This is a genomic window from Pseudomonas sp. P106(2024) (assembly GCF_057480815.1).
Genome location: NZ_JBLIYU010000023.1, coordinates 1 through 56,133, shown reverse-complemented (window position 1 = coordinate 56,133; position 56,133 = coordinate 1). Strand labels below are relative to the sequence as shown.

At 66.3% G+C, this 56,133-nt stretch carries 53 protein-coding genes (1 of these 53 only partly in view); 23 read left to right on the top strand and 30 right to left on the bottom strand.

Features of this window, described 5'->3' with window-relative positions:
* Positions 1-225, top strand: the end of a protein-coding gene (locus tag AC25M7_RS24330) for a bifunctional allantoicase/(S)-ureidoglycine aminohydrolase (protein WP_028692239.1). The gene continues 612 nt to the left of window position 1, outside the view; 225 of the gene's 837 nt are visible here — the last part of the coding sequence; the start codon falls outside the window, past its left edge; its stop codon occupies positions 223-225.
* An 80-nt stretch (positions 226-305) separates the two neighbouring features.
* Positions 306-911 (top strand): START domain-containing protein, encoded by a 606-nt coding sequence (locus AC25M7_RS24325; protein ID WP_486971564.1) that lies wholly within the window; start codon positions 306-308, stop codon positions 909-911.
* 3 nt (positions 912-914) lie between these two features.
* Here AC25M7_RS24325 and AC25M7_RS24320 read toward each other — a convergent pair whose 3' ends face one another.
* From AC25M7_RS24320 to AC25M7_RS24305, 4 genes are all read right to left on the bottom strand, one after another.
* The gene (locus AC25M7_RS24320; protein WP_028692237.1) at positions 915-2,423 is read right to left on the bottom strand and encodes an MDR family MFS transporter; all 1,509 of its coding nucleotides are present in this window, start codon (positions 2,421-2,423) and stop codon (positions 915-917) included.
* Entirely contained in the window at positions 2,413-3,549 is a 1,137-nt protein-coding gene (locus AC25M7_RS24315) for an HlyD family secretion protein (RefSeq protein WP_028692236.1), read from the bottom strand. Before AC25M7_RS24315 ends, AC25M7_RS24320 begins: the two co-directional genes overlap by 11 nt.
* Before the next feature lie 293 nt (positions 3,550-3,842).
* The gene (locus AC25M7_RS24310) at positions 3,843-4,715 is read right to left on the bottom strand and encodes an alpha/beta fold hydrolase (RefSeq protein ID WP_463402461.1); all 873 of its coding nucleotides are present in this window, start codon (positions 4,713-4,715) and stop codon (positions 3,843-3,845) included.
* Between the two features lie 18 nt (positions 4,716-4,733).
* The gene (locus tag AC25M7_RS24305) at positions 4,734-5,354 is read right to left on the bottom strand and encodes a LysE family translocator (RefSeq protein ID WP_028692234.1); all 621 of its coding nucleotides are present in this window, start codon (positions 5,352-5,354) and stop codon (positions 4,734-4,736) included.
* A 244-nt stretch (positions 5,355-5,598) separates the two neighbouring features.
* Between AC25M7_RS24305 and AC25M7_RS24300 the strand changes: the two genes are divergently transcribed.
* Positions 5,599-6,078: a GNAT family N-acetyltransferase gene (locus tag AC25M7_RS24300; protein ID WP_028692233.1), complete on the top strand. Its 480-nt coding sequence runs from the start codon at positions 5,599-5,601 to the stop codon at positions 6,076-6,078.
* On the opposite strand, the gene AC25M7_RS24295 is transcribed toward AC25M7_RS24300, so the two are convergent.
* Positions 6,060-6,500: a general secretion pathway protein GspC gene (locus AC25M7_RS24295; protein WP_062363405.1), complete on the bottom strand. Its 441-nt coding sequence runs from the start codon at positions 6,498-6,500 to the stop codon at positions 6,060-6,062. The genes AC25M7_RS24300 and AC25M7_RS24295 overlap by 19 nt on opposite strands.
* 115 nt (positions 6,501-6,615) lie before the next feature.
* On the opposite strand from AC25M7_RS24295, the gene gspH reads away from it, so the two are divergent.
* Entirely contained in the window at positions 6,616-7,050 is a 435-nt protein-coding gene (gspH, locus tag AC25M7_RS24290; RefSeq protein ID WP_028692231.1) for a type II secretion system minor pseudopilin GspH, read from the top strand.
* Positions 7,047-7,640 (top strand): type II secretion system protein GspJ, encoded by a 594-nt coding sequence (locus AC25M7_RS24285; protein ID WP_028692230.1) that lies wholly within the window; start codon positions 7,047-7,049, stop codon positions 7,638-7,640. The genes gspH and AC25M7_RS24285 overlap by 4 nt, the downstream gene beginning before the upstream one ends.
* On the opposite strand, the gene AC25M7_RS24280 is transcribed toward AC25M7_RS24285, so the two are convergent.
* From AC25M7_RS24280 to AC25M7_RS24270, 3 genes are read right to left on the bottom strand one after another with little or no spacing between them, the layout of a single operon-like run.
* Entirely contained in the window at positions 7,633-8,535 is a 903-nt protein-coding gene (locus AC25M7_RS24280) for a FecR family protein (protein ID WP_182325069.1), read from the bottom strand. The two genes, AC25M7_RS24285 and AC25M7_RS24280, sit on opposite strands and share 8 nt — an antisense overlap.
* A 29-nt stretch (positions 8,536-8,564) precedes the next feature.
* The gene (locus AC25M7_RS24275; protein WP_028692228.1) at positions 8,565-9,107 is read right to left on the bottom strand and encodes an RNA polymerase sigma factor; all 543 of its coding nucleotides are present in this window, start codon (positions 9,105-9,107) and stop codon (positions 8,565-8,567) included.
* Entirely contained in the window at positions 9,104-9,748 is a 645-nt protein-coding gene (locus tag AC25M7_RS24270) for an STN domain-containing protein (RefSeq protein ID WP_486971563.1), read from the bottom strand. Before AC25M7_RS24270 ends, AC25M7_RS24275 begins: the two co-directional genes overlap by 4 nt.
* 160 nt (positions 9,749-9,908) lie before the next feature.
* Here AC25M7_RS24270 and AC25M7_RS24265 point away from each other — a divergent pair, with 160 nt between their 5' ends.
* A complete protein-coding gene (locus AC25M7_RS24265) occupies positions 9,909-10,223 on the top strand; it encodes a hypothetical protein (protein ID WP_028692226.1) in 315 nt (104 codons plus the stop codon).
* 169 nt (positions 10,224-10,392) lie between these two features.
* Here AC25M7_RS24265 and cobF read toward each other — a convergent pair whose 3' ends face one another.
* Positions 10,393-11,142, bottom strand: a complete 750-nt coding sequence (gene cobF / locus AC25M7_RS24260) for a precorrin-6A synthase (deacetylating) (protein WP_486971562.1) — start codon at positions 11,140-11,142, stop codon at positions 10,393-10,395.
* Positions 11,143-11,206: 64 nt separating this feature from the next.
* Complete coding sequence (locus AC25M7_RS24255; protein ID WP_486971561.1) at positions 11,207-12,496, bottom strand: OprD family porin; 1,290 nt, start codon at positions 12,494-12,496, stop codon at positions 11,207-11,209.
* A gap of 346 nt (positions 12,497-12,842) precedes the next feature.
* Here AC25M7_RS24255 and AC25M7_RS24250 point away from each other — a divergent pair, with 346 nt between their 5' ends.
* From AC25M7_RS24250 to AC25M7_RS24240, 3 genes are all read left to right on the top strand, one after another.
* Complete coding sequence (locus AC25M7_RS24250; RefSeq protein ID WP_028692223.1) at positions 12,843-13,199, top strand: histone-like nucleoid-structuring protein, MvaT/MvaU family; 357 nt, start codon at positions 12,843-12,845, stop codon at positions 13,197-13,199.
* Positions 13,200-13,405: 206 nt separating this feature from the next.
* A complete protein-coding gene (gloA, locus tag AC25M7_RS24245) occupies positions 13,406-13,933 on the top strand; it encodes a lactoylglutathione lyase (RefSeq protein ID WP_028692222.1) in 528 nt (175 codons plus the stop codon).
* A 93-nt stretch (positions 13,934-14,026) separates the two neighbouring features.
* Complete coding sequence (locus AC25M7_RS24240; RefSeq protein ID WP_028692221.1) at positions 14,027-14,272, top strand: hypothetical protein; 246 nt, start codon at positions 14,027-14,029, stop codon at positions 14,270-14,272.
* A gap of 83 nt (positions 14,273-14,355) precedes the next feature.
* Here AC25M7_RS24240 and AC25M7_RS24235 read toward each other — a convergent pair whose 3' ends face one another.
* Positions 14,356-15,177: a shikimate 5-dehydrogenase gene (locus AC25M7_RS24235; RefSeq protein WP_062363390.1), complete on the bottom strand. Its 822-nt coding sequence runs from the start codon at positions 15,175-15,177 to the stop codon at positions 14,356-14,358.
* A 161-nt stretch (positions 15,178-15,338) separates the two neighbouring features.
* Between AC25M7_RS24235 and AC25M7_RS24230 the strand changes: the two genes are divergently transcribed.
* Both AC25M7_RS24230 and AC25M7_RS24225 read left to right on the top strand, forming a co-directional pair.
* A complete protein-coding gene (locus tag AC25M7_RS24230) occupies positions 15,339-15,677 on the top strand; it encodes a hypothetical protein (RefSeq protein ID WP_028692219.1) in 339 nt (112 codons plus the stop codon).
* Between the two features lie 126 nt (positions 15,678-15,803).
* On the top strand, positions 15,804-15,953 hold the full coding sequence (locus tag AC25M7_RS24225; protein ID WP_486971565.1) for a hypothetical protein: 150 nt from the start codon (positions 15,804-15,806) through the stop codon (positions 15,951-15,953).
* A 70-nt stretch (positions 15,954-16,023) separates the two neighbouring features.
* Here the strand turns inward: AC25M7_RS24225 and AC25M7_RS24220 are convergent, their stop codons facing one another.
* Positions 16,024-17,082 carry a metal-dependent hydrolase gene (locus AC25M7_RS24220; RefSeq protein ID WP_062363384.1) on the bottom strand — a complete coding sequence of 353 codons (1,059 nt, stop codon included), beginning with the start codon at positions 17,080-17,082 and terminating at the stop codon, positions 16,024-16,026.
* An 80-nt stretch (positions 17,083-17,162) separates the two neighbouring features.
* Positions 17,163-17,954, bottom strand: a complete 792-nt coding sequence (gene hisN, locus AC25M7_RS24215; protein WP_028692072.1) for a histidinol-phosphatase — start codon at positions 17,952-17,954, stop codon at positions 17,163-17,165.
* A gap of 227 nt (positions 17,955-18,181) precedes the next feature.
* On the opposite strand from hisN, the gene AC25M7_RS24210 reads away from it, so the two are divergent.
* The gene (locus tag AC25M7_RS24210) at positions 18,182-18,829 is read left to right on the top strand and encodes a helix-turn-helix transcriptional regulator (protein WP_062363381.1); all 648 of its coding nucleotides are present in this window, start codon (positions 18,182-18,184) and stop codon (positions 18,827-18,829) included.
* A 114-nt stretch (positions 18,830-18,943) separates the two neighbouring features.
* Here AC25M7_RS24210 and AC25M7_RS24205 read toward each other — a convergent pair whose 3' ends face one another.
* Positions 18,944-20,083 carry a glycerate kinase gene (locus AC25M7_RS24205; protein WP_486971560.1) on the bottom strand — a complete coding sequence of 380 codons (1,140 nt, stop codon included), beginning with the start codon at positions 20,081-20,083 and terminating at the stop codon, positions 18,944-18,946.
* Between the two features lie 111 nt (positions 20,084-20,194).
* A complete protein-coding gene (locus tag AC25M7_RS24200; protein ID WP_028692075.1) occupies positions 20,195-21,298 on the bottom strand; it encodes a sugar diacid recognition domain-containing protein in 1,104 nt (367 codons plus the stop codon).
* A 155-nt stretch (positions 21,299-21,453) separates the two neighbouring features.
* On the opposite strand from AC25M7_RS24200, the gene AC25M7_RS24195 reads away from it, so the two are divergent.
* Entirely contained in the window at positions 21,454-22,782 is a 1,329-nt protein-coding gene (locus tag AC25M7_RS24195; RefSeq protein ID WP_028692076.1) for an MFS transporter, read from the top strand.
* A gap of 99 nt (positions 22,783-22,881) precedes the next feature.
* On the opposite strand, the gene AC25M7_RS24190 is transcribed toward AC25M7_RS24195, so the two are convergent.
* Positions 22,882-23,991 carry a DmpA family aminopeptidase gene (locus AC25M7_RS24190; RefSeq protein WP_088852610.1) on the bottom strand — a complete coding sequence of 370 codons (1,110 nt, stop codon included), beginning with the start codon at positions 23,989-23,991 and terminating at the stop codon, positions 22,882-22,884.
* Between the two features lie 17 nt (positions 23,992-24,008).
* Positions 24,009-25,373, bottom strand: a complete 1,365-nt coding sequence (locus tag AC25M7_RS24185; protein ID WP_028692078.1) for an APC family permease — start codon at positions 25,371-25,373, stop codon at positions 24,009-24,011.
* Positions 25,374-25,578: 205 nt separating this feature from the next.
* Between AC25M7_RS24185 and AC25M7_RS24180 the strand changes: the two genes are divergently transcribed.
* Positions 25,579-26,376 (top strand): helix-turn-helix transcriptional regulator, encoded by a 798-nt coding sequence (locus AC25M7_RS24180; RefSeq protein WP_062363376.1) that lies wholly within the window; start codon positions 25,579-25,581, stop codon positions 26,374-26,376.
* Positions 26,377-26,418: 42 nt separating this feature from the next.
* On the opposite strand, the gene AC25M7_RS24175 is transcribed toward AC25M7_RS24180, so the two are convergent.
* From AC25M7_RS24175 to AC25M7_RS24160, 4 genes are all read right to left on the bottom strand, one after another.
* The gene (locus AC25M7_RS24175; RefSeq protein WP_486971559.1) at positions 26,419-27,801 is read right to left on the bottom strand and encodes an aspartate aminotransferase family protein; all 1,383 of its coding nucleotides are present in this window, start codon (positions 27,799-27,801) and stop codon (positions 26,419-26,421) included.
* A gap of 22 nt (positions 27,802-27,823) precedes the next feature.
* Positions 27,824-29,314: an aldehyde dehydrogenase gene (locus AC25M7_RS24170; RefSeq protein WP_062363370.1), complete on the bottom strand. Its 1,491-nt coding sequence runs from the start codon at positions 29,312-29,314 to the stop codon at positions 27,824-27,826.
* A 68-nt stretch (positions 29,315-29,382) separates the two neighbouring features.
* Positions 29,383-30,231: a helix-turn-helix transcriptional regulator gene (locus AC25M7_RS24165; RefSeq protein ID WP_062363367.1), complete on the bottom strand. Its 849-nt coding sequence runs from the start codon at positions 30,229-30,231 to the stop codon at positions 29,383-29,385.
* Positions 30,232-30,394: 163 nt separating this feature from the next.
* Positions 30,395-31,303 carry an RHS repeat-associated core domain-containing protein gene (locus tag AC25M7_RS24160; RefSeq protein ID WP_082750489.1) on the bottom strand — a complete coding sequence of 303 codons (909 nt, stop codon included), beginning with the start codon at positions 31,301-31,303 and terminating at the stop codon, positions 30,395-30,397.
* Between the two features lie 216 nt (positions 31,304-31,519).
* Between AC25M7_RS24160 and AC25M7_RS24155 the strand changes: the two genes are divergently transcribed.
* The 3 genes from AC25M7_RS24155 to AC25M7_RS24145 all read left to right on the top strand — a co-directional run bounded on the left by AC25M7_RS24155 (position 31,520) and on the right by AC25M7_RS24145 (position 34,454).
* Positions 31,520-32,590 carry an enoyl-CoA hydratase/isomerase family protein gene (locus tag AC25M7_RS24155; protein ID WP_486971558.1) on the top strand — a complete coding sequence of 357 codons (1,071 nt, stop codon included), beginning with the start codon at positions 31,520-31,522 and terminating at the stop codon, positions 32,588-32,590.
* A 16-nt stretch (positions 32,591-32,606) separates the two neighbouring features.
* The gene (locus tag AC25M7_RS24150) at positions 32,607-33,758 is read left to right on the top strand and encodes an acyl-CoA dehydrogenase family protein (RefSeq protein ID WP_062363361.1); all 1,152 of its coding nucleotides are present in this window, start codon (positions 32,607-32,609) and stop codon (positions 33,756-33,758) included.
* A gap of 138 nt (positions 33,759-33,896) precedes the next feature.
* Positions 33,897-34,454 (top strand): TetR/AcrR family transcriptional regulator, encoded by a 558-nt coding sequence (locus AC25M7_RS24145; RefSeq protein ID WP_028692085.1) that lies wholly within the window; start codon positions 33,897-33,899, stop codon positions 34,452-34,454.
* 3 nt (positions 34,455-34,457) lie between these two features.
* Here AC25M7_RS24145 and AC25M7_RS24140 read toward each other — a convergent pair whose 3' ends face one another.
* The 5 genes from AC25M7_RS24140 to peaA all read right to left on the bottom strand — a co-directional run bounded on the left by AC25M7_RS24140 (position 34,458) and on the right by peaA (position 40,743).
* Entirely contained in the window at positions 34,458-36,140 is a 1,683-nt protein-coding gene (locus tag AC25M7_RS24140) for an AMP-binding protein (protein ID WP_486971557.1), read from the bottom strand.
* Positions 36,141-36,248: 108 nt separating this feature from the next.
* Positions 36,249-37,367: a quinohemoprotein amine dehydrogenase subunit beta gene (peaD, locus tag AC25M7_RS24135; RefSeq protein WP_486971556.1), complete on the bottom strand. Its 1,119-nt coding sequence runs from the start codon at positions 37,365-37,367 to the stop codon at positions 36,249-36,251.
* 19 nt (positions 37,368-37,386) lie between these two features.
* Positions 37,387-37,710: a quinohemoprotein amine dehydrogenase subunit gamma gene (gene qhpC, locus AC25M7_RS24130; RefSeq protein ID WP_028692088.1), complete on the bottom strand. Its 324-nt coding sequence runs from the start codon at positions 37,708-37,710 to the stop codon at positions 37,387-37,389.
* A 1-nt stretch (position 37,711) separates the two neighbouring features.
* Entirely contained in the window at positions 37,712-39,142 is a 1,431-nt protein-coding gene (gene peaB / locus AC25M7_RS24125) for a quinohemoprotein amine dehydrogenase maturation protein (protein ID WP_028692089.1), read from the bottom strand.
* Between the two features lie 35 nt (positions 39,143-39,177).
* Positions 39,178-40,743 (bottom strand): quinohemoprotein amine dehydrogenase subunit alpha, encoded by a 1,566-nt coding sequence (gene peaA, locus AC25M7_RS24120; protein ID WP_486971555.1) that lies wholly within the window; start codon positions 40,741-40,743, stop codon positions 39,178-39,180.
* A gap of 444 nt (positions 40,744-41,187) precedes the next feature.
* Between peaA and AC25M7_RS24115 the strand changes: the two genes are divergently transcribed.
* Together AC25M7_RS24115 and AC25M7_RS24110 are read left to right on the top strand one after the other, a co-directional pair.
* The gene (locus AC25M7_RS24115) at positions 41,188-42,681 is read left to right on the top strand and encodes an aldehyde dehydrogenase family protein (protein ID WP_486971554.1); all 1,494 of its coding nucleotides are present in this window, start codon (positions 41,188-41,190) and stop codon (positions 42,679-42,681) included.
* A gap of 89 nt (positions 42,682-42,770) precedes the next feature.
* Positions 42,771-44,084, top strand: coding sequence for an alginate export family protein (locus AC25M7_RS24110; protein WP_486971553.1), 1,314 nt, complete (start codon positions 42,771-42,773; stop codon positions 44,082-44,084).
* A 1-nt stretch (position 44,085) separates the two neighbouring features.
* Here the strand turns inward: AC25M7_RS24110 and qhpG are convergent, their stop codons facing one another.
* The 4 genes from qhpG to AC25M7_RS24090 are packed head-to-tail and all read right to left on the bottom strand — an operon-like array spanning position 44,086 to position 49,676.
* A complete protein-coding gene (qhpG, locus tag AC25M7_RS24105) occupies positions 44,086-45,372 on the bottom strand; it encodes a flavin-dependent monooxygenase QhpG (protein ID WP_486971552.1) in 1,287 nt (428 codons plus the stop codon).
* Positions 45,365-46,042, bottom strand: coding sequence for a subtilisin-like serine protease QhpE (gene qhpE / locus AC25M7_RS24100; RefSeq protein ID WP_028692094.1), 678 nt, complete (start codon positions 46,040-46,042; stop codon positions 45,365-45,367). Before qhpE ends, qhpG begins: the two co-directional genes overlap by 8 nt.
* Entirely contained in the window at positions 46,032-47,759 is a 1,728-nt protein-coding gene (locus tag AC25M7_RS24095; RefSeq protein WP_486971551.1) for an ABC transporter ATP-binding protein, read from the bottom strand. The genes qhpE and AC25M7_RS24095 overlap by 11 nt, the downstream gene beginning before the upstream one ends.
* Before the next feature lie 3 nt (positions 47,760-47,762).
* Positions 47,763-49,676: a sigma-54-dependent Fis family transcriptional regulator gene (locus tag AC25M7_RS24090; protein ID WP_486971550.1), complete on the bottom strand. Its 1,914-nt coding sequence runs from the start codon at positions 49,674-49,676 to the stop codon at positions 47,763-47,765.
* 387 nt (positions 49,677-50,063) lie between these two features.
* Here AC25M7_RS24090 and AC25M7_RS24085 point away from each other — a divergent pair, with 387 nt between their 5' ends.
* From AC25M7_RS24085 to AC25M7_RS24070, 4 genes are read left to right on the top strand one after another with little or no spacing between them, the layout of a single operon-like run.
* The gene (locus AC25M7_RS24085; RefSeq protein ID WP_486971549.1) at positions 50,064-51,410 is read left to right on the top strand and encodes a hypothetical protein; all 1,347 of its coding nucleotides are present in this window, start codon (positions 50,064-50,066) and stop codon (positions 51,408-51,410) included.
* Positions 51,411-51,436: 26 nt separating this feature from the next.
* Positions 51,437-53,671: an Ig-like domain-containing protein gene (locus tag AC25M7_RS24080; RefSeq protein ID WP_236181015.1), complete on the top strand. Its 2,235-nt coding sequence runs from the start codon at positions 51,437-51,439 to the stop codon at positions 53,669-53,671.
* 16 nt (positions 53,672-53,687) lie between these two features.
* A complete protein-coding gene (locus AC25M7_RS24075) occupies positions 53,688-54,158 on the top strand; it encodes a curlin (protein WP_062363334.1) in 471 nt (156 codons plus the stop codon).
* A gap of 30 nt (positions 54,159-54,188) precedes the next feature.
* Positions 54,189-55,634: a curlin gene (locus tag AC25M7_RS24070; RefSeq protein ID WP_486971548.1), complete on the top strand. Its 1,446-nt coding sequence runs from the start codon at positions 54,189-54,191 to the stop codon at positions 55,632-55,634.
* Positions 55,635-56,133: the final 499 nt, after the last annotated feature.

Genomic DNA, 56,133 nt, shown 5'->3' with positions numbered 1-56,133 from the left:
CCGTTCGCCGAGACCCATGTCATGGAACACGGCCTGTACGTGCTGGAAGGCAAGGCGGTGTACCGCCTGAACCAGGACTGGGTCGAGGTCGAGGCCGGCGACTTCATGTGGCTGCGCGCCTTCTGCCCGCAGGCCTGCTATTCCGGCGGCCCAGGCCCGTTCAGCTACCTGTTGTACAAGGACGTCAACCGTCACGTGCACCTGACGCTCAATCCGCAGCGTTGATGCAATGCAGGAGCGGGCACGCCCGCTCCTGCCGGTCTTGATCCATACTGATCGGACCTTCCTCCTTCGGCGTCCCCGCCATGCCCCTCCTGCGCCCTCTGTTTGTCCTGCTGCTCCTGCTGCCGGGCACCTTGCCGTGGGCAGACGACTGGCAACTCGCCCACCAGGAAGACGGCATCGATGTCTACCTGAGCAGCGTTGAGGGTTCGGCCTACCAGCAGTTCCGCGGCATCACCCGGATCAAGGCCAGCCTGCGCACCCTCACCGACCTGCAGGAGAACCTGCGGGTGGCCTGTAAATGGCTGTACGCCTGCGCCGACATGCGCCTGCTGGAGGTGGACGGCGACACCACCTGGGTCTACCTCACCACCGCCCTGCCCTGGCCGGCCATGCCCCGCGACATGGTGCTCAAGGTGCGCACCGAGCGCCTCGACAGCGACACCTTGGTCCGTCACCTGAGCGCCGAGCCCGGACGGGTGCCGGCTGCGCCCGGGCTGATCCGGGTGCGCCGGCTCAGCGGCGAATGGGTCATGCGTCCGCTGGGCGAGCGCGAGACCGAGGTCACCTACCAACTACGCGCCGACCCGGCCGGCGATGTGCCGGGCTGGCTGGCCAATCGCTTCGTGGTGGATGCGCCGATGGTTACCCTGAAGACCCTGCGCGCCGTGGCCGAACGCCAGCCGTGATGGCTAGCGACTGCGCAGCAGCAGGGACGCCAGCGCGCAACCGAGCAACGCCACGCACGACAGATAGAACGCATCCGAATAGGCCATCAGGTAGGCCTGCTCGCGCACGCTCTGGTCGATCAGCGCCAGGGTCTGCATCACCTGTGGCGACTGCGGATCGACCATGCCATCGGGCAGGCGCTGCTGCAGCGCGCCGTCGAACAGCGTCAGCCCTTCGCCCACCCGCACCGAATGAAAACGCTCGCGCTGCGACACCAGTTGCGTCAGCAACGCCGTGCCCAAAGCGCCACCCAGGTTGCGCAGCATCGAGATCAGCGCCGAGGCCGAGCCGGCCTGGGCCTTGTCCAGGCCCTTCACTGCCAGCACCGACAGCGCCACCATGATTAACGGCTGGCCGATGCCGCGCACCACAGTCGAAGGGATGATCACGTTGCTGCCCGAGTCCACCGTCAGCGTCGAGCCCAGCCAACAACCCAGGGCCATAATGGCGAAGCCGCTGGCCACCAGCAGCTTGGCATTGAGCCAGCGCATCAGCCGGGGCAGCAACGGCGCCAGCAGCAGTTGGACCATGCCGTAGGCGATCAGGCTCTTGCCGATCTCGCTGGCGCTGTAGCCCTGCACCAGCGACAGGTAGTTGGGCACCAGGAACACCAGGCCGAAAGTGGCTGCGCCGAACACCGCCATGGCCAGGCTCGATACACCGAAATTGTAGCTGCCCAGCAGGCGCAGGTTGATGAACGGCCGTGTGCCCCACAGTTGGCGCTGGATGAACAACGCCAGGGCGATCATCGCGACGAGGCTGAAACCGACGATGAAGCGCGACTCGAACCAGTCCTTGCGCCCTCCCTCCTCCAGCACCACTTGCAACGCACCCAGCCCCAGCGCCATGGCGGCGATGCCCAGCCAGTCGGCCTGGCGCAAGGCACTGCGATCCCCGGCCTGACCCTTGATCGACCAGGCCACCGCCGCCAGCAGGGCCACGCCCGGCGGCAACTGCAGCAGGAAGATCCAGCGCCAGGAGTACATGTCGGTGAGCCAGCCGCCGATCGACGGCCCGGCAGCCTGGGCCACGCTGTTGGACAGGCTGAACAGCGCCATGCCCAGCGCCAGGCGGCTGGCCGGCAGCTCGGTGATGATCAATTGCATCGACAGCGGTATCAGCACCGCACCGGAGGCGCCCTGGATCACCCGCAGGCTGATCATCGCCTCCAGGCTGCCGGCCATGGCGCAGCTCACCGAGCTGACCAGGAACACAGCCGAGCCCACCAGCATCACCCGGCGCAGGGAAAACACCTGCACCAGCCAGGCGGTCAGCGGGATCATGCTGATCTCGGCCACCAGGTAGGCGGTGGAGATCCACGAGCCCTCCTCGAAGCTGGCCCCCAGCGCGCCCTCGATCTCGGGCAGGGCGGCACTGGTGACATGGACGTTCATGCCAGCCATGAAGCAGCCGAACAGGCCGCCGATCACCGCCACCCAGGCGCGCAGGGAGACCTTTTCTTCAGCGCTCATGGCGGGCCTGCCGGGTGTCGACGGTGGCGATCACCGACATGCCGGGCAGCAGCCGTGGGCTGTCGTCACCCGCCGGGTCGAGGTGGATACGGACTGGAAAGCGCTGGACGATCTTGGTGAAGTTGCCGGTGGCGTTGTCCGGCGGCAGCAGCGCGAACACCGCGCCGGAACCCGGGGAGACGCTGTCCACCGTGCCGCGCCAGTGCTGGCCGAAGGTGTCCACCTCAAGGGTCACCGGCTGGCCGGGACGCATCTGCGCCAACTGGGTTTCCTTGAAGTTGGCCACCACGTACGCCTGTGCCACCGGCACCACCGCCAGCAGCGGCAGGCCGGGGGTGACGTACTGCTGCTGGCGTACCTTGCGCTGGCCGACCACGCCGTCGAACGGCGCACGGATCTCGGTGTCGGCCAGGGCGCTGCGGGCCAGGTCAGCCTCGGCGCGGGCCTGGTCGAGGTCGGCCTGGCGTTGCAGCAACTCAGCCTCCAGTTGCTTGCCCTGCTGCTCCAGCATCGCCTTGCGTGCATGCTGGCGCGCCAGTTCGGCGTCGGCCGCGCGCTGCATGGCCTGGGCCTGGATACGAGTAGCGCGGGCCTGCTCCATGCGCTGCACGCTGGCCGCCTGCCATTGCGCCAGGTGCTGGTAGCGCTGCCAGTCGGCCTCGGCCCGCTGCGCCTCGCCGCGACTGCCACCACGCTCGGCGTCGGCACGGGCGATGGCATGGGCCTGCTCGTCCTGCTCGGCAGCGAAGGCGCGCAGGCGCATGCGCTGCACCTGCAACGCCGCCTCGCTCACCGCCAGGTGCGCCTCGGCCTTGCGCAGGCGATCGCGAAAGTCCCGTTCGTCCAGGCGCACCAGCAGGTCGCCGGTCTTGACCGCGGCGTTTTCCGCCACCGCCACCTCAGCCACATAACCACTGACCCGAGCGCTGATCGGTGCCCAGTCGGCGCGCACGTAGGCGTCGTCGGTCTGCTCCAGGAAACGACCATCGAGCCACCAGTAGCCGCCATAGGCCGCCAACAGCAGACCTACGCCCCCGGCCAGGCCGAAGCGCAGCAGGCGCTGGCGGCGCCGGATCTGGGTTTGCTCGAGGGTGTGCTGGGGATCTGGGCTGACCGCCTGGTTCATGCTGGGCTCCATCCGATGGGGGGAGCGCCAGGGTACGGAAACTGTGATTGTCGTTCGCTCGTGAATCGGCAAGCAATCGTCGTGAAATGGACAGCAGATCAATCAACGCTAATCCTGCGTGCGGAACCTGTGAGCGGCCTTGCCGAGGCGTCGGACCGTTCGGATGGGCTGCGCAGCAGCCCCAGCGATTGATGCGTCAACGCTGAAGCCCTGGGGCCGCTTCGCGGCCCTTTCCGACCGGTCCGACGCCTCGGTAAGGCCGCTCAGGGGATTGCGTTGGCTGTGGAATGCCTTCAATCCTGCAGGAACGCCAGCACCTGCTCCGCGGCTATCGACGGATCTTCCTGCATGAAGCAGTGCCCGCCCGCCACCTGCTGCCCGCTCACCTGGGCATTGAGCCCCGCCAGGCGCTGTACCGAGTGCGGCACGAACGGATAGGTCTGCTCGCCGTACAGGATCCGCGTCGGCGTCTGGATACGGCCCAGGTGCTGCCACATGCGTTCGGGGAACGAACTGAAGATCTCCACCTCGCGGCTGGGCCGGCACTTGAGCACCACGCCTTCGCCACAATCCCCGATGGCGTGCTCCACGTAGGCCTGCAAGGCGGCATCGGTCCAGCCCTTGAAGATCCCGCGCCCTTGCAGCGAGGCCTGCGCCGACTCACGATCGGGCCAGTGGCTACGGCGGGTGGCGGCCTTGCGCGCCAGAGCGTGGCGCCGGTGCAGACCGACCATGGCGGCGGCGCCCATCACTCCGATCATGCGTCGGCTGAACAGCACCGGGTCGAGCAACACGGCGCGTTGGAACAACTGCGGCTCGCTGGCCAGGATCAGGCCAGTGAGCACGCCGCCGAAACTGTGGCCCAGGGCGTAACGTGGAACATCTCCATACTCGCCGCGCCCGGTCTCGAACGCCTCTACCGCCAGCGCCGCGCTGCGATTCCAACCGCAAAAGGCGCCGCCGTGATCACTGTCGCCATGGCCTTGCACATCGCTCAACCACAGGTCGAAGTGTTCACCCAGGCGCATGAGCATAGGTTGGTAAACCAGGCTGCAGAAACCGTTGCCATGCAAAAAGTGCAGCAGCGGCTTGCCGCTGGCGGGGGTTCGCCATCCACGCAGGGTAAAGCCTTCGGCGCATTCATGGGACCAGGGAATCAACTCCATCGACGGCACTCATCGGCTCTAGGAAAACGCCGATTCTACAAACAGCAGCGGATACAGTGAAATCACCAGCAGCACGGCCATCAGGACATTGAACAGCACCACCGCGCGCGGATTGCGCAGCAGGTTGCGCAAGGCGCTGCCGAACATCACCCAGATACCGACGCTCGGCAGGTTCACCAGGGCGAACACGGCGGCAATGACAATCACGTTGAACACGTAGCCCTGGGCCGGCGTATAGGTGGTGATCGCCCCGACCGCCATCACCCAGGCCTTCGGGTTGACCCATTGGAACGCAGCGGCGCCCCAGAACCCGAGCGGCTTGCGGCTGCCGCCACTGTCGCCGGACATCGGACCGGACGTGGCGATCTTCCAGGCCAGGTACAACAGGTACGCCGCACCTGCGTAGCGCAGGATGCTGTACAGCGCCGGCCAGGCCTTGAACACCTCGCCCAGCCCAAGGCCGACCGCCAGCACCATCACCATGAAACCGACACTGATGCCCAACGCGTGGGGAATGGTGCGGCGCACGCCGAAGTTGACCCCCGAGGCCAGCAGCATGGTGTTGTTCGGGCCGGGGGTGATGGAAGAGACGAAGGCGAACAGGACGAACGCACTGAGCAGATCGAGCGAGGCAAGCATGACGGCGGTTTCCGGCTTTTCTGATTATCGAAAGGCCACAGTAGCGGAGGGTTGGGGGAAATGACCGGTACAGTTACGCTAAATTGAGCAGATACAAATTTCTGTTCCATTCATATGCATGTTTGCTGACCGCTTCTACATCATCGGCGCGGCAAATCATCCGCCAGGCACCTGGCGGCCTCACTTCGTTTTCCCTGACACTACCGATCACCTTTGTACCCAACCGATCACAAGGAAGCCCACCATGCCCGTGACCATCCGCCCCGCAGTTCGCGGCGACGCCGCCCAGATCCTGGCCTTCATCACCGAACTGGCCGACTACGAGCGCGCCCGCCACGAAGTCGTGGCGACCCTCGCCGACATCGAGCACAGCCTGTTCGACGCGAGCAGCACGGTGCGCAGCCTGGTCTGCGAGCGCGACGGCCAGGCCATCGGTTTCGCCGTCTACTTCTACAGCTACTCCACCTGGCTGGGGCGCAACGGCATCTACCTCGAGGATCTCTACGTCACGCCTCAGCAGCGCGGCGACGGTGCCGGGCGCAAGCTGCTGCGGCATATCGCCCGCGAGGCGGTGGAGAATGGCTGCGGTCGCCTGGAATGGAGCGTGCTGGATTGGAACGAGCCAGCCATCGGTTTCTACCGCTCGCTGGGCGCCGAGCCGCAGGACGAGTGGATCCGCTACCGCCTCGACGGCGAGCGCCTGCGTCAGTTCGCCGAAGGCTGAGGCGCCTGCCCCCAGAACGACGCCTGCGCCAATACCGGCACCTCGACGCGGCTGCGCTGGCCGCCGCGCTCGATCACCAGGCCGCGGCCTTCGATGGCCACCAGGCGCACGCCGCGGGCCAGTTCCTCGCCACTGCGCACGGCACGCGCCGGGCCGCCGTCGATGCTGACGATGGCCACCGCGCCCTGGCTGCCGGCCATCACACCACTGACCTGGATCTGCGCCTGCAACGGCAGGTCGGCGAACCAACGCCCGGCCGGTGTTTCACTGGGTGTCAGGGCCTCGGCAGGCTGCAGCGAGGCTACGCCCGGCGAGGGCTGCAGCAACAGGCTGGTCCAGGTCACAAGGCCGGCGATCAGGGCCAGCAACCCCAGCCCCTGCAACAATGGGCCGAGGGAAAGGTTGGGATGGACAATACGCATGGTCACGCGCTCCTTGTGTGCCTGTGCCCGAGCATACCGGGCGATTCTCACGGTTTTGTTTCACACGGCGATCATCTTGCACGGGCAAGCTACCTGGCAGGACAAGGAGCGCCCCGTGAACGGACAACGTGGTTTCACCCTGATCGAACTGATGGTGGTGCTGGTGATCGTCGGTATCGCCAGCGCCGCCATCAGCCTGAACATCCGCCCCGACCCGGGCAAGCACCTGCGCGCCGACGCCGAGCGCCTTGCGCGCCTGCTGGAATTGGCGCAGAGCGAAGCCCAGGCCGATGGCCAGCCGCTGCGCTGGCACAGCGACCGCGACGGCTACCGCTTCATCCGCGCCGACGGCCAGATACTTGCTGACGGCCCACTCAAGCCGCGCAGCTGGCAGGCCGAGGCGGTCAAGGTGCAAAGCGAGCCCCGCGGCGCGGTATGGCTCGATGGCGAGTGGATCGGCACGCCACTGACCCTGCGCCTGCGCAGCGGCGCGCTGCGGGTGGAGCTGGCGCGCAACGCCGCCGGCCAGGTGCGGGTCAGCCAGCCATGAACCGGCAGGCGGGCTTCACCCTGATCGAAGTGATGATCGCCATCCTGCTGATGGCGGTGGTCAGCCTGATCGCCTGGCGCGGGCTGGACAGCGTCAGCCGCGCCGACCGGCATGTGCGTGAGGCCAGCGAAGACCAACAGGCGATCCTGAGGGTGTTCCAGCAACTGGAACGCGACCTGGCCCTGCGCGCCACCGTCGAGCTGGTCGAGCCGACCCTGCCCGGCCGCGAACCGCCTGGCAAGCCGTTGCTGCCCGCGGTGCGCGCCCGTGCCGACCGGCTTGAGCTGGTGCGCTCCGGCGCCGTCTCTGGCAGCGGTCTGCAACGGGTGCGCTGGTATGTGCGTGGCGGCACCTTGTATCGCGCCGCCGCGCCGCTGCGCGAGCGCTTTGCGCTGCCCGCGCCCAAGGTCGCGGTGGCGGTGCTGGATAACGTAAGCGCCTTCGACCTGCGCAGCTGGCAAGCCAAGGGCGGCTGGCGCGCACCGGCCAGCGAGGCCGACGACAACCCCATTGGTCTCGAGGTGCGACTTACCCGCCGCGGCCCTCAGGGCGAGGAGCGTTATCGCCAGGTATTGGGGCCGTTCAACTGACCAGCACCACGCCGCCCGGCAGCTCCAGACAGCGGGCACCATAGGCGACACGGATCAGTTCGGCGGCCTGGCGCAACTGGTCGAAACTGAACCGCGCCTGCACCCGTCGGCGCCCTAGCGTGGGGTTGAGCAACACCAGGCGACCAGGACGGTAGCGGTTGATCTCATCGATCACCCGGGCCAATGGCGCATCGCGAAATACCAGCATGCGCTCGCGCCAGGCCATCACCTGGCCCGGATCGAACGGCTCGGGCACACCGATGCCTTGGGCGCCATAGCGCAACTGACGGCCCGCCGGCAGCGCCTCGACGCGCCCCTGGACGGCCACGCGCAACTCACCCCCCAGGCAAGTCACGCAGACACCTTCATCGTCCTCACGCACGTTGAACCGGGCCTGCTCGGTGCTGATCACCCCATCCTGCGCCCGCACCTGCAAGGGCTGGCCGGCCTGCACCTCGATTTCGCCGGCCAGCAGTGCGATACCCTCAAGTTCGCGGCTGACCCGGGTACGCACGTTCAGCTCAAGCTTGATCCCCGGCGCCAGCTCCACCCGTTGTTGCTCGCCGACCTCGGTGGCAAACGCCGGTGCTGGCGCCATAGCCGCCTCGAGCAGGCCGCCGCGCCAGACCACCAGCGCCACCGACGCCGCCAGCGCGCCACCCAGCAACGCCCGGCGACCGAGCAACGGCGCACCCTGCCCCGCCTGCCGTGCCGCAGGGCCGAGCAAATGCCAGAGTTGGCGTGCTTGGGCAAAGGCCTGGGCATGCGCCGGGCTGCGCGCGCACCACTGGCGCAGGGCCCGGGCATCGGCCTGGGTGGCCTGGCCGGACGTCAGCCGCAACAGCCAGTCCTGGGCCTGGCGCTGCAAGTCGGGATCGGGCGGAATCTGGGACATGGGGCTCACATGAAGAGGTCGACTATCGTTCAAGACGGTTTTCCCGCGCCGGGACCGAACCGCTGAAACACTTTTCTATCCAGGCGCATCGCGCAATGCCCCAGCGCCGCCTTGAGTTCCTTTTCCACCGTGCGCGTGGAGATGCCGAAGCGCTGGGAGATTTCCAGGTGCGACGCCTCCTCCAGGCGAGCGGCGATGAAGATCCGCCGGCGCCGGGCCGGCAGTTCGTAGAGGGCGCCCAGCAGGTTCTGGATCTCGCGCTGGCCGCCGACGATGCGCGCCGGGTCCTGGTCCTCGGCCACCTGCAGCAACGCCTCGATCTCGGCGCCGGTGAGCAGCCGGGCGTCGGCCTCGCGGCGGTCGGCGGCGACGTTCAGTGCCATGCGGTACAGGTAGGCGCCAGGGCGTTGCAGGTCGTGCGTCGCGTCCATGCGGTCAACCCGCAGGTAGGTTTCCTGCAGCACGTCGTTGGCCAGGTCATCAGAACCGAGTCGACGCCTCAGGCGTACCCTGAAGGCGTCGTAGGAGGTCAGAAACAGCTTGACCAGCGCACTGTCCCGAGGTTTGTTCATGCCGCCGCAGCTCCTTGCGAAAGTGGGCAATCCATAGGTTCCGGACGCAGCAGCAGGGTCAGCGGCTGCGCCAGGGATGTCGGCGGCGCCTGTTCCAGGCGCACCGTGCGCAGGCGCTCGACGAGCGCTGCGTCGCGGGCGAAATCGCCGGTCGAGGCCAGCAGGCGGCTCTGCACCAGCTGGCCGTTGACATCGATCCACACCTGCAAGGCCGCCCGGTAAGCACCCGGCCGGGTCAGTGGCGAGGCGCACAGGGCGCGTTCGACCGCGTGTTGCAGCGCCAGCGCATAACTGCCCGGTGAAAAGCCACCGGCGCGACCGCGCGCGGGTGTGCCGCGCAGGCGCAACGGTTGCAGGGTGAAGCCGCCGCCGCTGTAGCTCGCCTGTAGACCGGTGCCCTGCAGCAGTCGCTGCAGGCCTTCGCGCGCCGGATAACGGCCCACGACCGGGCTGGAGCGCTGACCGGCGAGCAAGGCCTGGTCGACCAGCACGGCCAGGCCACTCTGTTGGCCGAAGCTGTCCAGCGCCCGGTCCAGCGCCTGCGCCGGGATATCCAGGGTCAGCAACGGCTGGCCGCGCAGACCGGGAGCCGCCAGCAATCCGGCCAGCATCAGCACGCCGGCCACGAGCAATGCACGCACAGCTGTCCGGGCCTCCTTGCTGGCCGCCGTCGCCGGGGAAACGTCATCCTGGGGCCTGTGTATGACGCTGTGGTGACAGCCAGCGGCAACCAAAGCTTCACCCCGACGGCGGCCTGCAGGGGCTAGACTGCGCCGAAGAACGATTGCCCGGAGACCCGCCATGGCCCGCCTGCCCCTGACCACCCTGCCCCTGCTGCTGGCCTGTGCCCTGCCGGCGTACGCCGAACCGCCCAAGGACGGCCAGGGCTGTATCGACGTGCAGGTCGGCCAATCACGGGCACTGGCTTATGACTGCCTGACCCAGCAGCTGCAAGGCACTGACCCGCGCGCCGCCAAGGGGCTGCGCGAGCAACTGGATCCGGCGCGGCAGATGCAGCGCAGGGCGCCGAACCAGATGGGGCTGGCGACGCCGGCGGCGACCTCGACGCGCATGGGTAACAGTTTTGGCAGTTCCGTGGTGCCACAGCGGCCTTGAGGGGGTTGGCGGAGTCTGCTGGGTTTCTGGCGATAGAGTTGTAGCGCCTACAAGATCGAGCGCCGCCCGCGCGACGCAAGGCCGCTCCTGCATCTGTTTCGGGCCAATCAATCCTGTACCAATGCCTGGTCCGGCTTGTTGGCCCGACGAAATTACAGCATGGACACCACTACCCCTCCCTGCGCAACAGATAGGTATCCATGATCCACCCCTTGCGCCGCCGCGCCTCCTCGCGCAACTGGATGATGCGTGCCTTCACCGCCAGCAACGGCCCGCTGACCAGCAACTCGTCCGGCGTGCCCAGGTAGGCGCCCCAATAGATCACCAATTGCGGGTCGTCCAGGTCGGCAAAGGCGCACTGGCCGTCGAGCATCACCAGCACGTTGTCGATCCGCGCCTGTTCGCCCAGGCGTCGCCCCGGCAACACGGTCAGCGGCTCGCCGATGCGGTTGAGGGGGATCTGGTGGCGGGCGGCCAGGGCCTGGATGCTGCTGATGCCGGGAATCACCTGCAAGGCCAGCACCACGCCTTGCTCGCGCACCAGGTCGAGGATGCGCAGGGTGCTGTCGTACAACCCGGGCTCGCCCCACAGCAGGAAGGCACCGGTGTCGGCGGCGCCCAGTTCATCCTCGATCAGGCGGGCGTACAACGCGGCGCGCTGGACGTGCCAGTCCTGCACGGCACCGACATAGTCCGGCGCCTGACCGTCCCGACGGGGGTCCTCGACCTGCACCAGGCGGTAGCCGCCCTCGGGCCGGTAGCGCTCGATAATGGCCCGGCGCAGGCGCACCAGTTCGTCCTTGTCGGCCCCCTTGTCGAGGACGAAGAACACCGTGGCGCTGCGCAGGGCCTCCACCGCCTCATAGGTGACCTGGCGCGGATCGCCCGGCCCGATGCCGATCAGTAGAAGCTGTTTCATCGCCTGCCCTGCCTGGTTGCCAGTGGTCATTGTCGACCGACCACCGGCCCTTTGGCAAAGCGGCTCAGAAGATCGAGAAGTTGTAGCTGACGATGACCCGGGTCTCGTCCATGTCGCGCGCCCATTTCTCGTAGTTGCTGCGGTAGGTGGAGTTGCGCAGGCGCACGCTGACGTCCTTGAAAGTGCCGGACTGCACCTGGTACTTCAGCTCGCTGTCGCGTTCCCATTCCTTGCCTTCGGCATTGCTGCCGGGAACCTTGACGTTGTCGCCGTTGATATAGCGGGTGAAGAAGGTCAGGCCGGGCACGCCCAGGGCCTTGAAGTCGTAGTCGTAGCGCACCTGCCAGGAGCGTTCCTGGGCGGCGGCGAAGTCGTTGACCTGGGCATAGTTGACCAGGTACGGGTTGCTGCCGTCGAGGTACGGCATGGCGCTGTCGCCGTACATGCGCTGCCAGCCGGCGCTGAGTTTGTGGCCACCGAGGCTGTAGCCGAGCATGCCGCTGAAGGCGCGGTGGTCGATATGCCCGGCGCGGGCGTTGCCGATGTCGTCGCTCTTGATCAGGCGCAGGTCGGCCGACAGCGTGCCGACCTCCAGTGGCTGGCTGGCGACCAGGCCGAGGAAGTGCTGGCGGTAGATGTCCTCAAGCTTGGAAACCTGGTACTGGGCGCTGACACGCTCGTTGACGCGGTAGTCGACACCGGCCAGGTCGAAGTGGTCGGCCTCGATGTCGCAGGCATAGCGCTTGTTCTTGCAGTGCACGCGGATATCCTGGCGGTCGGTGGAGTCCCGCGCGGTGTACTGGTTCAGGCGCGCCAGGGTGAACTTGAGGTCGCGCACCTCCTCGGAGGTCAGCCAGGCACCGTGGAACATGGTCGGCAGCAGGCGGCCGTCGTTGTACTTGAGCAACGGCACGTCCGGCATCATCGATCCGTACTTGAGCACGCTATTGGACACTTTCACCTTGCCGGCGACCCCCATCTTGGCGTACTGGTCGGCAGAGTGGCGCGGGTCGTGACCGGAAGACGGCAACAGGCCGCTGTTGCTGTCGGCGGGGCTGGAGTCGAGTTTGAAACCGACCATGCCCAAGGCATCCACCCCGAAGCCGACCGGCCCCTGGGTATAACCGGACTGGACATTCAGAATAAACCCCTGCGCCCATTCTTCGCGTTTCGACGCACCCTGTTTGGAACTGCTGTGGCCATCACGGAAGTCCCGGTTGAAATAGACATTGCGTGCTTCGACCTTGGCACTGCTGTCTTCAAGAAAACCGGCGGCCTGGGCGTTGACACCGGCACACAGGAAGAACAGGCCGGCAACTCGGCGCCCGGGGGCGAGGGGGAAAGGGGCAAACATGCGAGGGAACATCCAAAAGAAGGGCGAAAAACCATCCGGGCAGTCATCTGCACCGGCACTACGCGATGAACGAATACATGTCGACCATCATCCATAATTTTCCGCCAAAGGCTCTAGCCTGCGCCATGGGACCATGGTCTAACGCCGCTGCCAGGGTGATTTCGAATAGCGCGTAAAAAACCGGCAAAGTTCCCGGCTAATTGATTGAAAGTTTGCAGTTTACCCACTCGCAAGCGACTACTACACTCTCGCTTAGCGAACAGCTTTACCCATCCACGTGGCCGGCGTTCAGTCAGTTTTCATGTTCGTCACGTCCCGCCACGGCAGACTTACAGGAGTGATGACAGTGTCCAGACTTGCAGAGTTTCGTGCTGCCGAAAAAGCGCTCAAGGAACAGATGGCACAACTGGAAGCGCTGAAAAAGGATGCCGGCCTTAAACGCGAAATCGAATTCGAGCAGAAACTAGTCGGCCTGATGAAAAGCTATGACAAGAACCTGCGCGACATCATCGCCATCCTCGATCCGAAGGCCGCGAGCCGCGCCCCGGCGCCGATCAAGCAGCAGCGTCGGCCACGGGTGGTGAAGGTCTACCAGAACCCGCATACCGGCGAGCGGATCGAGACCAAGGGCGGCAACCATCGGGGGCTGAAAGCCTGGAAGGAACAGTACGGGGCGCAGACGGTGGAAAGTTGGGTGCGGTGATGAAACCTCGACACCTGCTTCACACTTTTTTCACATGCGCAGGCCCAGTATCGAACCAGCTAAAGGACTAGCGACCCCATCACGCGCCCGCACATGCGGGCCTCTAATTCCAGCGCCCCGCACACGTGCGGGGCGCTTTCATTTGCGCTGGCGATGGACTTCCGTATCATGGTCCGCCTGTTTTAGGCCCTGATCCAGGAGTACCCATGAGCCTGCACGATCTGCAAACCCTGCCCGGCGTCACCGCCCAGCCGGACACCGCCACCGCCCACTTCGTGTTCAACCACACCATGCTGCGGGTCAAGGACATCGAGAAGTCCCTGGACTTCTACACCCGCGTGCTGGGTTTCAGCCTGGTGGACAAGCGCGACTTCCCGGAAGCGGCTTTCAGCCTGTACTTCCTGGCCCTGGTTGACCAGAAAGCCATCCCGGCCGATGACGCCGAACGCCACCAGTGGATGAAGTCGATCCCCGGCGTGCTCGAGCTGACCCACAACCACGGCACCGAAAACGACCCAGAGTTCGCCTACCACGATGGCAACACCGACCCACGCGGCTTCGGGCACATCTGCATCTCGGTACCCGACGTGGTCGCCGCCTGCGCCCGCTTCGAAGCCCTGGACGTGCCGTTCCAGAAGCGCCTGAGCGATGGCCGCATGAAGCACCTGGCTTTCGTCAAGGACCCGGACGGCTACTGGGTCGAGATCATCCAGCCGACCGAACTCAAGGCCTGATCGTCGGTCGCGCTCGTCGGGCCGGGAACTCCCGGCCCCTCGCTGTGGTATCTAGAAGGAGCGCCTGTTCCCAGCCACAGCGAGGTAAGGACGATGCAAACCCTTCACTGTGAATACCGCGACCACACCATCACCGCCAGCGTGATGCCTCACCCCGACTCGCCCCTGCCCTATGCGGCCGGTTGCGTGATCACCGATCCTGCGGGCCACTGCAGCCGGCGAATCTCGATGCCGATGAAGTTCTTCGCCGACCTGGAAAATGCCCAGCATGTGTCCCTGGCCCATGGCAGGGCGCTGGTTGACCAGCAGTTGGACGAGACTGGCCGGAAAGTGTTCTGAATCCTGTGACCTGCCCCGGCCGTATCGCCGGCACGCCGGCGATACGGCGCGTTAACGGCGCCCTGTAACAGGGACGTCTGGCGTCAACTTTCCCGGGCAAACGCCACGGCGGCTTGCATTTGCTCCGGTGTCGGCCGCACCCCGGTATACAGCACGAACTGCTCCAGCGCCTGCAAGGCGATGACATCGAGCCCGGTGATCACTGGCGTGCCAAGCGCCTCGGCGGCGCGGATCAGCGGGGTACGCGCAGGCATGGCCACTACGTCGAACACCCGCTGCGCCGCCTCGATGGCGGCTTCGGCAAACGCCAGTCGCTCGGCATCCGGCCCTCCGGCCATGCCGATCGGTGTGACATTGACCAGCATCGGCGGACACCGGTCGCCCAGCTCCGGCAGCCATCGATACCCGCAGACATCCGCCAACTGCCGCCCGGCCTGCTCGTTGCGGGCAACGATAGTGCCGTCACGGAATCCTGCATCCCGCAACGCACTGGCCACTGCCTTGGCCATGCCGCCACTGCCACGCAGGGCGAACGCGGTGGATGGATCGACCTGGTGTCGGGCCAGCAGTTGGCGCACCGCCAGGTAGTCGGTGTTGTAGGCCTTTAGATGGCCGTCGGTGTTGACCAGCGTGTTCGCCGAGGCGATGGCCGCGGCGGACGGATCGACCTCGTCCACCAGCGCCAGGCAAGCCTCCTTGTACGGCATCGACACGCCGCAGCCACGAATGCCCAGTGCACGGATGCCGGCAACGGCAGCAGGCAGGTCTTGGGTGGTCATGGCCTTGTAGTAGTAATCCAGCCCGAGCTGGCGGTAGAGATGGTTGTGAAAGCGCACGCCGAACGTTCCGGGGCGCCCGGCCAGGGAGATGCACAGCACCGTGTCCCGGCTCGGTGAATGGCTCATCGCGGATCCTCTGTCATGGCTGAAACGATTGCGCCAGCGTAGCAGACCCTGCCGCCGGTCGCCCCTTACACAACCTTTACCCTTGCCCTGGCAGCAGTTGCGCAAAGATGGGGTCATTGTAATCGAGCCCCGAACGTGGGGTTGTCTTGTGAGGATCGACCATGAACCGTTTCATCCCCGGAATCGCCCTGCTGGTCGGCGCGCTGGCCGTCAGCGGGCAGGCATCCGCCCACGGTGGCGGCTGGTACGGCCCAGGGCCGGTCGTCGGTGCTGCCGTGGCCGGTGCGATTTTCGGGGCGGCCGTCTCCAGTGCTCCGCGTACCGTCTATGTCCAGCAACCACCGGCCTACTATCCACCGCCCCCGGTCTACGTGCAGGCGCCACCACCACCGGTCTACTACCAGCCTTACGTGGTCGAACGCTACGTACCGGCACCGCCACCGGTGTACCGTCGCTACTACGGCCCACCGCCGGTGTACTACGGTCCACCGCGCTGGTAGGCGCCATCGTTGATAAAAGCAATGACCACTATCGAGGACATTGATTTCTAACCCTGAGGGCATCTGCGTAAGGTGGAGCCATGTTCGAGAGGAGATCCATCATGGCCCCGATCCAGATCATGTCCGTTGTCGGCAGCGCGGTACCCGGCAGTCTGCGCCAACAAGGCCTGCTGGTACCTGCTGCGCAACGGCGAAACCATCAGCGGCCCGTTGACCAGTCGCCGCGCCGCTGAAACCCTGGCCGACCGTTTGCTTGGCCAGACGCTCACCGCCTGACCCGAAGTTTGTTGTGCGTTGCTCCCTACGCCTCTTGTTGCCCGCCGCCATGGCGGGCTTTTTTTGGGTATCACAAATGCCCTGAACCCGGCGCCGCCCAGGCCGCCAGGGGCAGCGGTGGTTGCTGGTCGAGGATCCGCCGCCAGATCAAGGCCAGCCTGCCGCCATCGAACAGGGCTGCGGCGCCGCCCCCGATCCACCCTCTGGGCTGGGTAACCACCCACCGCCCGGAGGGGTCGCGCCGGGCCATTTCGAAGCGGAAACTGTAGCTGCCCGGCATGCCCATGCGCAGATCGGTGACCACCAGCGAATCACCAATGATGTCGTAGCGCAGCCAGTCGTCGGTGAACCAGCGCAGCCGCTCGTGCAACGCCGAACCGCGAAGCACCCTGGCCACCTCCAGGTTGCGCGACTGGCGCAGCATCTCTGGAGACTCGCGATCAAACCAGCTGCTCACACCTTCGTAGTAGTCACCCTCCGGTGTTTTCGCCAGTGTCCGCCAGATCAGGCTGTTGAAGGCTATAGGCACCGCACGGACCTCGCCGGGGGTGACGCCTTGTGCCCGCAAGGCCAGCTCGAAGCGCTGCTCGGCGGCCATGCGCCCAGCCAGGCCGAACCCCAGGTACGCGGTACTGCACGCCAACGCCAGCGCCAGCAGCGAGGTCGCCCTGCCCTGCAGCCCCTTGATCGCCGTATAGCCGACCGCCAGCAGCAACGGCACGGTGTACACCGGGTCGATGATGAACACGGCGGCCCAGCTCTGCGGCGTCAGGTGCAGTGGCCAGAACAACTGGGTGCCGTAGACGGTGAAAGCGTCGAGAATGGGATGGGTGACCAGTGCCAGCCAGAAAGCCAGGAACAGCCGGGGCCGGGTGTAACCCTTGTCCGGCCAGCGCCAGGCAACCAGCCAGGCCAGCACCAGGGCCAGTCCAGTCAGGACAAAGATCGAGTGGGAAAAGCCGCGATGAAAAGTCATCTGCGACACCGGATCGGCGTAGCGGATCACCACATCCAGATCGGGTACGGTGCCCAGAGCGGCGCCGTAGAGCAATGCGCGGCGGCCTTGCAGGCGACCCAACACGGTGCCTTGCAAGGCTGCGCCGAGCACGGCTTGGGTAAGTGAGTCCAAGGTGGCGATTCTCCCGCACGATCGACCAAGGTAACCAGAAACGCGCGCAAACCGTCCGAAGGCCTGCGCGCTGGCGAGGGTCACATGGCGTGACGCAGCATTTCCACCACCTGCGCATGCAGTGCTGGATCGCCGCAAGCCACCACGCAACCGCCGTTCTGGGCCGAACCGCCATCCCAGGCGGAGATCACCCCGCCCGCGCCTTCGATGATCGGCATCAAGGCCTGCACGTCATACGGCTGCAGGCTCGCCTCGACAATCACATCGACAAAGCCCGACGCCAACATGCAATAGGCGTAGCAATCACCGCCGTAGCGCATGAGGCGAGCCTTGCCGGCCACGGCCTCGAAAGCCGCCTTGCGCGCCGGGGTATCGAACATGTCGGGGGTGGTGCACATCAGCGTGGCCGAGTTCAAGTCAGCACAGCCACGGGTCTTGAGCGGCGTCTGCCCACGCCAGGCACCTTGGGGGGTGCCGACGAAGCGCTCGCCCGTGAACGGCTGGTTCATCACGCCGACCACAGGGCGCGCGCCATCATTGAGGGCGATCAGGGTGCCCCACAACGGCAGGCCGGTAATGAAGGCGCGGGTACCATCGATCGGGTCAAGCACCCAGGTCAACGGGCTGCTGCCCATTGCCGTGCCCTGCTCCTCACCCAGGATGCCATGGTCCGGATAACGAGACTGGATCAATCGGCGCATCGCTTCTTCGGCGGCCTTGTCGGCGACGGTCACCGGATCGTAAAGGCGCCCACCCTTGTCCTCGACGTCCAGGCTGGCGCGAAAGTAAGGCTTGATCGCCTCCGCGGCGGCATCGGCCAGCTGCTCGGCGAAAGAGCGGAATTCGTCGGTCTGTTCGGGGCTCAGGAACATGGAGCGGGCCTCGTGATTGAAAGGACCCGCATGATACCCGACTGCGCGGTGCGGCGGATGACTGGCACCGACAATGATATTGTTATGCCATTATTGCCACTTCATTTAATCGTCACTCAATCGTTGTACTAGCATAGCAAGCAGCTCCAATGGCCCCGCCGGCAGTCAAGGATGCTGGTCACTGGCGCGCGCGGGCCCCCGTTCCACCGCATATCATGGATGACACGATGAATTCGCACCTGCTGTTTCCGCAGATCGGCAAAGCCATATCCAGTACCGGTAGCCGCCACTTTCCCAGGCACCTGCACGACCTGATCCAGACCCACCTGACCATTGACGCGACGCATATCCGTCAACTGCGAATCGACCCGGCGTGCGCCAGCCAGCCTGACACGACACTGATCAACGAGACGGTGTTCAGTGCCGGCGATCCCGGTGAGGGCTTCGACGATTCGTCGCGCTTGCACCTGACCCGACGCAAGGATGGCTACCGCTACGAAATCACCGTGCTGCGGGCGGGCACGCGCAATGGTTTTTCTGCCATCGAACGCAGCCGGTTGGAAGATATTTCGCCCTTGTTGCTGCCTATGCTCGAGAAGCACATCAATGCGTTGCAGCCCGCTACCGTCGGGCTGGCGGATCTGGACAGCCTGGGTCAACGGTTCCTTGAACGACTGCGTCAAACCGGAATCAGCCTCTCGGAACGCGAGATGCAGGTATGCAAAGGGCTGCTGGCCGGGCGTACGGCGCCACAGCAGGCGCAGCACTTGCTGCTGAAGGTCAATACAGTGGAGAGTTACCTGCGCCGCGCCGCAATCAAGTTGGGAATCAGTGGCCGGCATTCGCTGATGCGGTGGATGTATGCCGAGGCCTGAGGGTTGTCACCGGCTTGGTCCCGGTGACGCACGCGGACTATGCGGGGGTTGGAGAAATGGGGCAGCAGGCACAGCAGCCATGACGTTGTTCAGGGTTACCGCAGGACTTGAGAGTCAGCGCTGGCGCGCCACCTGCCACAACCGCGCCACATCCCCGGCCCGCGCCTTCAATAACGTCTTTGCCTCGGCGCAGGCCTGTTCCAGGCTCATCGGCCCACTGGCCAAGGCAAAGGCGGCATCGATGCCCTGTGCGTACAACTGCTCGTAGCCGGCCCCCAGGGTCCCCGCCAGCACCACCACCGGCACGCCGTGGCGCTTGGCCACCCGCGCCACGCCGAGCGGCGTCTTGCCGCGCAGGGTCTGGGCATCGAAACGGCCTTCGCCGGTGATCACCAGGTCCGCGCCCTGCACCAGCTCATCCAGGCCGGCCAGCTCGGCAACGACCTCGACGCCCGGGCGGAACCGCGCGCCCATGAACGCCTTGGCGGCGAACCCCATGCCCCCGGCCGCGCCGCTGCCCGGCTGGTCACGCACATCCTTACCCAGCAGCGCCGCGCAATGATCGGCGAAATGCGCCAGGGCCAGGTCCAGGGCCTGCACCTGCTCGGGACTGGCACCCTTCTGCGGGCCGAAGATCGACGAAGCGCCGTTGGCGCCGCACAGCGGGTTGTCGACATCGGCGGCGACGTCCACCCGCACCTGCGCCAGGCGCGGATCCAGATCGCTGGCATCGATTCGCGCCAGTTGCGCCAGGGCCAGTCCGCCCTCGGCCAAGGGCGCGCCCTGTGCATCCAGCAGTCGCAGGCCCAGCGCGCGCAGCATGCCGCTGCCGCCATCGTTGGTGGCGCTGCCGCCGATGGCCAGGACGATGCGCGAGGCACCGGCCGCCAGCGCCGCGGCCACCAGCTCACCGGTGCCCCAGGTGCTGCTGCGGCAGGCGTCGCGCTGGCCGTTGGGCACCAGCTGGATGCCACTGGCCTGGGCCATCTCGATCACCGCCGTGCGGCTCGCGGCCAGCCAGCCCCAGCCCGCCTCGACCGGCTCGCCCAACGGGCCGCGCACCACCTGGCGGCGCAACTCGCCCTGGCTGGCGGCGACAATCGCCTCCATGGTGCCTTCGCCGCCATCGGCCATCGGGCATTCGATGCGCTCGGACGCCGGCCAGACCTCTGCCAGGCCAGCAGCGATGGCGTGGGCGACGCCGGCGGCGTCGAGGCTGTCCTTGAACGAGTCGGGGGCGATGACGATCTTCATGGGGATTCTCCTGTCCTGTTGCCGTGCATGCTGACAGGTGTGCGCCAGAGCGGCCTCGGTCGGATGCACAAAACACAAGGGCGTTGTTTGGGCGGATGCCTGTTCGCGACGCTACAACCCCTTTGCCGGCAACAGCTGCAGTCCCAGATACAGACTCAACATCCCCTCCATCCGCAACGGATCCACTTCCCCCAACTCGGCAATCCGCTCCAGTCGATAACGCAGGCTGTTGCGATGGATCCCCAGCGCCTCGGCACAGGCTTGGCTCTGACCATCATGGGCGCACCAGGCGCGCAAGGTGAGCAGCAACTGGCCGCTGGCATCCTTGGCGCGGATGCGTTGCAACGGTTCGAGCAGTTCATCCAGCGCATCGTCGTTGCGATGCCGCCAGAGCAACGCCGGCAGGCGATAGCGGGCCAGGCTCAGCAGGCGTTCGTCAGGCAGCACTTCTCGGCCATAGGCCAGCAGGTCGCGCACCCGTCGATAGCCACGGCGCAACTGCTCAAGGCTCTGCGCCGGACTGCCCAGCGCCAGACGTTCCACGTCCCAGCCATGGCGCTGCAGGCGCTCGAACAGGCGCGGCTCGTCCAGCACCACGCCCGCCGGACGGCACCACAGCAACGACTGGCGCGCAGGACTGACACACCAGCTGTCCGGGTAACGGTTCATCAGCCAGGCCGACAGCGCTTCGGCCGGCGGCCCGGCGCGCAGTTCGAACAGACAGGGAATCCGTGGCAGGTTGGGCTTGAGCCCCAGTTGCTGGGCCTCGTCGACCAGGCGAGGTGAATCACCGCTGCCACCCAGCAACAGCGCCAGCAGGTCGTCGCAGCGCTGGCGACGCCATTGCTGCTCCACCTGCAGGTGACGCTGGGCCAGCAACATCTCGGCGGTCATGCGCACCAGCTCGCCGTAGGTGCGCAGTTGCTGCGGATCACCGGTCAGCCCCAGCACGCCGATCAGCCGGCCATCGAGCATCAGCGGCAGGTTGACACCGGGCTGCACGCCTTTGAGGCACTTGGCCGCGTCCGTATCCAGTTCAACGATACGACCGTTGGCCAGCACCAGCTGCGCGCCTTCGTGGCGGGTATTGATGCGCTCGGGCTCGCCACTGCCGAGAATCAGGCCCTGGCTGTCCATCACGTTGACGTTGCACGGCAGGATGGCCATCGCCCGATTGACGATGTCCTGGGCCAGGTCGTGGTCCAGCTCGAACATTCCAAGTGTCCTTCGACTTTGGTCGGCGGCACAGCAGCCTGCACCTGAGGCTGTGCAAAAGCACAAAGACAGCCGCGCTACACTCCCCGAGACTGCTCAAGGCGAGCGCCGGCACAGGCGACGCGGTGACAACCATAACAACAGAGAACCCGATCATGGCACACAGCCCCGCCCCTGACCAAGGCATCGAGAGCACCCGCAACGCGCTGTACCGGCGCATTACCCTGCGGCTGATCCCGTTCATTTTCATCTGCTACCTGTTCAACTACCTGGACCGCGTCAACGTCGGCTTCGCCAAGTTGCAGATGCTCGACGCGCTGAAGTTCAGCGAAACCGTGTACGGCCTCGGCGCCGGCATCTTCTTCATCGGCTACGTGCTCTGCGGCCTGCCCAGCAACCTGGCGCTCAACCGCTTCGGCCCCAGGCGCTGGATCGCGCTGATGATGATCGCCTGGGGCAGCCTGTCCACCTGCCTGCTGTTCGTCACCACCCCCACCGAGTTCTATGCCCTGCGTCTGCTCACCGGCGCCGCCGAGGCGGGCTTCTTCCCCGGCGTGGTGCTGTATCTCTCGCGCTGGTTCCCGGCCGACCGCCGCGGCCGCATCATGGCGCTGTTCATGTCGGCGATCCCGGTGTCCGGCCTGCTCGGCGGACCGTTCTCCGGCTGGATCCTCGACCACTTCGCCGCCGGCCAGCATGGCCTGGCCGGCTGGCAGTGGATGTTCCTGATTCAGGGGCTGCCCACCGTGGTACTCGGCGCGCTGGCGATCGTACTGCTCAGTGACGGTTACCAGAGCGCCCGCTGGCTGAGCCCGGCCGAGCGCCAGCTGATCGAGGCGGACCTGAAGGCTGACGCCGCCAGCAAGCCGGCCACCCGCGGCGACAGCGTGCTGTCGGTGCTGAGCAACCCGCTGATCTGGACCTTCGGCTTCGTCTACTTCTGCATCCAGAGCGGTGTCTACGCCATCAACTTCTGGCTGCCGTCGATCATCAAGAACATGGGCTTTGACAGCCCGCTGCTGATTGGCTGGCTGAGCGCCATTCCCTACCTGCTGGCCGGGGTGTTCATGATCCTGGTCGGACGATCGGCGGACCTGCGCAACGAACGCCGCTGGCACCTTGTGGTGCCGATGCTGATGGGCGCCCTGGGCCTGCTGATCGCGGTGAACTTCGCCGGCAGCCCGACTATCGCCATCCTCGGCCTGTCCATCGCCACCATGGGCGCGCTGACCGGTCTGCCGATGTTCTGGCCGATGCCGACTGCACTGCTGACTGCAGGCACCGCGGTGGCGGGCCTGGCGATCATCAACTCGGTGGGGCAAATGGCGGGTTTCCTCAGCCCTTACCTGGTGGGCTTCATCAAGGACCAGACCGGTTCGACCGACGCGGCGCTGTATGCGCTGGCGGGGTTGATCGTGGTCGGCAGCCTGGTGGCGTTGCGGGTTTCGCGAGGTGGTAGTGCCGTGTTGGCTGGAGCCCGCTAGACAGCAGACAACCTCATCGCGGGGCAAGCCCGCTCCCACGTCTGTAGCCAGCCGGCACAGGATCTGTGGAAGCGGGCTTGCCCCGCGATGGTCATAACGCTAGTTGCGAGGCTTCCACCCCGCCTCGTGCAACGCCGTCAACAGCGTGTCTCCCTCCAGCGCCGGCACCACCAGCCCGCCCTTGCCCTGCATCGTCCGCCCCGCCAGCAAGGCGTTGACGATCGCCTCCTCCACCGCCTCCGCCGCCGCCATGAACAGCGCCGAGATATGGTCGTTGTTGAGCATGCGCACCGCCGTGCACTGCGCCAGCCCTTTGCGCGCATAGTCCGCTGCGGGCAGGTCCTGGTTGCCGGTGGAAAACGCCAGGAAGATATCGCCGCTGGAGTCCTCGGTACCGCCGCCGGTACGGGCGATACCGATCGACGCCCGCTGCGCCAGGCGCTGGCACTGGTGCGGCAGCAAGGGCGCGTCGGTGGCGATCACCACCACGATCGAACCCATACCCGGGGTGCCCGCCTCGGCCTCGGCGAAGGGCGACGGCAGGTGACCCAGCTGACGCCCGACCGGATAGCCGTCGACCCGCAGCTCGCGCCGCTGGCCATGGTTGGCCTGGACCAGGACGCCGACGGTCCAGCCCCCCTGGTCATCTGCCAGGCGCCGCGAGGCCGTGCCGATACCGCCCTTGAACTCATGACAGATCATTCCCGTACCACCACCCACCGGGCCTTCCTGCACCGGGCCGGACTCCGCGGCCTGCTGCGCCTCGCGCACCTGCGCCGGCGTCACGTGCTGCCCCCAGATGTCATTGAGCAGGCCATCATAGGTTTCCATCACCACTGGCATGCACCAGTACACCGCGTCGTCCGGCAGGCGCTCGCGCTCGGCGGCGATCAGCGCGTCGCGCACGACGCCGACGCTGTGGGTGTTGGTGATGGCAATCGGCGTGGTCAGCAGCCCGGCCTCGCGGATCCACTCCAGCCCCGTGGCGTCGCCGTTGCCGTTGAGCACATGGCAACCGGCAAAGCACGGTTGCTGGCGGGCCGCACCCGCGCGTGGCTCGATCAGGGTCACCCCGGTGCGGATCGGCACCGGGCGTTGTTCGTCGACCAGGGTGCTGTGGCCGACCCGTACTCCCGGTACGTCGGTGATGGCATTGAACGGGCCCGGGGTGCCGTGGCCGAGGGTGATGCCCAGTTGACGCGCACGCATGTGTACTCCTTGGATGCTCACAATTTCTGGAAAGTCGGGCTGAGGCGGCCGTGGGTGCTGTACAGCACCATCGACACGGCCAGCAGCCCGAGAATGATCGACAGGTCGCGCAGCGACGCCTCGCGCAGCAAGGTCACCAGCAGCCAGCCGGCGCCGCTGACCGCCAGCAGGGCCGGCAACGGCCACAGCGGCATGCGATACGGGTGCTCACGGTCGCGCCGCAGTACCCGGCTGCACAGCGCGCAGGCCGCCACCACCAGGTAAATCAACAGCAACAGCAGCACGGTGAACGAAGTCAGTTGCTCCAGGCTGCCGGACAGGCTCAGCAATGCCGAAGGGACGGCCAGGAACAGGGTCGCCAGCCACGGCGACTCCCAGCGCGGATGGATCAGCGTGAAGGCGCGATTGAGGGTTGGCGTCCAGATCGCATCGCGGCCGCTGCTGTAGACCACCCGGCCGACCTGGATGACGATGGCGACGATGGCGTTGAACACCGAGAGGAAGATACCGGCGCTGACCAGTCGCGCCAGGGTCTCGTTGCCATGGGCGGTCAGCAGGTAGCCGATCGGATCACCGCTGGCCAGCATCGCCTGCAGCGACGGCGCGCCGATCAGCAGCGCCGCCAGTGGAATCACCTCGATCGCCACAACCACCGCCAGCGACCACAGCACTGCGCGGTGCACGGTACGGCCACGGTCCTTCATGTCCTCGGCGAGCAACACCGCGCCACCGTAGCCGTTGAAGGCGAACAGGGCCATGCCCACCGCCCCCAGCACCAGCGCCCAGGGTGCGACGACCAGGCTGCCCTGCTCGAGCATCTGCGGTTGCAGCAAGCTCGCCACTGGCTGGCTGGCGTTGCCGAAACCCAGTGTCACGATAACCAGCAACGCGGCGACCTCGCAGAACAGGAAAAGCCCGGTGATCCAGGCGTTCAGGCGAATATTGAGGATGCCCAGCGCATAGCTCGACACCACGATCACCAGGGCCACTGCCTGGGTGTCGAACGTGGTACCCAAGGCGTTGTTCAGGTAGGTGGCGGCACCGGCGGCGAGCACCGGCGGGATGAACAGCATCGAGGCCAGCACGGTGAGGAAGGTGGCGTAGCCGGCCAGCCCACCGAACACCCGCTTGGCGTACACGTACTCACCGCCGGCGGAGCTGTGGGCACGCCCCAGTTCGGCGTAGCACCAGGCGAACATCAGCGCCAGGGCCGCAGCCATGATGAAGGAAAGAAAGGCGCCGCTGCCGGCTTGCTGGATGGCGAACGGGGCGATGACGAACACGGAACTGGCCGGGGTCACCGCCGACACGGTGATGGCGACCACGTCGAACACCCCCAGCCGTTGCTGGAGCGCGCCCGTGGGCGCTGCGCTGGAGCTCATGGCGTTTTTCCTCTGGTTGTTATTGGTTGTGAGGGGAAAACCGGTCACGCGGCCGCTGGACCTGGGCTGGACTGTAGGCCGAGCGAACGCCCGGGCCAATTACCCTTAGGGGGTACGCCCCTTGACGCCGAGGTGAAAAGCTCTGAACACTGCGGGAGCCTTGTCGCGGGCGAGCCCGCTTCCTTCACTCTCATGGCGCCGCCGCATGCATAACCTGTTCACCGAAGCCAGTACCCACGCAGGCCTGGCCCGCACCGTCGAGCAGATCGGCCAGCCGCGCTTCTGGCGCCAGCTGATCCTGTTGCTGCAGCAATGGCTGGCGTTCGACAACGCGCTGGCGATGGTCTACCCGCGCGCCGGCCTGCCCCGCGCGCTGGAGATCTTCGATGCCCGGGGCGAAGGCAATCCCGAGGCCATGGCCTTGTACCTGAGCGGGCTGTACCAGCTCGACCCGTTCTACCAGGCCTGCCAGGAGCGCATCGGCGATGGTCTGCATCGCCTGGAGGAAGTGGCGCCGGACCAGTTCCGCCAGAGCGAGTACTACCTCAAGTACTTCCACGACCATGTGCTGGAAGACGAAGTGCAGTTCATTGTGCAGTTGGGTGAAAGTGGCGCCCTGTCGTTGTCGCTGGGCCGCCGCGAGCGGTTTGACAGCGCCAGTCATGGATTGCTGGCGATGGTGTGCCCGTGGGTGGTCGCGCTGATGGCCCAGCACTGGCTGCAGCTGAGCCTGCGCCCGGCGCCAGCGACGGGCATGGCCCACCAAGTACGCGACGCCATGAGCCTGTTTGGAGCGAAAGTGTTGTCGGAGCGCGAGCTGGAAATCGCCCGACTGATCCTGCGCGGGTATTCATCCAAGGCCATGGCCGAGCGGCTGGCCATTTCGCCGGAGACCATCAAGGTCCATCGCCGGCACCTGTACGCCAAGCTGGACATCTCGTCGCAGCCAGAGCTGTTTTCGCTGTTCCTGCAGTCACTGGGACATGATCCGCAGGACCCGTGACGACCCCGGGGGCGCATTGCGCCCCCGGGTCCCAAGCCAGACTCAGCGTCTGGCGACCATCCCCGCCACGCGATCCACCGCGATCCGGGTCTTGTCCACCAGCTCATCCAGCTCGCTTCGGCTGGCCACCAGCGCCGGCGCCATGATCATCCGCCCCAGGGTCGAACGGATGATCACTCCTTCCTCGAAACCGAAGGTGCGGCACTGCCAGGCCAGGTCGTTCTCGTTGGCGAAGCGCTTGCGCGTGGCCTTGTCCTCGACGAACTGCAGCGCCGCCACCAGTCCGGCGCCCTGCACCTCGCCGATCAGCGGGTGATCGGCGAACACCTCACGCAGGATGCGCTGCAGGTACGGACCGGTGTCGTCCTTGACCTGACGCACGATGCCTTCATCGCGCAAGGCCTTGAGGTTGGCCACCGCCACCGCCGCCGCCACCGGGTGGCCGGAATAGGTCAGGCCGTGGGCGAACACCCCGCCCCGCTCCACCAACGCCTCGGCGATGCGCTTGCTCAGCACCAGGCCGCCCATGGGCACGTAGCCGCTGGTCAGGCCCTTGGCGATGGACAGGGTGTCGGGCTCGAAACCGAAGTGCTGGTGGGCGAACCACTCGCCGATACGACCGAAACCGCCGATCACCTCGTCGGCGCACAGCAGCACATCGTACTGGCGGCAGATGCGCTGGATCTCCGGCCAATAGCTCTCGGGCGGGAAGATCATGCCGCCGGCGCCCTGGAACGGCTCGGCGATGAAACCGGCGACGTTCTCGGCGCCCAGTTCGAGGATCTTCTCCTCCAACTGCAGGGCGCAGCGGCGGCCGAACTCGGCCGGGGTCAGCTCGCCACCCGCGGCGAACCAGTAAGGCTCGTCGATATGCGCAACGTCCGGGATCAGCCCGCCCATTTCATGCATGAACTTCATCCCGCCCAACGCCGTGGCCGCCAGGGTCGAGCCGTGGTAGCCGTTCCAGCGGCCGATCATGATCTTCTTGCTCGGCTGGCCGACCACCTGCCAGTAGCGGCGCACGGTGCGGATCAGCACCTCGTTGGCCTCGGAGCCGGAGTTGGTATAGATGGCGTGGCTGTAGTGACCCGGCAACAGGCTGAACAACAGCTCGGACAGTTCGATCACCGCCGGGTGGGTGGTGTGGAAGAACATGTTGTAGTACGCCAGCTGGTCCATCTGCGCGGCGGCGGCAGCGGTCAGGTCCTTGCGGCCATAGCCGAGCTGGGTGCACCACAGGCCGGACATGCCGTCCAGATAGCGGCGGCCGTCGTTGTCCCACAGGTACAGGCCTTCACCGCGGGTGATGACCCGTGGGCCCTCGGCGTTGAGCGCCTTCTGGTCGAGGAAGGCGTGGATGTGGTGGGCGGCGTCGCTGGCCTGGTAGTCGCGGGTGTCGCGTTTGGGCGAGAAAGGTGCGTTCATTGTTGTGCTCCTCGGGTGAATGTCAGCGCAGCTGGATCCAGGTGGTCTTGAGCTGGGTGTACTTGTCGAACGAATGCAGCGAGAGGTCGCGGCCAAAGCCGGACTGGCGCCCGCCGCCGAAGGGAACGGTCACATCCAGGGCATCGACGGTGTTGACCGACACCGTGCCGGCCTTCAGCCGCCGGGCCACGCGGTGGGCGCGGTTGAGGTCGTCGCTCCAGACCGATGCGGCCAGGCCGTAGACGCTGTCGTTGGCCAGGGCGATGGCCTGCTCCTCGTCGTCGAAAGCACTGACCGCCAGCACCGGGCCAAAGATCTCCTCGCGGGCCAGGGCCATGTCCTGGCGCACGTCGGTGAAGATCGTCGGCGTGATGAAGTTCTGCGAGCCGTTGACGCTCAGCCGCTCGCCGCCGCACAGCAGGCGCGCGCCCTCGGCCCGGCCCTGGGCGATGGCCGCCTCGATGCGCGCGGTCTGCCCGGCATCGACGATGGAGCCGGCGCGGCTGGCCGGGTCCAGCGGGTCGCCCGGCAACCATTCACGGGCCTGGCGAAGCAGGCGCTCGACGAACTCGTCATGGATCGAGCGCTGCACATACAGCCGCGAGTTGGCCGAACACACCTCGCCCTGGTTGAAGAAGATGCCGAACGCCGCCTTCTGCGCCGCCAGATCGAGGTCGCGGCAGTCGTCGAACACCAGATTCGGGCTCTTGCCGCCGCATTCGAGCCACACCTGCTTGAGGTTGGACTGCGCCGAGTACTGCATGAAGTACTTGCCCACCTGGGTCGAGCCGGTGAACACCAGGCAGTCCACGTCCGGGTGCAGGCCCAGGGCGCGGCCCGCGGTCTCGCCCAGGCCTGGTACCACGTTGAGCACACCCTCTGGCAGCCCGGCCTGCAATGCAAGCTCGGCAAGGCGCAGGGCCGAGAACGGCGACTGCTCGGCGGGCTTGAGCACCACGCTGTTGCCTGCGGCCAACGCTGGGGCAACCTTCCAGGCGGCCATGTCCAGCGGGAAGTTCCACGGCACCACCGCGCCGATGACGCCCAGCGCCTCGCGGCTGATCATTGCCACGGCGCTGGCCGCGGTCGGCGCGACCTGGTCGTAGAGCTTGTCCAGCGCCTCGCCGTACCAGGCGAAGACGTGGGCTGCGCCGGGGACGTCGATGTTGTAGGCGTCCATCACCGGCTTGCCCATGTTCAGCGAATCGAGCAGCGCCAGCTCCTCACGGTGGGCCAGCATCAGCTCGGCCAGGCGCAACAGCACGCGCTTGCGCTCGGCCGGTGCCATGCGTGCCCAGGGGCCGTGCTCGAAGGCTCGGCGGGCGGCACGCACCGCTTGGTCGATCTCGTCGTCGGCGCAGGCGGCGACCTGGGCCAGGCAACGCCCGGTCGCCGGATTGACGGCGGCGAAGGTGACGCCGTCGCGGGCCGCCACCGGGCGGCCGTCGATCAACGCGGTGGTGATGAAGCTTTGCCGTGCAGCGCGCTGCTGCCAATCGCTTTTCGTATGCACGCAGGTCTCCCCTCCGGCCACACGCGGGGCCGGTGATTGTCGTTGTCTGGATGAGGTAAAACGGTGGTTCAGCGCCGTCGCAGGTAGCTTTCCAGCGGGTCCTTGCTCAAGCCTTCCTGGGCCTGGGCCAGCGAGGCAATGAACAGCGAGAACAGCTCGGCCTGGGTGGCGATGTCGAGCTTGGCGTAGAGGTTCTTGCGATGGGTCTTGACGGTGTCCTCGCTGATCCCCAGGCGCTCGGCCAGCGAGCGCGTGGAATGGCCGCGCAGCAGGTACTGGGCGACATGACATTCGCGCTCGGTGAGCAGGGAGGAGCCGAAATTGTTCAGCGCGGCGTTGATCTGCCGCCCCAGCGCGCTCTCGAAGCGTCCGCCCAGGGCCTCGGCATCCAGCTGCCCCCAGTGTCGGCGCACCACCGCCACCACCCAGGCGGCGACGCACTTGAGCTCGGCCACCTGGCGGCTGCCCAGGCGCCGGGTGCTGCCCAGGGCCACGGCGATGGACAGCTGGGCGTCCAGCGGCACCAGGTAGTTGAGTTCGTCCTCCAGGTGGGCATGCTGGTAGAACGAGGTGTAGTACTCGCTGCGCTTGAAATGATCGGGGGCGACATCGCTCAGGCGATAGCAGCCGGCGGCCACCCCGTCCATGCAGGCGCGGTAGAACGGGCACAACAGGTAGTAGCCTTCGAGGTACTTCTGCACGTTGCCTTCGGGCAGCCAGGGCCCCTCGTCGTCCTTGGCGAACAGTGCCGAGGGTAGACCTTTGCGTGGGTACAGGAACACCGTGATGGCCTGGCACGGCGCCAGTTGGTTGAGGGCGGCGAACAATGCCTCGACGAAAACGGGTGTGCCGATGGCGTCGACCACGCGGGCCATCTGCGCATACCAGTCGGGCGAATTCAGCTGGGCGTTGCTCATTGTTATTGTCCCCGCCAGGGTGAGTGCTGGGCGGGATTGTTTCATGGGGGGGACGGGGCGGCTATCACCCTTCGGGGTGAGGAACTCGGTGGATTACCAGCATGAATTGATGAGGCTAAAGCTCTGCGAGGGAGCAAGAGATACACGACGACAATAGGTTGAGCTAACCCGATGCTCCCCGAAAGACGCTAAGTACCCGGCTGAGGTCAACCGCCATATCGTCCATCAGTAGTGCGTTATCCGCAGCTGCGAGGTGTTCGGGCAGCATACCTTGCAGCAGGTTAGGTTCAAAATCATCAGGATTTGCATGAACGGTTCGCAGGTACAACTCTGCCTGTCCCTTGGAGTAGATAGAAATCCGTTCACGAGCGCCAGGGACAGTTTTGACATACTGCCCAAGTTCGGCAGGGTACAAGCGCGTCATGTTCCTTACATCAAGAGGATCGGATACGCCCCGTCTCAACACTGGCTGATAACTATATGCAGAAAAACTCGGAGGACGACTACCGATATGGCTATAGACAGTGCCAGCACCCGAGATGTCCCCCGCGACCATCTGCGCACTTTCAGCTGGCAAGATTCTGCCTTGCTTTTCAAGTACTCGCACAGCTCGCGATGCCAATGTGTCAGGACGCTGTTGAAGGTGCCAGGCCCCCAGGGAGAACTTGAGCGACTGGCGCAAGCGCCCCCAACCTGTGCTGTGCTTGATATGCCCCGATGGATCACTGGCGTTCATCGGATCATTCAAACAATACGCGTATGCATTGACTCCGGCTTTGCCGAAAGGACTCCAGCTATCAGGCGAATTGAAACGCATCAGCAAAGGGTTGAATCCTCGGTAGCCATTACCCAACAGATAATGCTCAGTAAACGCCTCACTGAGAGTTCCGGTGTACCCCAGGCGGTGAGCTGTGGCTTGCTGTCCTCGGCTGCCAAAGGGCGCATAGCTGTACGAGGCCGAAGACGTGAACAAAATGGATCGCTGCCGATCGGATGGTGATAGACAGATGAAACGCCTGATTTTAAGCAACGTATCAACCCTCCCGGCAAGACAAGAAATCCAATATGGCATACCTTTCACTGCCTCACAGCTGGTAGAAATATCAGGTGCTTCGGCGCCATAGCGCTAAAGTGAGCTCACGTCCGCAAGCGTGCCAGGGCAAAAATGCAGGCTAGCCCTGCAGATTTGCCAATTGTGCGAGGTAATTTTGCATGACAGGATCGTTCGATCCGCCCGCGCATTCCAGGACTTCACTTGGAAAATCAATAACAAAGCAGGGAGACCGCGATGACCGCGCATGCTCAACCCTCGGCAACGGATCAGGTACTGGCCGAGGTCCGCAACCACATTGGCCACCTCACCCTCAACCGCCCCGCCGGCCTCAACGCCCTGACCCTGGACATGGTGCGCAGCCTGCAGCGCCACCTCGACCAGTGGGCCCAGGATCCGCAGGTGCACGCCGTGATGCTGCGTGGCGAGGGGCCCAAGGGCTTCTGCGCCGGTGGCGATATCCGCTCGCTGCACGACAGCTACAAGGCCGGCGAGAAACTCCACGAGGACTTCTTCGTCGAGGAATACGCCCTGGATCTGTGCATCCACCGCTACCGCAAGCCGGTGCTGGTGCTGATGGACGGTTTCACCCTCGGCGGCGGGATGGGCCTGGCACAGGGTTGCGACCTGCGCATCGTTACCGAACGCAGCCGCCTGGGCATGCCCGAGGTGGGCATCGGCTACTTCCCTGATGTCGGCGGCAGCTACTTCCTGCCCCGGGTACCGGGCGAGCTGGGTATCTACCTGGGCGTCAGCGGCAGCCAGATCAAGGCGGCCGATGCCTTGTACTGCGGCCTGGCCGACTGGTATGTCGACAGTGAGAAGCTCGCGGTCCTCGATGACAGGCTCGACCGCCTGGCGTTCGGCGCCAACCCGCTCAAGGACCTGCAAGGCTTGCTCGCCGGGTTGGGCACCCAGACCTTGGCGGACGCGCCACTGGCGCAACTGCGCCCGGTGATCGACCACTTCTTCGCCCTGCCCGACCTGCCGAGCATCATCGAGCAGTTGCGCGCCGTGACCATCGGCGACAGTCGCCAGTGGGCGCTGGACACCGCCGACCTGCTGGAAACGCGCTCGCCGTTGGCCATGGCCGTGACTCTGGAACTGCTGCGTCGCGGCCGCCACCTGGCCCTGGAAGACTGCTTCGCCATGGAACTGCACATCGACCGCCAGTGGTTCGCCCATGGCGACATCATCGAAGGCGTGCGCGCCCTGATCGTCGACAAGGACAAGCAACCCCGCTGGAATCCGCCGACCCTGGCAGGCCTCACCACCCAGCGGGTCGACCAATTCTTCGAAGGCCTGTGAGCCCGGGAGTACACAGATGCAAGACCTGGAACTGAGCGAAGAGCAGATCATGATCCGCGACATGGCCCGCGATTTCGCCCGCGGCGAGATCGCGCCCCATGCCCAGGCCTGGGAAAAGGCCGGCTGGATCGACGATGACGTGGTGCGCAAGATGGGCGAACTGGGCCTGCTCGGCATGGTCGCCCCGGAGCAGTTCGGCGGCAGCTACACCGACTACGTGGCCTACGCCCTGGCGGTGGAGGAAATCTCCGCCGCCGATGGCGCCACCGGGGCGATGATGAGCATCCACAACTCGGTGGGCTGCGGCCCGCTGCTGGCCTACGGCACGCCCGAGCAGCAGCAGGCCTGGCTGCCGCAACTGGCCAGCGGCGAGGCGATCGGCTGCTTCTGCCTGACCGAGCCGCAGGCCGGCTCCGAGGCCCACAACCTGCGCACCCGCGCCGAACTGGTCGATGGCCAGTGGGTGATCAACGGCGCCAAGCAGTTCGTCAGCAACGCCCGCCGCGCCAAACTGGCCATCGTCTTTGCCGTGACCGACCCGGAACTGGGCAAGAAAGGCCTTTCGGCCTTCCTGGTACCCACTGACAACCCAGGCTTCAAGGTCGACCGCAGCGAGCACAAGATGGGCATCCGCGCCTCCGACACCTGCGCGGTGACCCTGGACGACTGCCGCATCCCGGCCGCCAACCTGCTGGGCGAGCGCGGCAAGGGGCTGGCCATCGCCCTGTCCAACCTCGAAGGCGGGCGCATCGGCATCGCCGCCCAGGCCCTGGGCATTGCCCGCGCGGCGTTCGAGGCGGCGCTGACCTACTCCCGCGAGCGCATCCAGTTCGGCAAGCCGATCAACGAGCACCAGAGCATCGCCAACCTGCTGGCCGACATGCAGGTGCAGGTCAACGCAGCTCGCCTGCTGATCCTGCATGCCGCGCGCCTGCGCAGCGCCGGCAAGCCTTGCCTGTCGGAGGCCTCCCAGGCCAAGCTGTTCGCCTCGGAGATGGCCGAGCGGGTCTGCTCGATGGCGATCCAGGTGCATGGCGGGTACGGCTACCTGGAAGACTACCCGGTGGAGAAGTACTATCGCGATGCGCGCATTACCCAGATCTACGAGGGTTCCAGCGAGATCCAACGCATGCTGATTGCGCGTGAGTTGAAGCATTACACGGTTTGAGCCCGGCCATTGCCTCAGGCCATACGCGATCCCTGTGGGATCGCGTAATCTCGGTCATCATGCGCTCAATGAGATTTATTCGTCTCATATGATACAATTGTGGATATTTCGTCGCCGAATCCGGACTCGAGGTCCCACATGCGTAGAACCCTCCAGGAAGAGCGCCTGCTCAAAGCCCTGGCCCAGGCCATTGTCGTCCACCCCCGCGCCACCCTCAAGGAGCTGGCGGAAACCGCCGGGGTCAGCAAGGCGACCCTGCACCGTTTCTGCGGCACCCGCGACAACCTGGTGAAGCTGCTCGAGGACCATGGCGAGCAGGTGCTCAACCAGGTCATCCTCGAAGCCGACCTGGAACGCATCGAACCGCTGGCCGGTATTCGTCACCTGATCGCCGAACACCTCAAGCACCGCGAGTTGCTGATGTTCCTGATGTTCCAGTACCGCCCCGACACCTTGCTCAACGACGCCGAGGACCTGCGCTGGCAGGCCTATATCCAGGCCATGGACGCGTTCTTCCTGCGCGCCCAGCAGTTGGGCGTGCTGCGCATCGATATCAGCGCGGCGGTGTTCACCGAAACGTTCATGACCCTGGTCTACGGCATGGTCGATGCCGAGCACCGTGGCCGCGCCGCGAGCGCCGACAGCGCGCGGACGGTCGAGCAGCTGTTCCTGAACGGCGCCCGGCCACAGGGCTGACGGCTATTGATCGGTGCCGCCAGCCAATTCCTCGATGCTGATCTCACGCATCCTGAACTTCTGTACCTTGCCGGTCACGGTCATCGGGAACGCGTCGACGAAGCGAAAATGCCGCGGCACCTTGAAATGCGCGATGCGCGCTCGTGCCCAGTCTCGCAGCGCGTCCTCGCCCAGCGCCTGACCCGGGTGAAGACGGACCCAGGCGACGATCTCCTCGCCATAGCGGCTGCAGGGAATGCCGATGACCTGCACGTCGGCCACCGCCGGGTGGGTGAAGAAAAACTCCTCAAGCTCCCGCGGGTAGATGTTCTCGCCACCGCGGATGATCATGTCCTTGCTGCGGCCAACGATACGCACATAGCCTTCATCGTCCATCACCGCCAGGTCGCCGGTGCGCATCCAGCCATCGGCATCGATGCTCTCGGCGGTGGCCTTGGGGTTGTTCCAGTAGCCGAGCATTACGCTGTAGCCGCGGGTGCACAGCTCGCCGATTTCGCCGCGTGCCAGGGTGCCACCTGTGCTGTCGATCACCTTGCTCTCCAGCCACGGCTGGGTGCGGCCGACGCTGGTCACCCGGCGCTCCAGATCGTCGGCGGCGCCGGTCTGCAACGAAACCGGGCTGGTCTCGGTCATGCCGTAGGCGATCTGCACCTCGCCCATATGCATCTCGTCGATCACCCGGCGCATCACCTCGATCGGGCAGGTGGCGCCGGCCATGATGCCGGTGCGCAGGCTGCTCAGGTCGAACTCGTGGCGGCGTGGGTGGTCGAGCTCGGCGATGAACATGGTCGGCACACCGTATAGCGCGGTGGCGCGCTCCTCGGCCACAGCCTGCAAAGTCAGCAGCGGATCGAAGGCGTCGTTGGGGTAGATCAGGGTGCTGCCGTGGGTCATGCAGCCGAGGTTGGCCATGACCATGCCGAAGCAGTGGTACAGCGGCACCGGCACCACCAGCCGGTCGTGCTCGGTCAGCCCGAGGCTTTCGCCGACCATGTAGCCGTTGTTGAGGATGTTGTGGTGGCTGAGGGTCGCGCCCTTGGGGAAACCGGTGGTGCCGGAGGTGTACTGGATGTTGATCGGCTCATGCCAGTGCAGGCTGGCCTGGCGTGCGGCCAACTGCTCGGCGTCGGTTTCGCCGGCGCGGGCCTGCAATGCCGACCAGGCCAGGAAGCCATTGGGGGGCGTGGCGGCCAGGCTGATGACCCCGCGCAGTTCGGGCAGGCGCGCGCTGTGCAACTCGCCCGGCCGGCAGGCGCCGAGCTCGGGCGCCAGGTCCAGCAGCATGGCGTGGTAGTCGGAGGTCTTGAAGGCGTCGGCGCAGATCACCCATTGGCAGGCCGACTGGCCCAGGGCGTACTCCAGCTCGCTGGTGCGGTAGGCCGGGTTGATGTTGACCAGGATCGCGCCGATCTTGGCGCTGGCGAACTGGGTGATGCACCACTCGGCGCAGTTGGGTGCCCAGATGCCCAGGCGATCGCCGGCCTGCAGGCCCAGGGCCATCAGGGCGCGGGCGTGCTGGTCGACGGCCTCTGCCAGTTGTCGCCAGGTGTAGCGCAGGTGCTGGTGGCGAACCACCAGGGCTTCGCGGTCGGCGAAGCGGGCGACCGTGGCGTCGAAGACGTCGCCGATGCAGTGGGTAAGCAATGGAGTGGCTTTTGAGCCTTGGGTATGGCTGGGCTGGGGCATGGGCTGTCTCTTGTCTTTGTTTTTCCTGACATGGCCCTATCGCGGGGCAAGCCCGCTCCCACCGGTCCAGTGTGGCCGGCGTGGGAGCGGGCTTGCCCCGCGATGGCGCTAGCGAACGAACACCTGCGGCGTGGTGGTCGACATGTCGCCACCAGGCAGCTTGATGTTGCGCACCTTCTCCAGCGTATTCGGATCGAACACCGCCAGGTCGTTGAAGGTGCCGCCCAAGTAGAGCTTGTCACCGGCCTTGTCGAAGGTCACGCAGTAGTAGGTATGGTCGAGGTTGGCGGCCTTGACCAGTTTCTTCTGCTGGATGTCGTAACGGGCCAGGCGGTTGAGCACGCCGTACATCTGGTTCGGATCCTTCGGCGAACGCAGGCCGGTGAAGTACAGCTCGGTCAGCTCGGCGAACTCCTGGGTGTGGGCCTTGCCGGTCTTCAGGTCGATGCTCAGGTAGCCGTACAGCGGCTCGGCGGTGGCCGGGTCCTGCTTGGCATCCTTGAACTTCGCAATGGTGTAGAGCATCGAGAACTCATGCCGCGAACTCTGGTGCGGCCAGAAGTACAGCACGTCGGGGGCGCTGTAGCCCGGGCGGTTCCAGCTGCGCAGTGGCAGCGCGACGCTGTACTTGCCGGTCTTGACGTCGAGCTTGTAGATGTCCGGCCCGGCCACGTACAGGCTGCCGTCATCGGCGGCGCGCATCAGGTACACCTGGCGCGGCATCGGGAACGTGCGCACGGGCTTGGCGTCAAGGCCATCGCGGGTGCGGAACACCTCCAGGCGCGGCGGCTTGACCACATAGTGGTCATTCAGGCGCTGGCTGGGGTTGACCGTGGCGTAGACCTCCTTGCCGTCGGGGCTGATGGCGAAGGAGTACATGGCCTTGCCGACCTCGCCCGGCACGCTGGAGAGGTTGGCGTGGAAGGTGGTCTTGCAGCTGTCCAGGTCGATGCCGTAGATGTCGGCGAAATGGTTGTTCAGCACATAGGCGGTGCGGTTGTCCGGCGCCATCATCGCCGTGCCGGGGCCGAACGAATCGGGCATGCGGCAGGTCTTGTACAGCGTGTCGCTGGCCACCTCGACCACGTGCAGGTAGTTCGGGTAGTTGGTGGCGATCAGGTATTCATGGCCAGCCTTCAAGGCCTTTGCCTCGTCGGCCTGGGCCGCCCAAGCGCAGGCCGTGGCGGCGACGGTGAGCGCGAGCTGCGCGCAGAATCCAGCTTTCATGCGGTTTCCCCTTGTCGTTCTATTTATCTTTCGGGAATACGGTGCCGAGGTTGCGCCAGTCTTCGGCGGAGTTGCTCGCCTGGGCGTTCCAGTCCTGGTAGGTGCTCATCATGTCCGGCACCTGGGCCGGCCACCAGCAAGGGTCGGAGCAACCGTACAGGTCGGCCTCCATCGGCTGGCACAGCGAGCTGACGCCGCCGAAGGCATCCACCTCCCAGCCCGGGTCGGTGGTGGCTGTGCAGCCGGCCACCGCGCTCATGGCCAGCACTTCGTCGACGCGGTCTTCGGCGGCGGCCTGTTCAAGAATGCGCGCCTTGTTGTTCAGCGGTTTGAGGTGCTTCATGTCAGTGCGCCTTCCTGGGAGTGATGTAGCGATCGATGAAGGCCGGGTTGGCGGCCATGATGCGGCTGTAGACCTCGATGCCGAAGTCGACCCAGTCGCGCATCAGCTCGCAGTAGTGGTAGGTCGGGTGCTGCGGATCGCCGTAGCGGGCGTAGCTCTCGTGGTAGCAGCCGCCGGAGCACAGGTTGCGGATGCGGCAGCTGTCGCAGCCGGTGCCGCTGCGGTCCAGACGCTGCGAGAGAAAATCATTGAGCTGCGCCTGCTTCACGCCTTGATGCACGTTGCCGAAGGTCGGCAAGCTGGAGCCGGTGAAACGGTGGCACAGGTTCAGCTCGCCCTCGTGGTCGACCGCCAGCATCTTCAACCCGGCCCCGCACGGCAGGGCCTTCTTGTGGCCCTCGTGGATATCGGTGATCAGCTGATGCAGGTTGGAGAAACCGATGTTGCGGTGCTCCAGCGCCGCCTCCAGGTAGCGCCGGCCCAGGGCCTTCATGTTGGCGAACACCTGCACCAGCTCCTCGCCTGTGAGGTTGAAGTCGGCCATGTCGCCGGAGGTCACCGGGGCGAAACCGACCTCGGCGAAGCCCAGTTCGTTGAACAGGTGGTTCCAGATGGTCTCGATGTCGGTGATGCCACGGGTCAGGGTGACCCGCGCCCCCACCGGCCGGCTGCGGTAGCGCGACAGCAGCATGTCGGCCTTGCGCCGTACCACGTCGTAGGTGCCCTGCCCGCCCACGGTGATGCGGTTGCGGTCGTGTACGGTCTTGGGCCCGTCGATGCTGACCGACAAACCGAAACGGTGGGCGTCGAGCCAGTCGACGATTTCCTCGGTCAGCAAGGTGGCATTGGTGGTCATGATGAACTCGACCTGCTTGCCCGCCTCGGCGAAACGCCGCTCGCAGTAGGTCACCATGTGCTCGATCAGCGCCCGGTTGGACAGCGGTTCGCCGCCGAAGAACACCACGCTGTAGCGCTGCTCGTCGGGCGACTCCTTGAGCAGCATCTCCACCGAGGCCTCGGCGGTGGCCGTGTTCATCTTGCGCCCGGCCGACGGCTTGTCGAGGTCTTCCTTGTAGCAGTAGGTGCAGCTCAGGTTGCAGCCGGTGTTGACGTTGAGCACCACAGTGTTCAGCGCCGTGCGCTCGACCTGCTTCAGGGCGATCTCCGGGGTCAGCGGCGAGCCGTCGCTGACCACTTCAAGGGCGATCAGCTCGCGCAGGGTTTCCTCGATGTCCTGCCCGGAAAACTGCTGGCCGAGACGTTGCATCAGCTCCTCGGCGGAGCAGCCCTGGCGGCGCAAGGTGTCGATGATGCCGCCGGTCACCGCGTCGGCGGCGAACAGCGAACTGCTGGGGATATGAAACAGCATGCGGTCGGCATCCACCTGCACTTCGTGCAGGTTGCGTTCGACCAGGTTAAGTAGTGCGCCCATGGCGACCTCCCGGGATTCGATGCGTCAGTTGATGCCTATGGCAGCGGCGGATTGTTCCAGCGTTGGACGGTGACGATCAGGTGACCCTCGCCCTGCTGGCCGCCGTCGGCGAGGGTGGCGATCACCTTCAGGTTGCCGGCGTTGTTGGTCATCATCTTGCGCGCGGGGTTGGGCCCTGCCCCGCCCGGCACGAACACGCCATCGGCCTGCATCTGCCCGGCAAACCTGACGTCCTCGTCCTCGACCGCGCGCTCGTTGAACGGCTCGACCTTCCAGCTGGCCGGCAGGTAGCCGATGCGCAGCGGCTGGCCGCCGGCGTCCCTGCCCCAGGCCTCGGCCTCGAAACGGCCCTGGACCTTGGGCACCGAGGCGCCGTTCTCACCGATACGGGCAATGGAGAACGCCGGCACCACCTTGACCTCCTCGACCTTGTCGTACACCGCCAGTTGCACGCCCTTGAGCGCGCCCACTGCCACTTCGCGCTGGCCGCTCGCGGCGTCCTTGGCGGCACGCGCCTTGACCCGGATCAGCGTCGGCGTCGACTCCAGCACCTCGGTCACCTCGACACCCGCGCCCAGGTCCGGGTTGCCGGCCAGGTCGCTGCCCACCAGGGTGATCTCGCTCTCGGCACCGGCCTTGATGAAGGCCGGCTGCACTGCCAGCAGGCGACCCTGACCGGCTTTCGAGGCACTGAAGTCCAGGCCGCGCTCGTCGTGCTCGGCCTCGAACATGCGGCCCTTCATCTGGCCGTCGATGGCGGCGAACACCTGGCGCAGGTTGGCTTCGCCGGCCTTGACGTTGCCGCGCCATTCATAGCCGTTGTAGAGGATCGCCGAGCCGCTGCCGTTGAACGGCGTGCCATCGGCATAGGCGCCTTTGAGCTCGACCTTGAACGTATCGCCCTGCTCGGCGCTGACCGTCATCACCCCGCGCACGTCGCCCTTGGCCAGCATGTGGCCGCTGAACGCCCATTGCCCGGCCAGGACCTTGGACTCGGGCCGTGCCTTGAGCCACTCGGCCCAGGCCGGGTTGTCGAGGGGGAAGCGCTTGGCCAGGTCCGGCACCATCTGCTTGAGGGCGATGTCCAGCCAGTCGCGGTCGCGGGCCTGGGCCTGGTACTCGAGGGACGGCCACTGGCCGAGGTGGAAGTTGACCAGGTGCTCCCATTCCTTGGCCGGTCGCCGCTGCAGGGCGACCCGGGCACCGGAGTGGCAGCGGCCGCACATCTGGCTGAGCTGATCGTCGAAGTGTTCGACGGTGTTAAGCCTGCGCTCCATGGCGTAGCGCACGCCCTCGGTCTCGCTGGGCGCCAGGCCCTGCTTGTCGGCCAGGTACTTGACCAGGGTGCGGCGCTCGTCGTCGCTGATCGAAAGGCCATGCATCACCTGCATGCGGGCGATGCTCATCAGCCAGCCTTCCGGGGTCTTGCGCTGGTGACTGATGCGACTGTAGCTGTCGTTGCCTTCGGGGATATGGCAACCCATGCACTTGTTCTGCAACAGGCTCGGGCCCTGCTCGGCCGCCATGGCCTGGGCGGACAGCAGTGCGGTGGCGACCAGCGCCAGTGTGCCCGCCTGCCGCCGGAGTCGAGTCGTCTTCAAGGTCAGACCTCCACGGTGTTGTTCTTATCGTTATTCGCACGCTTGGATACAGCGGTGTGCATGTGACAGTTGCGATACAGGAAGCATGCCAGTTGTAGCAAAAATGTTTTGGATCAGTGAGTTGCCTATGTTTTGCGGGAATGGGCCTGCGTCTGGGATTGTAGGTGAACGTCCCATTTCGCGACTGGGTGTTTCACCTTGAGACATCCGCCGTGGCTGGCAATCCTGGGGCTGCTTTGCGCCCCCAGCACCCTCGAGCCGAACGCATAACCATGTGTATCGCATGACGTCTCACCCGATCTCAATATGCAACAGATCAACCCTGATTCTATTCACTCCCAATCCGGCAAAAACCACCGCTAGCCGGGCCTTGCCCGCCACCCGAGTCCTTTGGCACGCCCATTGCCCCGACCCTGGTCACAACCCTGACAAGAGGCACCGCCCATGCTTTCCGAACTGCCGATCCTACCCGCCACCCGCGACTTCCTCGCACGCAAGCTCAGGATGCGCATCGGCGCCGACTGGCAGGACGCCGTCAGCGGCCGCACCATGACCTTGCGCAACCCGGCCACCGGCGAGATCCTCGGCGAGGTGCCCGCAGCCGAGGCCCAGGACGTAGACCGCGCCGTGCAGGCCGCGCGCCTGGCCTTCGACAATTCGGCCTGGAGCCGAACACGCCCGCGCGAGCGGCAGAACCTGCTGTGGCGCCTGGCCGACCTGATGCAGCGCGATGCCCGGGAACTGGCCGAGCTGGAATGCCTGAACAACGGCAAGAGCGCCGCGGTGGCCCAGGTAATGGATGTGCAGTTGGCCATCGATTTTTTGCGCTACATGGCCGGCTGGGCCACCAAGCTCGAAGGCAGCACGGTCGAGCCCTCACTGCCGCTGATGCCCGACGATCAGTTCCATGCTTTCATTCGCCGCGAAGCGGTCGGCGTGGTCGGTGCCATCGTCGCCTGGAACTTCCCGCTGCTGCTGGCCTGCTGGAAGCTCGGTCCGGCCCTGGCCACCGGCTGCACCGTGGTCCTCAAGCCTGCCGACGAAACCCCGCTGACCGCGCTGAAGCTCGCCGAGCTGGTGAGCGAGGCCGGTTACCCGGACGGCGTGTTCAACGTGATCACCGGCACCGGGCTGAACGCCGGCGCCGCCCTGAGCCGCCACCCGGGCGTGGACAAGCTGACCTTCACCGGCTCCACCGAGGTCGGCAAGCTGATCGGCAAGGCGGCCATGGACAACATGACCCGCGTCACCCTGGAGCTGGGCGGCAAGTCGCCGACCATCGTCCTGCCCGACGCCAACCTGCAGGAAGCCGCCGCCGGCGCCGCCACGGCGATTTTCTTCAACCAGGGCCAGGTGTGCTGCGCCGGTTCCCGCCTGTACGTGCACCGCAAGCACTTCGACAATGTGGTGGCGGATATCGCCGGCATCGCCAACGCCATGAAACTGGGCAACGGCCTGGACCCGACCGTGCAGATGGGGCCACTGATCTCGGCCAAGCAGCAGGACCGGGTCACCGGCTACATCGACCTGGGCCGCGAACTGGGCGCGACCATCGCCTGCGGCGGCGAAGGCTTCGGCCCGGGCTACTTCGTCAAACCAACGGTGATCGTCGATGTCGACCAACGCCACCGGCTGGTGCAGGAGGAAATCTTCGGCCCTGTACTGGTAGCCATGCCGTTCGACGACCTCGATGAGGTGGTGCGCATGGCCAACGACAACCCCTACGGGCTGGGCGCGAGCATCTGGTCCAACGACCTGGCCGCGGTGCACCGGATGATCCCGCGGATCAAGTCCGGGTCGGTATGGGTGAACTGCCACAGCGCGCTGGACCCGGCGCTGCCGTTCGGCGGCTACAAGCTCTCCGGCGTCGGCCGCGAGATGGGCGCGGCGGCGATCGAGCACTACACCGAGCTGAAGTCGGTATTGATCAAGCTCTGAGTCTTCCTGCACTGGCCTCTTCGCGGATTTACCCGCGAAGAGGCTGGTACAGACCTTACAGAACACACAATAAAAACATGGAGCACACCATGACGCACAAGCTCGCCTGCACATTGGCCCTGCTGCTGGCCTCCCCCTTCACCCAGGCCCATGAACTCTACAACAACGCCGGCACCACCCTGGACGCCAACCTCGAAGCCCTGTTCGGCGTCTTCCACAGCGACGAAAGCTTCGACCAGTTCGGCAACCGCCAGCCCGGCAGCAGCAACTGGCGCGAGGGCTACGTCAAATACGGCCTGAGCGCCAGCCACGCCCTGGCCGGCAGCGGCACGCTGTACGGTGCCTTCAGCCTGCTCAACTCAGCCACCTGGGGCGATGGCGATGCCGCCGGCTTCACCCTCGGCAACGAGCGTCGCACCGGCGTCGAGGACGCCTACCTCGGCTGGCGCTCGGGCAGCCTGTTCCCGGCCCTCGGTGAGGATGGCATCGATGTCTCCGGGGGGCGCCAGGTCATCACCCTCGGCGACGGTTTCCTGATCCAGGGCGACCCGGTCAATGCCGGCAATGTCGACCTGGGTGCCGATTTCGACCGGGGCGGCGCCTACTACCTGGCGGCGCGCAAGGCCTTCGACCGCACCGCCGTGCTGCGCCTGGGGGGCAAGCAAGGCTGGCGTGGCGACCTGATGTGGCTCAAATCAGACAACCCGTTCCAGGCCGACACCTCCATGGCGGTGGCCAACTTCGAACATGTCGCCGATGCAGGCACCGTGGGCCTGAGCTGGATCCACGGCCTGGATGTCGACCGCCGCTACGCCGAGATCCTCGGCCTGGAACACCGCGACGGCATGGACACGGTGAGCCTGCGTGGGCGCGGCAACCTGGGGGTCAAAGACCTCGAACTGGCCGCCGAATACGTCACCCAGGACCGCAGTGGCGGACGCGAGAACGCCTGGTACCTGGAGGGCAACTGGACCTTCTCCGCACTGCCCTGGTCGCCCACCGCCACCTACCGCTACAGCCGCTTCTCGGAGCATTTCGACCCGCTGTTCTATGGCCTGAGCCGTGGCTACGGCACCTGGTTCCAGGGCGAGGTGGCGGCCAACTACGCCGGTCCCTTCAACAGCAACACCCAGGTGCACCATGTGGCGCTCAAGGCCACGCCGCGGGAGGGCCTGACCGTGGGGGCGCTGTACTTCGACTTCGACACGCTCAAGACCGACCAGGGCAACCTGGGTGGGCGCGAGGTGGACCTGTATGTCGAATGGATGATCAACGAGCACTGGCTGATCAGCCCGCTGGTGGGGTTCTATACCCCACAGCGCAGTGCGCAGGATGGCGGCGTGCAGGTGGGGGGGCGGGAGAGCGGAACCTACCTGCAACTGGTGGTCGGGACGTTCTTCTGAGTCAATGGCCCTGTTCGCGTAACCAGCGCTCGACCATCGGCTGGTGCGCCTTTTTCACCAGGCGCTCCAGGCCGATGCCGGCCTGCAACCCCCGCACTACCGGCGCCAGCTCGACACCCTGCAGGTGCCACACGCCCAACGGCTGGTCCGCCGTCACCACCACCTCGGCCTCCTCCACCCAGCCTTCGCGCAACACTGGGCGTCGTTCCACCCGCACCGCCTGCCAGTCCGCCGCCGCGTGCAGCGGCTGGGCATCCGGCCAACCCCGGCGGCGGGCCCAGAACGGCTGGGCCACGCGCTGCGTTTCCTGCGCGTAGAAATCCCGGCCGATCCGGGCGAAACGCAGGAACAGCTGCTCGACCCGTGTCTGATGGAAGCGCTGCGCCAAGTCCGCCTGCCCGGGTCGTTGCAACAGGGTATTGATCACCACGGGCGCCTGGAGCGCCGAGGACAACGACTGGAAGATACCATTGCCCGACAGCGGGTCGACCGCCATCGCGGCATCGCCAACCCGCAGCCAGTCCGGGCCCGCGCAGTTGCGGGCCAGGATCGCCGTGCTGCTGCGCGCATGCACCTGCGCAGGGGCGAAGGCCCGCTCACCGAACAGTTGCGCCACCAACGCCGAGCCACGCCGACGCTCGGCACAGTATTCAGGCAAGGCCGCCTTGCCCGGCAACTGCGCCGTCGTCGCGTCCAGCGTCACCTGCCAGTAACAGCGGCCATCGGCCAGCCGCGCCATCCAGGCCCAGCCGTCGTCCAGGCTCTCCACCGCCGACACCGGCGTGCCGGGCGCGGCCTGCCAGAGGTTGAGCAGGCTGACGGTCTCCGGCCCGCGCAGGCGACCTTCACTCAACGGGGCCTGACGACCACGGGCCTCGACCAGAAACTCGCCGTGCAGGGTGCGACCGTCGTCCAGATGTATCCGGTACCCCTGCCCCCGCTCCACCTCGCGCACACGCCCTTCGACCAGCTCGACACCGGCGCGGCGCAGGTCGTCGCGCAGGGCCTGGTCGAAACGCTGGCGATCGAGCAGGCACTCCTGGTTCGGTTGCAGCCGCTCGCCGTTCCAGTGCACCTGGCGCGTGGCCGGCGTGGTGGCCTCGGCCAGGGCGGCGCCCAGGCCTGCATGACGCAGGCCCTCCAGCACCCGCTGCGACACGCCTTCCACCGCGGCGAAGCGACGCCAGTCGGACACCACCGTGACGGGGTAGCCCATCCGCCGCAGCCCCAGGGCCGTGGCCGCGCCGGCAGGCCCGGCGCCGAGTACCAGGATGCTTGCTTCAGGCATCGATCGGCCCCTTGCGCTCAGGGCCGGCGAACGCCGCGTGATGCTTCAGCCACCGCAACAGCGCCTCCCGGGTCATGCCGGGCTCATCGCGCAGCAGGGCCGCCACCCGGCCACTGAACGCGGCGCAGGCCAGGCTGGCTCCTGCCCCGCCATCGCTGCCGACCGCCGCGCCGAAGTCGGCCTGGGCCGTGTCCAGCCACGACCACTGCCCGGGAGCGCAGCGGGCATCACCGGTCACGCGGATGACCCCAGGGTAGCTGGCCGGGTAAACCGGCTCGCCCCGCGCCGGGCTCGAGGCGCACAGCAGCACCCCGGCGGCCACGGCCTCGGCGCAGGCCTGGCGCAACACCGGGCGGTCCTGGCGCAGACCCAGGCTGAGGTTGACCACGCTCGCGCCGGCTTCCACCAGCCACAACAGGCCAGCCGCCACCTGCAAGGCACTGGTACTGCCCTGCCCGGCGAACACCTGGGCCAGCAGCACGGGCTGGGCACCGGACTCGGCGCGCAGCCGCGCCAGCACGGCGCTGCCATGGCCCAAGGCGTCCGGCAGCGAGTCACCCTCGCGCAACCTGCCCTCTTCGAGCCAGAAACGTCGCGCATCCAGCAGGCCGGCCGCCTGCTCCGGCGAGCAGCCGCTGTCGATCACGCCAATCCACGGTTCAGCGGCCATGGTCGACGGGCTCCTTGCTGCGCAACTGCCCGCCGTGCAGCTCAAGGTGCAGGTCGGCGTCGGCGAGGGTCGAGGCGCGGTGACTGATGAGGATCCGCGTGCGCCCGGCGAACAACTGGTCGATGGCGGCGATCACCTCGCGCTCGGTGGCTTCGTCCACCGCCGAAGTAGCTTCGTCCAGCACCAGGATTGTCGGTTGCTGCAGTAGCGCCCGGGCGATGGCGATGCGTTGCTTCTGCCCGCCGGACAGCTGCTGGCCGCGCTCGCCCAGCAGGCCGTCGAGCCCCAGCGGCAGGCTCTGCACCAGACTGTCCAGGCGGGTCAGGCGCACCACTCGCTCCAGGTCGTCACGGCTGGCCTGGGGCGTGCTGTAGGCCAGGTTCTGCGCCAGGGTGCCGCGAAACAGGACGATGTCCTGGCTGACCACGGCGATGCGTCGCCGCAGGGCCTGCAGGTCGAGCTCGCGCAGGTCGACGCCATCGAGCAGGATGCGCCCGTCATCGGGGTCGTAGAAGCGTTGCAGCAGGTCGATCAGCGTCGACTTGCCGACACCGGAGGCGCCGCTGATGGCGACCTTGGTCCCGGGCGGCAAGCAGGCATCGACCTTGTCCAGCACCCTGCCCTGGCGGCCGTCGTGAGCGAAACACACCCCGTCCAGGCGCAGCTCGCCGGCCCCCTGCGGCATGGGCTTGGGATCATCCGCCTCGCGCACCGCGACCGCCTCTTGTTTGAGTTCCATCACCCGCCCCAGGCTCACGGCCATCCGCTGCACCGCCACGTACAGGCCCAGCAGGCTCTGCACCGGGCCGACTGCCATGCCCATGTAGGTGGAAAACGCGATCAGCGCGCCCAGCTGCCAGGTCCCCTGGATCACCCACCAGCCGCCGACCAGGAACGCGCATGCCCGGCACCAGGAGGTCAGGGTGCCGGGTAGCGCCTGGGTGAAGAACTCGGTGACCTGTACCTTGAGCAACTGCCCCATGTAGCCCTGGCCCAGCCGGTCGAGACGTTCGGCCTCGCGCTGCTGCTGGCCGGCGGCCTGGATGAACTTCATCGCCGGCAGCGTCTCGACCAGGAACGACGACACGTCCGCCGAGCGCTCGCGCAGGCTGCGCACCTCGCGCTCGACCTTGCGCCGCATCCAGCGCAGCCACAGCACCTGGAGCGGGATCAACAGCGCCAGCAGCAGCGACAGCTGCCAGGACAGCATGAGCATCAAGGCCACGGCGCCGACCAGGCCGATCAGCGCCGACACCGCCGAGAACAGCGAATCCACGGCAAAGCGCTGGATCTCGGCGACATCGCCGTCCAACCGCGACAGGATGTCGCCGGTGCGCCGCTGCCCATAGAACGTCGGCGACAGCCGTTGCAAATGGCGGTACAGGTCATCGCGCAGGGCGAACAGGATGCGCCCGGACAGCCGTGTGTGCAGGTAGCGGTTGACCCCGGCCAGCACGGTACCGAACAGGCCGGCGACAATCATGATCGCCGCCATGTGCCAGAGGGTCTGGTAGTCCTTGGCCAGCAGCCCCTCATCGATCAGCGTCTTGACCAGCCAGGGTTGCGCCAGGGCCAGCAGCGAGGCGCCCAGGGACAGCGCCAGCAGCGCGCCAATGGCGCCACGGTGTGGACGCACGAAGCCATACAGCCAGGCCAGCGCCTGACGCATCAGCGCCGGGTCACTGGATTCGATCAATCGGGAAAACAGTCCGCCCATGGCTCAACCACGCAACTGCTTGAGCTTGCGATACAGCGTCGCGCGGCTGATGCCCAGGGCCTCGGCCGCCGCCGAGACGTTGCCCTGATGGCGGGCCAGGGCGGCGCGGATCAGCTCCAGCTCGTTGTCGCGCAGGCTGCCGGACGGCGCGGCGCCGCTGGCCAGTTCATCGAGCAGGCAGTCGGTGAGATGGTCGAGGGTCAGCACCTGCTCGCCCTCCTCGCGCATCGCCAGGGCAGTACGCACCACCATCTCCAGCTGGCGGATGTTGCCCGGCCAGTCAAAGTTCTCCAACAGCGCCACCAAGGGCGCATCGAGGCTTACGCCCCTGGCCCCGGACTTGTCCAGCAGGCCCTGGATGAGCGTCGCCAGGTCGTCGCGCTCGCGCAGTGCCGGCAGGCGCAGGGATACGCCGTTGACCCGGTAGTAGAGGTCTTCGCGAAACTGCTGGTCGGCGACCAGTCGCTTGAGATCGCGGTGGGTAGCGCAGATCAGCGCCACGTCGATGTCCTGCTCGTCGCCGGCGCCCAGCGGCGCTACCCGACGCTCCTGCAGGACACGCAGCAGACGGGCCTGCAAGGCCAGGGGCATGTCGCCGATCTCGTCGAGGAACAGCGTGCCGCCATGGGCCTGCATCAGCCGCCCGACCATGCCGCCGCGGCGCGAGCCGGTGAACGCGCCCTCACGGTAGCCGAACAGCTCGGACTCGATCAGGCCCTCGGGAATCGCCGCACAATTGACCGCCACGAACGGCTTGTCGGCCCGCGTTCCGGCCTGGTGCAGGGCGCGGGCGGCGACTTCCTTGCCGGTACCGGTTTCGCCCAGCAGCAGCACCGGCAAGCCATTGGCCAGGCCCTGGCGGGCCATGCGCAAGGCACGGGCCAGGCGTGCATCGCCACCGGCCAGGGCCTCCAGGGCCTGGATCTTGGCCGGCTCGGTCGACCTGGTGGTGGGCGCCGGACCACTGATGCGGCCATGCCGTGGCAGTTGCAAGGCGCGGAAGAAGAATTCACCCTTGGCGGTCTGCACGCTGCTGACACCGCCCTGCCACAGGCGGGCGATGAATGCCGGCGAGCGCTCGCCCAGCAGGTCGCTGCTGCGCCGACCAAGCAGCGCCTGGCGCGGCATCTGCAGCAATTGGCAGGCATTGTCGTTGGCCGCCAGCACCTCGCCTTCCAGGCTCAGCGCCAGCAGGCCCTGCCAGGCGCTGGCCAGGTACTGCGGGCGGCTGTGGAAGGCCAGCACCAGGTGCTCGGGGTGATACAGCCCGAACAACCGGCTTTCGATATTGCCGGCGGCGAGCAGCAACGTGGAGAGGCTATCCTGGGGCTGGGCCATGACGCCTTCGCGGGTCACGTCGAGCACGCCGATCACCTCGCCACGCGGATCGCGCAGCGGCACCGAGGTGCAGGAGAACGGGCTGAGCCGGTCGAGATAGTGTTCGCCGCAGTTGATCAGGGTCGGCTGGCCCTCGACCACCGCCGTGCCGATGGCGTTGGTGCCGCGCAGGGCCTCACTCCAGCAACTGCCCGGGTGCAGGTCACGCAGGCCTTCGCGGGCGAGCACGTGCTTCTGGCCCTCGATGGCCAGCACGTTGGCCTGGGCATCACCGAGGATGACGATGCCGCTCTTGCCTTGGCGCTTGACCAGGTAGTCCAGTTCGGGGGTGACCGCGTCGATCAGCAGGCGGTTGTGCTCCAGCAGCGCGCGCAGGTCCAGGCCATGGCGAATGCCCAGGCCCACCTGCTCGCCCTGCAGGCAGTCAAGGCCATGGCCGAGGCTGCGGCGCCAGGAGGCATCGATTTCGTCACGCAGCATGCCGGAGGGCAGTTCGCCTTCGCTGGCCAGTTTCAGGCGGACCATACGGGATTGCTGCAGTGGATCGTTGGCGGTTGTTGTTGGAAGTTGTCGCGCCATTGCGTGCTCCAGGGGTGCCCCGCTCAGGCGGGGCAATGGGCATCGGATTTTTCGGCAGTGTGCGTCAGAAATCGTTGGTAGTCATCAGGTACGCGCTGGGAGGTGTATGCCGGGGAATTTTCAGCGCTTATGAGATCGAGCGCCGCGCGGACGGCGCTCGATCTCATAAGCGCTGCAAGGCTATCGGCGAACCCCTGAAAGCCCTGCCCCATTCCCCAATCCTGGGTCCCCCCGCCCACCCGCCATACCTAGCCGAACACCTGCCAGAAACGCTGAAACCCCTACCCCAGAGCCCTTCAACCGCCCCCTGAAAAACCTGGCACAACAGTTGCCGATCCCTCCCCAGACGCCCCAACCCATGGGCCCGTTTGCAGGAGGAAGCAACTCATGCACCGACCGATTCCCCACCCGCTGGCCGTGGCGATCTTCGCCGGCCTGCTCCAGCTACCGGCCCAGGCTGCGCTGTACGCGGTCGACAGCGGCCCCTACACCCTGCCCACCGGCAAGTTCCCCGCCTGGTACCAGGACAGCCACGGCCGGGTGCTCGACCTGTGCCTGTCCAAGGCGGTGAGCTCGCGAGTCGCCGGTGCCCCCGGCGCGCCTTCGTACATGTGCACGCTGTTGCCCACCCCCGGCGTGTTCGACGACACCCAGCCGATCGTCTTCCCCAGCAACTTCCCCGACGAGGCCTTCTGGTTCACCGCCGACGCCGCCATCGTCGATGCCGCCCGCGGTATCGACCTGAGCTTTGGCTCGGCCATCGAGGCTGCCTTCGCCGCCGAAGAGCCAGTGGACGGTGACCAGGTCAGCTTCGCCCGGGTGCGCATTCGCGTCGATGTGCCGGTGGCCGGTACCTACACGATCACCCACCCCTACGGCGTCGAGGTCTTCGACGTGCCAGCGGGCGGGCGCCGGGCGATCAACATGACCCGCGACATCGGTATCGGCTCCCCCGGTGACTACAGCGGCGCGCTCAAGGGCGACGTCGGGCCGTTCCTGCGCAGCGTCAACGGGCCCTACACCGAAACCAACCCGGACACTGGCGCCAGCGAACGCTACATCGGCGACCCGAACCTGGAAGAGCCGGTCACCGGCAGCCCCTTCAACACCAACTTCGTGCGCATCGAAGGCCCCAACGGCATCGACCTGCGCACCGAGCTGTTCGCCGTCTCCGGCAAGCTGTCCACGGTCAACCGCCCGACACCGCTGATCCCGCAGCGCAGCACCTACTCACGGCACACCGTCAACGGCGACCTGCGGGCCCAGCAGGATGTGTTCGTCATGGCGCCGCCGGCGCCGGCCACGGTCACCCTGACCAGTCAGACACCGGCCCTGCCCCTGGGCGAGGCCAACGGCACCGGCGCCTGGTACACCCAATCTGCGCTCAACCCGACCCTGCCGCTGACCCTGCAGGTGACCGCCGACAACAGCCTGGCCATCGCCACCAGCACGCCGACCAGCGCCGCAATGCCGCTCACCGACCTGGTGATCATCAGCCGCGCCGAATACAGCCTGGCCAGCGGCCAGCTGACCCTGGTCGCCAGCAGCAGCGACGAGACCAGCCCGCCCGCCCTCACCGCCCGCACCGGCAACGGCACGCTGATCGGCAACCTGAGCGGCAACGGCGCGGTCAAGTCCCTGACCACCGGGCTGTCACCCATCCCGCCGGCGCAGGTGCAAGTCACCAGCAGCCACGGCGGCAGCGACAACGAAGACGTGGTGCTGGTGCCATGAACAGGCACCGCCTTCAAGGAGGCCGCATGAATACTTGGTCGCGTCGGGCGCTGTGCGCCGCTGGTTTCACCCTCACCGTCAGCAGCGCGGCCTGGGCAGCGCTGAGCGAGGTCGATCCCGGCCCCTACACCTTCGCCACCGGGGGCTACCCGATGTGGTACAAGGACGCCAACAACCTCGCCCTGGAGCTGTGCCAGTCACGCGCCACCAGCTCGCGGGCACCGGGCGCGCCAGGCGCCCCGGCCTACATGTGCACCCTGCTGCCCGAGCCCGGGGTCTACGACGATGCCCTGCCGCTGGTGTTCCCGGACAACTGGCCGCCGGAGATGTTCTGGTTCCTGGCCGAGACCCAGATCCCGCAGGTGGGCAACAGCGGCTACGAGCTGGAAGTCTATGTCGCAGGCCTCGAGGCGGCCTTCGCCGCCGAGAACCCGGTCAACGGCGACCAGCAGAGCTTCGCCCGCATCCGCATCCGCGCCTCGGTGCCGCGCACCGGCACCTACACCATCACCCACCCGTTCGGCGTCGAGACGGTCAACGTGACCACCGCCGGCCGGCGGGCGATCAACATAACCCGCGACATCGGCATCGGCGCGCCGGGCAACTTCAGCGGCGCCCTGAACGGTAATCTCGGCCCGTTCCTGCGCGGGGTCGGCGGCCCCTACACCGAGGTCAACCCGGACACCGGCGCCACCGAGACCTTCGTCGGCGACCCGAACATCACCGAGGCGGTGACCGGCAGCCCGAACAACACCAACTTCGTGCGCATCCAGGGCCCGGCGGGTACCATCCAGACCAACGTCTTCAGCGTCTCGGGCAAGGTTCTCGACCAGCGCCAGCAGACCCCGGTGACGCTGGAGCGCGCCACCTACCAGCGCAACGCCGCCGGCACCCGCGTCGAGGTCTTCGCCAAGGCGCCGAACAGCGCCAGCCTGTGCCTGCGCAACGGCCTGGCACTGATCGGCTCGCCGCCGTCACCGTGCCAGTTCAGCATGCTCGCCGACAACAACGGGCTGTTCTTCAGCCAGCAACTGAGCCAGGCCGTGCCGCCGTCAGTGGTGGTGGTCACTGCCAGCAGCCCGGCCGGCACCACGCGCCCGACAGCGCTGTCGAGCAAGCTCAGCGACGTGGTCAAGGTTGCCACCGCGCGCTACGACTGGAGCGCCAAGCGCCTGCTGGTCGAGGCCCACTCAAGTGATGAAGTGGTGGTGCCCGACCTGCTGGTACAGGGCTTCGGGCGCATGTCCAAGTCCGGCGTGCAGCAGAGCCTGACGGTCAACGACCTGGCCCAGCCACCCGCCAGCATCACCGTCAAGTCGGCCCATGGCGGTGTCGATGTGGAGCCGGTGGTGGTGGTCGGCAACGCCCCGGTACCAACCGAGAACCAGGCTCCCGTGGCCCAGGCCGACAGCGCCAGCACCAGTGTCGGGGTGCCGATCACCCTCAACCTGCTGGCCAACGACAGCGACCCGGACGGCAACGTGCCGCTGAGCATCACCGACCTCACCCAGCCTGGCACCGGCCTGGGCGGCGTGGTGCTCAACGGCAGCACTTCGGTGACCTACACCCCGCCGAGCGGTGCAACCTCGCCCGTGGTGGCGACCTTCAGCTACCGCGCCCAGGACGCCAAGGGACTGAACTCGACACCGGCCACGGTAACCGTCAATGTCGCGCCGAACCAACCTCCGACTGCAGTGGCCGACAGCGTTGCCACCCTCGGCGTGCCACTGACCATCAACGCGCTGGCCAACGACACCGACCCGGAAGGCAACCTGCCGCTGACCATCGCCAGCGTCACCCAGCCGACCCCGGCCGGGCGCGGCACGGTCAGTACCGACGGCAACGTGATCACCTATACGCCACCGGCCACGGTGAGCGCGACGTTCACCACCAGCTTCAGCTACATCGCCCGTGACGCGATCGGCGCCACCTCGACGCCCGGCACGGTCACCGTGCAGGTATCGCCACGGCCGGCCCAGGAGACCTTCGCGGTCACCGCGGCGACGGTCACGGCGCGCTCGAACAATCGCTTCAACTGGGACATCAGCGGAACGTCCTCGGTGACCACCGGCAACACCATCACCGTGCGCGTGACCACCACCACCGGCGTGCAGACCCTTGGCACTACCACCGTGCCGGCCACCGGCCGCTGGCGCCTGACAGTGAGCAACAGCACGACGCTGGTGCCCACCGCCGCGCCGACCGCCACGGTGACCAGCAGCCAGGGCACCACGCGCACGGTCAACGTGGTGGTGCAGTAACACTCGGGGGGATGCCATGAATGCCTTGTACCCACTGCTGCTGAGCCTGGCCCTCACCGGCCAGGCCCTGGCCGACGACCTGATGGACAACGCCGACCTCGCCGTCGGCAGCGACCTCGGCGAGCCGCTGGTGCTGCGCCTACTGCCGTCGGGCGCCGGCCAGGCCGCGGTGATCGAGCAACTGGGCACGGGCAACCGCGCCGCCCTCGACCAGAACGGCCAGGCCCTGCTGGGCCGGATCGTCCAGGCAGGGAGCGCGCAGGAAGCGTACATCCTGCAGGAGGGCAGCGACCTGACGGCCGCGATCAGCCAGCAGGGCCAAGGCAACAACGCCACGATCCGCCAGAACGGCAGCGACAACAGCGCCGCCATCGAACAGATCGGCAACCACAACAGCGCCACCATCGACCAGCGTGGCACGGGACTGAACAGCGCCGTGACCCAGGCCGGCAACGGCCAGCAGGTCCATGTCACCCAATACCGCTAGGCCCAACAAGACAGATCTGGAGGCAACACCATGCACAAGCTCGCCCCCCTGAGCGCTGCCATCGTCCTGGCCCTTGCCGGCCAAGCCATGGCTGACGACAGCGTTTCGACCCAGAACCAGCAAGGCGCCCAGAACATTGCCGAGGTCAAGCAGTCGCAGGCGCCTTTCGCCTCGGCCACGCAGAACCAGACCGGCCACGATCACAACCACATGGCGTTGCAGGACGCCAGCACCAGCCACATCCAGCAAAGCGCCACCGGCTCGTTCAACGCCGGCTACGCCGAGCAACTGTACGAGAACGGCAGCCAGATCACCCAGCATGCCGGCGGCGAGTTCAACGATGCATTCGCCAGCCAGTCGGTGGGTGAAAACAACGAGGCGCTGCAGATCCAGGCCGGCAGCGGTAACCAGTCGATCATCTGGCAGGACACGCAGACCGGCAGCAAGGCCACCACCTTGCAGTCGGGCTTCGGCAACAGTGCGACCGTCGAACAGCTGTTCGGTGGCAGCAACAACAAGAGTTCGATCATGCAAGGTGGCAGCGACAACCAAGCCGCCGCCGAGCATTTGACCCACCGGGATGGTGATATCGCCATCTACCAGGAGGGCAAGCAGAACTGGGCCTACGGCGACCAGCGCGACGGCCTGGGCGGTACCATCGGCATCGACCAGTACGGTACTGGCAACTCGGTTGAAGTGTGGCAGGACAACCAGGCCGCCAGCCAGGCCAGTGTCTACCAGAGTGGCCAGGCCAACGAAGGCTACATCGACCAGAGTTTCGGCCAGGTCAACACTGCCGGCCTCAGCCAGACAGGCCGTGGCAACGCCAGTTGGTCGGACCAATACGAAACCAGCCAGGCGGTGACCAGTATTTCGCAGGTGGGCAACAACAACCTGCACTTCACTTACCAGACCGGTGACAACCACAGCCTGACCATCAGCACGGTGGGCAACGCCAACAAGATCATGGCCAGCAACTGGAAGGGCGAGAAGTCCGGCGGGCAGTTCGGGGTCGGGCAGCAGGCGCAGATCAACCAGGTAGGTCATGGCAACGGGGTGAATATCACCCAGGAAGGCAACGCCCAGATCGCGCGGCTGAACCAGAATGGCAACCGCAACCAGATGGAGACCCGCCAGGCAGACAGCAACAACGAACTGTACTTCGAGCAGAACGGCAGCGACAACCTGCTCATCGCCGACCAGCGGGGGACTGGCAACTATGCCGAGGGGTTGGCTGCTGGTAGCGGCGGCAGCATTACCGTCGAGCAGTCGGGTAGTGGCAACCAGAGCTACACCTACCAGCTGCAGGGGTATGGGAACGAGGCGACCATCAAGCAGACCGATGGGGTCAACCTGGCCTACGTGACTCAGGCGGGGAATAACAACCAGGCGTTTGTCGACCAGAGCGGTGCGAGTCAGACGGCCAATATTACGCAGTATGGTAATGCCAACATGGCGACTGTTACCCAGCAGTGACGGGCTTTCCCCTTGGACCGCGGTGTTGGTGCTCCCCTGGCACTGCGGTTCTTTTTTCGGGTTCTGGTTCTGGTTCTGGTTCTTGGATGATTGTTTTGATATTTTTATGCGCATTCGTAGAAGATAACGACATTTAGTCACCTTTCCGCCCTTACGGCGGCCTACTTTTCTCGTGGGAAAAGTAGGCAAAACCGTCCCGCTCCGTTCATCCGGCCCCTGCGCTTCGCTCCGGGGTTCCCTCGCTCCGTTCTTGCTCCCGGGAGGACCGCGCTGAACGCCCCATCCTGGGGCGCAGCGCTTGACGGCCATCCATGGCCGTCACCTCCCTACGCAAGAACTCCGCTCAGCCTCCTGAAGTCGCAATTGGTGTTGCCTGAACTATCGCGCACTTAGAAGCAAGAGCAAGAGCAAGAGCAAGAGCAAGAAGCGCGAAGTTAGTTGTTTGACCATTAGTTATGTATTGGCTGTTCCGGTCCTTTCGCGGGGCAAGCCCGCTCCC

Bases quoted from the DNA above. Each gene is read 5' to 3' on its own strand.
- AC25M7_RS24325 (WP_486971564.1), top strand. From the start codon at position 306: ATGCCCCTCCTGCGCCCTCTGTTTGTCCTGCTGCTCCTGCTGCCGGGC.
- AC25M7_RS24320 (WP_028692237.1), bottom strand. From the start codon at position 2,423: ATGAGCGCTGAAGAAAAGGTCTCCCTGCGCGCCTGGGTGGCGGTGATC.
- AC25M7_RS24315 (WP_028692236.1), bottom strand. From the start codon at position 3,549: ATGAACCAGGCGGTCAGCCCAGATCCCCAGCACACCCTCGAGCAAACC.
- AC25M7_RS24310 (WP_463402461.1), bottom strand. From the start codon at position 4,715: ATGGAGTTGATTCCCTGGTCCCATGAATGCGCCGAAGGCTTTACCCTG.
- AC25M7_RS24305 (WP_028692234.1), bottom strand. From the start codon at position 5,354: ATGCTTGCCTCGCTCGATCTGCTCAGTGCGTTCGTCCTGTTCGCCTTC.
- AC25M7_RS24300 (WP_028692233.1), top strand. From the start codon at position 5,599: ATGCCCGTGACCATCCGCCCCGCAGTTCGCGGCGACGCCGCCCAGATC.
- AC25M7_RS24295 (WP_062363405.1), bottom strand. From the start codon at position 6,500: ATGCGTATTGTCCATCCCAACCTTTCCCTCGGCCCATTGTTGCAGGGG.
- AC25M7_RS24285 (WP_028692230.1), top strand. From the start codon at position 7,047: ATGAACCGGCAGGCGGGCTTCACCCTGATCGAAGTGATGATCGCCATC.
- AC25M7_RS24280 (WP_182325069.1), bottom strand. From the start codon at position 8,535: ATGTCCCAGATTCCGCCCGATCCCGACTTGCAGCGCCAGGCCCAGGAC.
- AC25M7_RS24275 (WP_028692228.1), bottom strand. From the start codon at position 9,107: ATGAACAAACCTCGGGACAGTGCGCTGGTCAAGCTGTTTCTGACCTCC.
- AC25M7_RS24265 (WP_028692226.1), top strand. From the start codon at position 9,909: ATGGCCCGCCTGCCCCTGACCACCCTGCCCCTGCTGCTGGCCTGTGCC.
- cobF (WP_486971562.1), bottom strand. From the start codon at position 11,142: ATGAAACAGCTTCTACTGATCGGCATCGGGCCGGGCGATCCGCGCCAG.
- AC25M7_RS24255 (WP_486971561.1), bottom strand. From the start codon at position 12,496: ATGTTTGCCCCTTTCCCCCTCGCCCCCGGGCGCCGAGTTGCCGGCCTG.
- gloA (WP_028692222.1), top strand. From the start codon at position 13,406: ATGAGCCTGCACGATCTGCAAACCCTGCCCGGCGTCACCGCCCAGCCG.
- AC25M7_RS24240 (WP_028692221.1), top strand. From the start codon at position 14,027: ATGCAAACCCTTCACTGTGAATACCGCGACCACACCATCACCGCCAGC.
- AC25M7_RS24235 (WP_062363390.1), bottom strand. From the start codon at position 15,177: ATGAGCCATTCACCGAGCCGGGACACGGTGCTGTGCATCTCCCTGGCC.
- AC25M7_RS24230 (WP_028692219.1), top strand. From the start codon at position 15,339: ATGAACCGTTTCATCCCCGGAATCGCCCTGCTGGTCGGCGCGCTGGCC.
- hisN (WP_028692072.1), bottom strand. From the start codon at position 17,954: ATGTTCCTGAGCCCCGAACAGACCGACGAATTCCGCTCTTTCGCCGAG.
- AC25M7_RS24210 (WP_062363381.1), top strand. From the start codon at position 18,182: ATGAATTCGCACCTGCTGTTTCCGCAGATCGGCAAAGCCATATCCAGT.
- AC25M7_RS24205 (WP_486971560.1), bottom strand. From the start codon at position 20,083: ATGAAGATCGTCATCGCCCCCGACTCGTTCAAGGACAGCCTCGACGCC.
- AC25M7_RS24200 (WP_028692075.1), bottom strand. From the start codon at position 21,298: ATGTTCGAGCTGGACCACGACCTGGCCCAGGACATCGTCAATCGGGCG.
- AC25M7_RS24195 (WP_028692076.1), top strand. From the start codon at position 21,454: ATGGCACACAGCCCCGCCCCTGACCAAGGCATCGAGAGCACCCGCAAC.
- AC25M7_RS24190 (WP_088852610.1), bottom strand. From the start codon at position 23,991: ATGCGTGCGCGTCAACTGGGCATCACCCTCGGCCACGGCACCCCGGGC.
- AC25M7_RS24185 (WP_028692078.1), bottom strand. From the start codon at position 25,373: ATGAGCTCCAGCGCAGCGCCCACGGGCGCGCTCCAGCAACGGCTGGGG.
- AC25M7_RS24180 (WP_062363376.1), top strand. From the start codon at position 25,579: ATGCATAACCTGTTCACCGAAGCCAGTACCCACGCAGGCCTGGCCCGC.
- AC25M7_RS24175 (WP_486971559.1), bottom strand. From the start codon at position 27,801: ATGAACGCACCTTTCTCGCCCAAACGCGACACCCGCGACTACCAGGCC.
- AC25M7_RS24165 (WP_062363367.1), bottom strand. From the start codon at position 30,231: ATGAGCAACGCCCAGCTGAATTCGCCCGACTGGTATGCGCAGATGGCC.
- AC25M7_RS24160 (WP_082750489.1), bottom strand. From the start codon at position 31,303: ATGCCATATTGGATTTCTTGTCTTGCCGGGAGGGTTGATACGTTGCTT.
- AC25M7_RS24155 (WP_486971558.1), top strand. From the start codon at position 31,520: ATGACCGCGCATGCTCAACCCTCGGCAACGGATCAGGTACTGGCCGAG.
- AC25M7_RS24150 (WP_062363361.1), top strand. From the start codon at position 32,607: ATGCAAGACCTGGAACTGAGCGAAGAGCAGATCATGATCCGCGACATG.
- AC25M7_RS24145 (WP_028692085.1), top strand. From the start codon at position 33,897: ATGCGTAGAACCCTCCAGGAAGAGCGCCTGCTCAAAGCCCTGGCCCAG.
- AC25M7_RS24140 (WP_486971557.1), bottom strand. From the start codon at position 36,140: ATGCCCCAGCCCAGCCATACCCAAGGCTCAAAAGCCACTCCATTGCTT.
- peaD (WP_486971556.1), bottom strand. From the start codon at position 37,367: ATGAAAGCTGGATTCTGCGCGCAGCTCGCGCTCACCGTCGCCGCCACG.
- qhpC (WP_028692088.1), bottom strand. From the start codon at position 37,710: ATGAAGCACCTCAAACCGCTGAACAACAAGGCGCGCATTCTTGAACAG.
- peaB (WP_028692089.1), bottom strand. From the start codon at position 39,142: ATGGGCGCACTACTTAACCTGGTCGAACGCAACCTGCACGAAGTGCAG.
- AC25M7_RS24115 (WP_486971554.1), top strand. From the start codon at position 41,188: ATGCTTTCCGAACTGCCGATCCTACCCGCCACCCGCGACTTCCTCGCA.
- AC25M7_RS24110 (WP_486971553.1), top strand. From the start codon at position 42,771: ATGACGCACAAGCTCGCCTGCACATTGGCCCTGCTGCTGGCCTCCCCC.
- qhpG (WP_486971552.1), bottom strand. From the start codon at position 45,372: ATGCCTGAAGCAAGCATCCTGGTACTCGGCGCCGGGCCTGCCGGCGCG.
- qhpE (WP_028692094.1), bottom strand. From the start codon at position 46,042: ATGGCCGCTGAACCGTGGATTGGCGTGATCGACAGCGGCTGCTCGCCG.
- AC25M7_RS24095 (WP_486971551.1), bottom strand. From the start codon at position 47,759: ATGGGCGGACTGTTTTCCCGATTGATCGAATCCAGTGACCCGGCGCTG.
- AC25M7_RS24090 (WP_486971550.1), bottom strand. From the start codon at position 49,676: ATGGCGCGACAACTTCCAACAACAACCGCCAACGATCCACTGCAGCAA.
- AC25M7_RS24085 (WP_486971549.1), top strand. From the start codon at position 50,064: ATGCACCGACCGATTCCCCACCCGCTGGCCGTGGCGATCTTCGCCGGC.
- AC25M7_RS24080 (WP_236181015.1), top strand. From the start codon at position 51,437: ATGAATACTTGGTCGCGTCGGGCGCTGTGCGCCGCTGGTTTCACCCTC.
- AC25M7_RS24075 (WP_062363334.1), top strand. From the start codon at position 53,688: ATGAATGCCTTGTACCCACTGCTGCTGAGCCTGGCCCTCACCGGCCAG.
- AC25M7_RS24070 (WP_486971548.1), top strand. From the start codon at position 54,189: ATGCACAAGCTCGCCCCCCTGAGCGCTGCCATCGTCCTGGCCCTTGCC.